We start from the raw sequence: 57671 nt of genomic DNA on the forward strand, positions 1-57671 counted from the left end.
CAGCAACTGCGGCAGCGTTTTTACCGTCATTTCCGTCAGTTCCGCATAGGCTTCGCCGACCATCACCCGCACATCTTCGTCGCTCTCCAGCGCCAGCAGCGCCCGGCCACCGGACGTACTGTAGAGCGGCAGATTCAGGCCGATGTGGGGCACCACGCGCAGCTCACGCGTGGCCACCACGTAATGGACAATCGCCAGCTGCGTCCCGCTGGCCCGCGCCAGCGACACCGTTTCATTGATTTCCGCCGAGAGTTGTTCGAGGAACGGCCGGACAATTTCCACCACGTCACTGTGCACGCTGGAGATCAGCTTCAGCAACGCCGGACCGAGGCGCAGCCCGCCTGCCCCGCCGCTGCGCACCAGCTGCGCGCTATCCAGCGCCGCCACGATGCGCTGCACCGTCGAGCGCGGCAGATCGACCACCTGCGCAATTTCACCCAGACTCATGCCGCCCGGATGCTCACCGAGCGCATTTAAAATTTTTGCCGCACGCGCAATGACCTGAATGCCACCCGCTTTTTCATCCTCACGGCTTGAGGGAGGTTCTACCATGATACGTTCCTTTTTGGCCTGCCCTACTTTAGCGCGAACGATCGCACTTTTACACCCTGTATCACATTGCAATACACCATATCGAAATGTAAGATGCGAGCTGTATCACATCGCAATACACTGCATCAACTAATAACGAGACACCTGCTATGAATGCCCAGCCCGTCGCGGCACCGGCACCGCATCCTTTTACCCTGCGCCTCGCGCTGGGGCTGGTGGGGGTGCTGATCGCCGCGCTGACCTCCGGATTAAACGATCGCGTTACCGACATCGCGCTGGCCGATATCCGTGCCGCAGTCGGCATTAGCTACGATGACGGCAGCTGGATTATCTCGGCCTATCAGGCAGCGGAAGTCGCCGCGATGATGATTGCACCGTGGTTCGCCGTCACCTTTTCGCTGCGCCGCTTCGCGCTGGCGGTGTCGGCCGGTTTCATGGTGTGCGGTGTTCTGCTGCCCTTTATGCCCACGGCTCCGCTGTTTATTGCGCTGCGCGTGGTGCAGGGACTGTTTGGCGGCGCCCTGCCGCCGCTGCTGATGACGGTGGCGCTGCGCTTTCTGCCACCGCCGATCAAACTTTATGGGCTGAGTGCTTACGCCCTCACCGCCACGTTTGGCCCGAATATGGCGGCGTCGCTGGCGGCGTTCTGGACCGATGACGTCAGCTGGATGTTTGTGTTCTGGCAGGTGGTGCCGGCCATGCTGATCGCCATGCTGCTGATCGGCTGGGGTCTGCCGCAGGATCCGCTGCGCACTGAGCGATTTAAACAGATTGACCTGTTCGGCATGCTGAGCGGCTGCTCGGGCATGGCGCTGCTGATTCTGGCGCTGACGCAGGGTGAGCGTCTCGACTGGCTCAGCTCGCCGCTGTTTGTCGCCCTATTATTCAGCGCGCTGGCGTTGCTGATTGTGTTCTTTATTAATGAATGGTTTCACCCGCTGCCGCTGTTTAAGTTGCAGATGCTGCGCCGGCGTAATTTGTCGCACGGTTTGCTGGCGCTGGCGGGTGTACTGATTCTGGCGCTGTCCGGTTCGGCGCTGCCGTCGGCCTATTTTGGTCAGGTGGAGGGGTTTCGCACGCTGCAGTTCGCGCCGCTGGCGTTGACCATCGGCCTGCCACAGCTGCTGATTGCACCGCTGGTCGCCAGCCTGCTGAATATCCGCTGGATTGACTGCCGCTGGGTGCTGAGCGCCGGTGTGCTGCTGCTGGCGACCGCCTGCCTGCTCGGCATGCAGATCACCACCGACTGGGCGCGGCAAAACTTCTGGCTGATGCAGGTCTTGCAGGCGTTTGGTCAGCCGATGGTGATTCTGCCGGTGCTGATGAGCGCCACCAGCGTGGTCGCGCCGCCGGAAGGACCGTTCGCCTCCGCCATGTTCAATACCGTACGCGGCTTTGCCAGCATCGCCGCCAGCACGCTGGTGGAGTGGTTTATCAGCCATCGCGAGCAGTTTCACTCCAGCGTGCTGGTCGATCAGGCGGCCAGTCGCATCTGGCTGATGACCGCAGCGGATAGCCAGCAGGCCAGCAGCAGCCTGCCGCTGTTGGCCGACGGCAGCGCCAGCAACGCGACCAATCTCAGCGGCTTCGCCACCCTGCTGAAGCATCAGGCGATGGTGCTGAGCCTGAGCGATGCGTATCTGATGCTGATCGCTTTCGCTGTCGGGCTGTTAGTGCTGACGCTGTGCCTGGCGAAACGCGTCTGGCCACCGCAAACCCTGATTCAACCTGTTACCAAAACTCCGGAATAACTGTTATGCACGCTTTTGCTATGAAACGAACAATCCTGCTGAGCGCCCTGCTGCTGGTTTTGCTGGCGATGGCGTTCTGGCTCTGGTCAGCCATGACCGGCAACGACCATCGCACTGATGATGCCTGGGTGAATGCCGATTACACGCTGGTGGCCCCGAAGGTGTCCGGCTACATTGCCCACGTCAACGTGCAGGATAACCAGCGCGTGCGGGCTGGCGACGTGCTGGCGACGCTCGACGACCGCGACTATCGCGTGGCGCTTGAGACCGCGCGGGCCAATCTGCAGGTCAGCGACGCCAAACGGCTGAGCGCGCAGGCGCAGCTCGACCAGCAGCAGTCCACCATTGCCGAGGCCCGCGCCACGCTGGCCGCCAGTCAGGCATCGGCGCAGTATGCCGGACAGAGCGCGGCGCGCTACAACCAGCTGTACAAGAGCGGCACCATAGCCGCTGACGATCAGCAGAAAGCCAGCTCAACCCAGCGTTCCGCCGCCGCCACGGTGCGCCAGAGCGCAGCAGCGCTGGCGGCGGCCCAACAGCAGGTGAAGGTGCTTGAGGCCGCGCTGCGTCAGGCGGAGGCTGATGTCGCGGCGGCGCAGGCCAGCGTCGACCAGGCCGGGTTGAATCTCTCTTATACGCGTATTATTGCGCCGGTGGATGGCATGGTGGGTCAGCGTTCGGTGCGCGTGGGAGCCTGGGTCAGCGCGGGTACGCGTCTGCTGGCCGTGGTGCCGCTACAGCAGACTTACATCACCGCCAATTATCTGGAGACGCAGCTGGCGGATGTGCGCCCGGGCCAGAGAGTGGTGGTGAAGATTGATGCATTGCCCGGCAAGACCTTCACCGGTCACGTTGACAGTATCGCCCCCGCTACCGGCGCCACGTTTTCCGCGATTGCCCCCGATAACGCCACCGGCAACTACACTAAAGTGGTTCAGCGTTTGCCGGTGAAAATTGTGCTGGATCCGCATCAGAGCGATCTGGCGCAATTACGTGTCGGCATGTCGGCGATTCCGCAGATTGAGACCCGATGAAAATGTGAGCAACTTCTCAGAAGTGACCTATTTATTTTCGGATCGATTCCGCGTAAATTAGCGCTCGATCCTGTTTCGGGGCAGCCCGGAGCGACCTGAGTAGAAAGCGTGTAGCGATGATGAACTCCACCTTTCTCTTATTCTGTTCGGGTTACGCTGGTTTGGGATCGCCATCATTGTAACCGCTCAGAGGAGTTGTTTTGTGAAATACGCCTTGATGGGAATCTCTTTCTTCGTCTTACTTTGGGTCGGCACCTTCGTGCTGATGCTGTAAAGACGCCAGCCGGGGCGACCGCTCAGTCGCCCCGATTTGTAGTTACTCTGCTTCTTCCACCGCTTTTACCGTTCCCGGCAAAATACCGTCGGCGCGGAACATCGCTTTAATGCCACGCACCGCCTGACGAATACGATCGCTGTTTTCAATCAGGGCAAAACGCACGTGGGTATCGCCGTAGTCACCAAAGCCAATGCCCGGCGAGACGCACACTTTCGCCTCCTGCAGCAGCCGTTTGGCGAATTCGAGCGAGCCCAGATGCGCGTAATGGTCGGGGATTTTCGCCCAGACGTACATGGACGCTTTCGGCAGATCGACCATCCAGCCCGCCTCATGCAGCCCTTTCACCAGTACATCGCGCCGGCGTTTATACTGCTCGGCGATATCACGCACGCACTGCTGATCGCCCTCCAGTGCCGCAATCGCCGCCACCTGCAGCGGTGTGAAGGTGCCGTAGTCGTGATAGCTTTTGATGCGTGCCAGTGCCGCCACCAGCTCTTTGTTGCCGACCATAAAGCCGATGCGCCAGCCTGCCATGTTGTAGCTTTTTGACAGGGTAAAGAATTCCACCGCCACATCGCGCGCGCCCGGCACCTGCATAATCGAGGGCGCTTTCCAGCCATCATAGGTGATGTCAGCGTAGGCCAGATCGTGGATGACCAGCACGTTGTACTGTTTCGCCAGCGCGATGACGCGCTCGAAGAAGTCCAGCTCCACGCACTGCGATGTCGGGTTGGACGGAAAGCCGAGGATCATCATCTTCGGTTTCGGGTAGCTTTCGCGGATGGCGCGTTCCAGCTCATTGAAGAAATCGACGCCCGCGACCAGCGGCACCGAGCGCACCTGCGCGCCGGCTATCACCGCACCGTAGATGTGAATCGGGTAGCTGGGATTGGGCACCAGCACGGTGTCGCCGTGATCGAGCGTCGCCAGCATCAGGTGCGCCAGGCCCTCTTTCGAGCCGATGGTAACGATGGCTTCGGACTCCGGATCGATATCCACCTGGTAGCGCTCGGCGTACCAGCGCGAAATGGCGCGGCGCAGGCGCGGAATCCCTTTGGAGGTAGAGTAGCCGTGCGTGTCTTCACGCTGTGCCACCTGACAGAGTTTTTCCACGATGTGCGGCGGTGTCGCGCCATCGGGGTTGCCCATGGAGAAATCGATGATGTCTTCGCCGCGCCGGCGCGCAGCCATCTTCAATTCAGCCGTGATGTTAAATACATAGGGGGGCAGACGTTCAATACGCGAGAAACGACGGGGTGTGCTGTTATCAGCCATGATGTCCTCTGGATTACGTTAGCGCCCGGACCGTCCGAGCGACGCTGGTCACTGCCGTGACCGAAACAAGAACATAACGCGCTGATAACAATATTGTCGAGGGGGGACGGCAAATTTTTTAGCCTGCTTCGTTTAAGCGCCCAAACACCCAATCGTTTACCCACTGGCCGTTGAGGCGGTAATTATCGCGTAGCGTGCCTTCCAGCGCGAAACCGTTCTTTTCCAGAATGCGCCGCGACGGCCAGTTGCCCTCAATCACCAGCGCTTTGAGTTTGTGGAAGTCGGCCTGCAGCAGGAACGTGCACAATGCCTGCAACGCTTCGCTGCCGTAGCCCTGACCGGTACAGGCGTGGCGCAGCATGTAACCCACTTCGGCCTGACGATACGGATGCCACTCGGCGCTGCAGCCAAACAGACCAATCGCTTCACCGCTGTCGCGCAGGCGCGTCACCAGGCACAGCATGTGAAAACTGCTGGGTTGCCACGGTGCCAGCCGCTCGTTAAAGCGCTGGCGGATGTCGTTTTCATCGGGGATCTCGCTCACCCAGGTCATGGTCGCGGCATCTTCATGTACCGCTTTGAAAATCTGCCAGTCTTCCGGCTGTAACCGGCTGAGGGACAAACGAGGGGTGAGTAATTGCATGGCCACGCTCCGCTGTTGTGCTTACGGCAACATAGCAAACCGCATCCGTGACAACCAGTGACCGCTGCACGCTTTCAGAAATCCTCTTTTTAGCACTCAGGATTTCCTCTTTTCAGTTTCATAGCGGATAATCTGCCTTGCTTCCCTTCAGGATCGGATGTGACGGGCGGATCTGGTCGCCATAAATGGCGCCCCTACGGTGTGTCAGCGGCCCATTTTACAGGGCTGGCATTGATGCGCACCGGCAGTGCGCACCTTAAAAATTGATCCAGGCTATGAGAAACATCTGCAGCTTACCGGGACGCTGGCGGATCGCGATCACATTTTTTATCATGTCCGCAACCTTGCCTGCTCCGGAGAACACCGTGCCTTCCCATTTCGACATGCTGCTGGCGGTGTTTGACCGCGCCGCGCTGATGCTGATCTGCCTGTTCTTCCTGACCCGCACCCGCGTATTTCGTCAGCTACTGCAAAAAGATGAACACTCTATCGGCGAAAAAGCCGTGGTGACCGCCATCTTCTCGCTGTTTGCGCTGTTCAGCACCTGGTCCGGCATCAACGTTGACGGCTCACTGCTCAACGTCCGGGTGATTGCGGTCATGGCGGGCGGCATTCTGTTCGGGCCGTGGGTCGGCATTGCAACCGGCGTGATTGCCGGCGTGCACCGCTTCCTGATTGATATCGACGGCATCACCTCGGTGCCCTGTCTGATTACCAGCATCATCGCCGGTATCGCCGCCGGTGCCATCAACTGCTTCGTCAGCAAAGAGCAGCGCTGGCGCGCCGGCATCCTCGGCGGCATGCTGTGTGAAAGCCTGACCATGCTGCTGATCGTGCTGTGGGCGAAACCGATGTCACTTGGTTTAACCATCGTGTCGGAAATTGCGCTGCCGATGATTCTCGGCGCGTCGAGCATTGGTTTGATTGTGCTGCTGGTGCAGAGCGTCGAAGGGGAAAAGGAGGCGATTGCCGCGCGTCAGGCCAAGCTGGCGCTGGAGATTGCCAACAAAACCCTGCCGCTGTTTCGTCAGGTTAATAGCGACTCGCTGCGCAAAGTGTGCGCCATCATTCGCAGCGACATCCATGCCGATGCGGTGGCGATCACTAACACCAAACAGATTCTGGCTTACGTTGGCTACGGCGAGCAGAACTACCACAACGGCGACGACGGCATCAGTCCGACCACCGCGCAGGCGATCGCCAGCGGTAAAATTATCATTAAGAATAATGATGAGGCACACCGCACCAAAGACATTCACTCAATGCTGGTGATTCCCCTTTGGGAAAAAGGGGAAGTGACCGGCACGCTGAAAATCTACTATCGCCGCGCGCATCGCATTACCGGTTCGCTGAAAGAGATGGCGGTCGGTCTGTCGCAAATCATCTCAACGCAGCTGGAAGTCTCGCGTGCCGAGCAGTTACGCGAGATGGCCAATAAAGCGGAACTGCGCGCGCTGCAAAGCAAAATCAACCCGCACTTCCTGTTTAACGCGCTCAATGCCATCTCCTCATCGATTCGCCTGAACCCGGACACGGCGCGCCAGCTGGTGATTAATCTGTCGCGCTACCTGCGTTACAACCTGGAACTCAACGACGATGAACCCATCGACATCAAAAAAGAGCTGTGGCAGGTGAAAGATTACATCGCCATTGAGCAGGCGCGGTTTGGCGACAAGCTGTCGATGATTTACGACATCGATGAGGATCTGCACTTTTCGCTGCCCAGCCTGCTGATCCAGCCGCTGGTGGAGAATGCCATCGTGCACGGTATTCAGCCCTGCCGTGGCAAAGGCGTGGTCACGCTAAGCGTGAAAGATCTGGGCGACCGCGTGCGCGTAGCGGTGCGCGATACCGGTGCCGGCATCAGCGAAGAGGTGGTCAGCCGGGTGGCGCGCAACGAAATGCCGGGCAACAAAATTGGCCTGCTGAATGTGCATCACCGGGTGAAACTGCTGTCCGGCCACGGCTTAACCATCACCCGTCATCAGCCCGGTACGGAAATCGCCTTTACCCTCAGCAAAAGTGGTCAGCGGCTGTCCGGCCCGCTCACCCCGTTAGCGGAAACCTCAGCGTGAAAGCCATTATTGTCGAAGACGAATTCCTGGCGCAGCAGGAGCTAAGCTGGATGATCCAGCAGCATAGCCAGATCAGCATCGAAGCCTGCTTTGATGATGGGCTGGAAGTGCTGAAGTATCTGCAGACTCATCGGGTGGACGTGATTTTTCTCGATATCAACATCCCGTCACTGGACGGCATGTTGCTGGCGCAGAACATCAACCAGTTTATCCATAAGCCGCTGATTGTGTTTATCACCGCGTGGAAAGAGCACGCGGTCGAGGCCTTCGAACTGCAGGCGTTTGACTACATCCTCAAGCCGTATCACGAGTCGCGCATCATCACCATGCTGAACAAGCTGGAGGCCAGCGCGCAACAGCAGCAGGCGCAGCAGCACAATCCGGCAGCCAGCGCGCCGCAAACGGTGAATTTAGTTAAAGATGAGCGCATTATCGTGACCGATATCAACGATATCTATTACGTTGAAGCGCATGAGAAGCTGACGTTTGTCTACACGCGGCGCGAAGCCTATGTGATGTCGATGGCGATAAGCGAGTTTTGCAGCCGTTTGCCTGAGTCGATGTTCTTTCGCTGCCACCGTTCCTACTGCGTTAATCTGAGCAAGATTGGCGAGATCGAACCGTGGTTTAACAACACCTATCTGGTGAAGCTGCGCGATATGGATGCGCAGGTGCCGGTGAGTCGCAGCAAGGTGAAGGCGTTTCGCCAGCTGATGCATCTTTGAAGGCGAACGGCACGGGAAGCCGTTCGCCCGTCAGATTACAGCACGCGCCCCAGCGCCTGGCGCAGATGGGCACCGGCGCCAAGCAGGCCCGGCTGGTCGTGAGTAATCATGTAGACCGGGATATCAACGAGGTAATCGCGGAAGCGGCCTTTGTCTTCAAACGCCGCACGGAAGCCGGACGCTTTAAAGAACTCGAGGAAGCGCGGCACGATGCCACCGGCAATGTAGACGCCGCCAAAGGTGCCGAGGTTCAGCGCGAGGTTGCCGCCAAACCGTCCCATGATGACGCAGAACAGCGTCAGCGCGCGGCGGCAGTCAATGCAGCTGTCCTGCAGTGCCCGCTCGGTGACATCTTTTGGCTTGAGGTTTTCCGGCTCGCGCTGATCGGATTTCACAATCGCGCGATACAGATTAACCAGTCCGGAACCCGACAGCACGCGCTCGGCAGAAACGTGACCCAGTTCGGCGCGCAGCACTTCGAGAATCGCATCCTCTTCTTCACTGTTTGGCGCGAAGTCAACGTGACCGCCCTCACCCGGCAGGCTGACCCAGCGCTTATCAACGTGCACCAGATGGCTGACGCCGAGCCCGGTGCCAGCACCGTAAATGGCAATTGGTTTATCCTGCACCGGCGATTTGCCGCCGAACTGCAGGACGTCCTGCGCCGTCAGCATCGGAATCGCCATGGAAACCGCGGTGAAATCGTTAATGATTTCCAGCGTAGTAAAGCCCAGACTTTCCTTCATCTGACGCGTTGAGAAGGCCCAGTCATGGTTGGTCATCTCCACCCAGTCGCCGGTGATCGGACAGGCGATGGCGATGCAGCCGTCGGTAATGTCCTGTTTTTGCTCATCCAGATAGTGACTGATAACTGCTTCAAGGTTGTCGTAGTCTGATGTTGAGAATGTTTTGGCCTGGGAGATGGCGCCGGTCTCCACCTCACACAAGGCGAGACGAGCGTTAGTGCCGCCCACATCGCCGACCAGGGCGTATTTTGTCATTCTTCTGCTGCTCCGCTTGGGTCATAAACAAGTGCAGGACACTATAAAAGCCTGCCAATAAAACAACAACGCTCACCTTGCACGATGAGCGTTGGTCATTCAGTGCGACGCACAGCCTGACTGTCGCCAGCCCAACTGTACAGAGGCAACTGTCCTAAACTTTGTGGCTATTTCGCTGGTGCAGCGCCGCCGTGACGGTGCGCAGCAGCGGCGGCAAATCCTGTTTCTCCATCACCACTTCAATCAGTGACAGGCAACGCGCCTGGCTGAGCAGCGCCATCACGGCGTCGAGCTGCGCCGTTTCACTGATGCGCCAGCTCTGAGCCGCACAATTCAGGCTCATCGCCTGCGGCAGCGCGGTCCAGTTCCACTGCGCGATGTCGTTGTAGCGCTGTTCCGCTCCATGGATCGCGCGTTCGACAGTGTATCCCTCATTATTCAGCAGAAAAATGATCGGGCTTAAGCCGTCGCGCTGGATCGATCCCAGTTCCTGAATGGTCAGCTGCGCCGATCCATCGCCGATGATCAGAATGACGCGGCGGTCGGGCTGCGCCGTCTGGGCACCAAAGGTGGCGGGTAAAGTATAGCCAATGGAACCCCATAAAGGTTGAACCAGCAGCTGCGCATCATGCGGTAAACGCAGCGCGGCAGCGCCAAACGCCGCCGTGCCCTGATCGGCAAGGATAATATCACCGGGCTGCAGGAAACGCTGCATCGCTTGCCAGAAAGCCTGCTGACTGATTACGGCGGCAGCAGCGGGCGGTGCATCGTCCGGCATGTCGGCCACGCCCGTGGCCCAGTGCGCGCAGTGGCGCTGATAAACCGGCAGCAGCGCGGCCAGCGCCTGCGCCATGCTCAGCGGTGCGAAGGTTTCTCCGGCGACGCTGGCATGAAACGGCTGCAGATCAATCACCCGCTGCGCCGACAGCTGCTGGGTAAACCCGGCGGTCAGGGTGTCGGTAAAACGCACGCCGACGCACAGGGTGACATCGGTGTCTTCAATTGCCGCGCGCACGGTTTCGCGGCTGCCGCTGGCGGCGTAGGTGCCGACGAAGCCCGGTTGCTGCTCATCCAGCACGCCCTTGCCCATTAGTAGCGTGGCAGCCGGAATGGCGCGCAGCGCACGCAGCTCAGCCAGCGGTGCCTGCAGCTGCCAGCGGGCAGCGAGAAAATCGGCCAGCAGCGCCACGCGCTGCGCCGGTGCCAGCAGGCGCTCCGCCGCTGCGGCAAACGCCTGCGCCACGTCGCGGTTTTCAGTTGGTGCCGGGCTGGCGCTGGCTGACGGCAGCGTTACCATGGCGGCGGCGACATCCACCGCCAGCAGCAGATAGCCCGGACGGTGCTGCTGCAGCGCGCCAGCGATGACCCGATCAATTTCAGCCACGGCGTTGTCGGCGCTCAGCACCGCGCTGGCGGTACTGACTTCCTGGGCCATGCGCAGAAAATGACCGAAATCGCCGTCGCCGAGCGAATGATGCACGCAGTCGCCCTGCTGCTGGGCGTGGCTGGCTGGAGCGCCGACGATGTGAATCACCGGCACATATTCGGCGTAACTGCCGGCGATGCCGTTAATCGCGCTGAGTTCACCGACGCCAAAGGTGGTCAGCAGCGCGGCCGCGCCGTTGCAGCGACCGTAACCATCGGCCGCATAGGCGGCATTGAGTTCATTAGCGCAGCCGACCCAGGTAATACCGGGATGGTCAATGACGCTGTCGAGAAATTGCAGGTTGTAGTCGCCGGGTACGCCGAACAGATGGCGGATACCCGCCTGGTGCAAACGATGCAGTAAATAGTCGCCAACGTTAAGAGTGTTCATCGACCGCTCCTGTGAGGGGGAATGATCAGGAGTATTAGCGATGTGGCTGAACTGGCGAGATTTTCGCCATCATCGCGCTGTCATGCATGGCAAGCATTCGTTACGACGACAGAAAATTCTGTAAGTTGCGATCTTTGCCGCGTTACGGCGCAGTGTAAACGCATACACTGCTATGCTGATGCCACTTTCTCCCACCTGAGACAGGAACGCTGCATGAGTACTTTTCCCCACGCCGAACGTTATCACCAGATGCAGTATCGCCGCAGCGGCCGCAGCGGCCTGAAGCTGCCGGCGATTTCGCTGGGTCTATGGCACAACTTTGGCGACAGCACGCGCGTCGACAACAGCCGCGCGCTGCTGCGTCACGCGTTCGATCGCGGTATAACCCATTTTGATCTGGCCAATAACTACGGGCCGCCGCCCGGTTCTGCGGAGAGCAACTTTGGCCGCATTCTGCGCGAAGATTTTCACGGCCTGCGCGACGAGCTGGTGATCTCCACCAAAGCGGGTTATACCATGTGGGACGGTCCGTACGGCGACTGGGGCTCACGCAAGTACCTGATTTCCAGCCTCGATCAAAGCCTGAAGCGCATGGGGCTGGAGTACGTGGATATCTTTTACCATCATCGTCCGGATCCGGAAACGCCGCTGGAAGAGACCATGCGCGCGCTCGATCAGGTGGTGCGTCAGGGTAAAGCGCTATACGCGGCGATTTCGAACTACCCGGCGGATAAAGCCGCCGCCGCTATCGCCATGCTGCGCGATCTCGGCACCCCCTGCCTGATCCACCAGCCGCGCTATTCGATGTTCGAACGCACGCCGGAACAGGGTCTGCTGGACGTGCTGGGTGACAATGGCGTCGGCTGTATTGCTTTCTCGCCGCTGGCCGGTGGCGTGCTGACCGACCGCTATCTGCAGGGCATTCCGCAGGATTCGCGCATCGCCAGCGGCAGCAAATTCCTCAACGAAAACCAGCTGACGCCAGAGAAGATGGCGAAAGTGCAGCAGCTGCAGGCGCTGGCGCAGCAGCGCGGTCAAAAGCTGGCGCAAATGGCGCTGCGCTGGGTGCTGCGCGACACGCGCGTCACGTCGGTGCTGATTGGTGCCAGTAAAACCGCGCAGATTGATGATGCCGTCGACATGCTGAGCCAGCCTGAATTAACGGCGGACGAGATCGCCGCCATTGAGCAAATTCTGGTGTAACCGTTTACCCGCCCGGACTTTTCCGGGCGCTGTCCTTAGCAGAAAACGCTGCGCAACCTTTCGCTGGCACTTTTTCAGACTAAATCTCAAGGCGTGTCTGGTCCGATATGGCACACTAGCGCCACGGTAGCCTCGATGCTATCGATGAGGAGAAAGTATGAAACGTGCAATTTTGTTTGCCGCTTTGCTGGCAACGTTATCCCCTCTGGCGCTGCACACAGCTGAAGCCAGTAGCGCTACCATCAATCTGGCCCCTGGCGTCACGCTGCATCTCGGCGATCGCGATCGTCGCGGCTACTACTGGGACGGCGGTCGCTGGCGTGAACCGCGCTGGTGGCACGATCGCTATCAGTACAACGATCATCGCTGGTGGCGTCACGAAGAGTGGAAACGCCATCGAGCCTGGGAGCGTGAACGTGAGCGCCGCTGGCACGAGCGCGAACGTCGCGAACACTGGCGTCACGATCACCGACACGACCGCCACGACCGCCACGACCGCCACGACCATCATCACCATTAAAAAAATCCCGGCGCAGACGCAGCCGGGATTTTTTTATTCAGTTATTCGCTTACCAGCCGAGCGCTTCGCCCACCAGCAGATAGATATTCAGCGCCACCACCAGCACCACAATCAGACGCCCGGCATTTTGCATCAGGCGTGAGTTCACCAGTTCATCGCCCATGATGTCACGGTTACCGGTGAACGACAGCAGCGGAATCAGCGCCAGCGCAATACCGAAGCTCAGCAGCACCTGGCTCATCACCAGAATGCGCGTCGGATCCCAGCCCGCCCAGATAACAATAAAGGACGGCAGCATGGTAATGGTGCGACGGAACCACAGCGGAATGTGGAAGCGGATAAAGCCCTGCATCACCACCTGGCCGGCCAGCGTGCCCACCACGGTAGAAGAGAGACCAGCCGCTACCAGACTCAGCCCGAACACAATCGCCGCCGCGTGACCCAGCAGCGGCTGCAGCGTCAGATAGGCCTGGTCGAGATCGACAATGCTGGTGTGACCGCTAAAGTGAAACGCGGCCGCTGCGGTGGCCATCATCGCCAGGTTAACGAAACCGGCGATGGTCATGGCGATCGCCACGTCGAGCTTGGTGGAGGAGTAGCGCTCCGCCTTGCTGCCTTTATTACCGTACTGCGTCAGCGCCGAGTGCAGATAAATGACGTGCGGCATAATGGTCGCGCCCAGCACGCCAGCCGCGAGGAATACCGCGTCCGAAGTGGGCAGGCTCGGCAGCGCCATGCCCACCACCAGATCGCTGACGCGCGGCTGCGAGAAGAACAGCTCAACGATATAAGCGGCGGCGACAAACAGCAGCAGCCCGCCAATCACCAGCTCCAGCGGCTTCTGTCCACGGTTCTGCAGCATCAGAATCAGGAACGTGGCGATACCGGTTAACACCGCGCCCTGCAGCAGCGAGATGCCGAGCAGCAGCTTAAAGCCGAGCGCAGCCCCGATGAATTCCGCCAGATCGGTGGCCATGGCGATGATCTCCGCCTGTACCCAGTAGAACCACACCGCCGGGCGCGGGAAGCGATCGCGAATATGCTCGGCGAGGTTTTTACCGGTGGCAATGCCCAGCTTGGCGGACATCAGCTGGATCAGCATCGCCATGATGTTGGCCCATACCACCACCCACAGCAGTTTGTAGCCGTACGCGGCCCCCGCCTGGATGTTGGTGGCAAAGTTGCCGGGATCGATATAACCAATGGCCGCGATGAAGGCCGGTCCCAGCAGCGCGAGCTTGATCTTTCTGGCTCCGCGAGCGGCGCGCTCGGCGGTGCGACTTTCTGACATAGTTTTGACCCTGTCCTAACGCTTGTCTGACCCATCCAGCTTAAGGGGCATTCAAGGCAAGTGAAATTTGGTTATAGTTATCGCATTGATAGATGGTGCTATAAAGTATAGCCATTGCTATACCACAAGGTAAAGTTAGCGCTTGCTAAAAATTATGCAACAGGTTTCACTCTACTCCCGGGTCAAATTATAGACAATCTCTTTGTGGATATTTCTTGTGATCGATTTGTAAACAGGTTGTGAGCGGTGAGACTAATCTGAGAAATAAAGCGATACCGAATACTTATATTGTGGTTTTGATCTCGTTTTTAAGTAACGCGTTACATAGAATACGCAGCAAAATACAACCCTCCTCAAATTTGGAGCCGATATGTCCCATATTTTGCACTTCCTTTTAGCATTGGTGGTGGTAGCCGTGCTGGCGTTACTCGTCAGTCACGATCGTAAGAGTATCCGGATTCGCTATATCGTTCAGCTGCTGGTGATTGAAGTGCTGCTGGCATGGTTCTTCCTTAACTCCGAAGCAGGCCTTGGCTTTGTTAAAGGTTTCGCCGGGCTGTTTGATCATCTGCTCAAATATGCAGCAGAGGGTACGAATTTCGTGTTCGGTAACATGAACGAGAAAGGGCTGGCCTTCTTCTTCCTCAATGTTTTGTGCCCTATCGTCTTCATCTCGGCCCTGATCGGTATTTTGCAGCATTTCCGCATCCTGCCGTGGGTGATTCGCGCTATCGGTACCGTGCTGTCGAAAATCAACGGCATGGGCAAACTGGAATCCTTTAACGCCGTCAGCTCTCTGATTCTGGGACAGTCAGAAAACTTTATCGCCTATAAGGATATCCTCGGCAAAATGTCACAGCGCCGCATGTACACCATGGCAGCCACCGCGATGTCAACAGTGTCGATGTCGATAGTGGGCGCCTATATGACGATGCTGCAGCCAAAGTACGTGGTGGCCGCGCTGGTGCTCAACATGTTCAGTACCTTTATCGTGCTGTCGCTGATTAACCCGTACCGCGTGGAAAGCGAAGAAGACCTGCAACTGCAGGATCTGCATAAAGGTCAGAGCTTCTTTGAGATGCTGGGTGAATACATTCTGGCCGGTTTCAAGGTGGCGATTATCGTTGCGGCGATGCTGATTGGCTTTATCGCCCTGATCTCCGGCCTCAACGCGCTGTTTGATACCATCTTCGGCATCAGCTTCCAGGGCGTGCTGGGCTATGTGTTCTATCCGTTTGCCTGGGTAATGGGCGTGCCATCCAGCGAAGCGCTGCAGGTGGGCAGCATCATGGCGACCAAGCTGGTTTCTAACGAGTTCGTTGCAATGATGGACCTGCAGAAAATCGCCGGTCAGCTGTCGCCGCATGCGGAAGGCATTCTGTCGGTGTTCCTGGTCTCCTTCGCCAACTTCTCTTCCATCGGCATTGTCGCAGGCGCGATCAAAGGTCTGCATGAAGAGCAGGGTAACGTGGTATCACGTTTCGGCCTGAAACTGCTGTACGGCTCGACGCTGGTGAGCGTGCTCTCCGCCGCTATCGCTGGTCTGGTGCTGGGCTTTTGATGTACAGGGCGGGCTGCGGCTCGCCCTTCTCTTCTTTTATATACCTAAGCGTTATATCCCGCGCCAGTCTGCCTGCCGCCGCGTCACGCCCTGCTTCACCGTTTCCCGCAAACCCTTTGCACAATATCGAATTTCCGTTGTTGCCGTCTGCGCCCGTAGCTTTTCCTTCTGACCTCACCTCAGGAGAATCGCATGAGCATTCAGTTCCTTGGCATGATTGGCCACCGGCTTGCCTCAGAAATCATTCCCGCATCCGGCACGTTGTTCGATAAAGATTACATTGCCCGCTTTGCCCGCGCCCATGAAGCGGCCAGTTTCGACCGCATCCTTGTCGGCTACTGGTCCGATCAACCCGATGGCTTTCTGGTCACCGCTCACGCAGCGGCGCATACCCAGAAGATTAAATTCCTGCTGGCGCACCGTCCGGGGTTTGTCGCGCCCACGCTGGCGGCCCGCAAGCTGGCTTCGCTCGACCATCTCACCGACGGCCGCCTGGCCGTGCACATTATCAGCGGCGGCAGCGACAGCGAACAGCGCCGCGACGGTGATTTTCTCAGCAAGGCTGAACGCTATGCGCGCACCGACGAATTTCTCAGCGTGCTGAAACAGAGCCTTGAATCGCCGCAGCCTTACGATCATCAGGGCCGGTTTTACCAGGCTGAGCAGGCTTTCTCTGCCATCAAACCGCTGCAACATAAGCTGCCGATCTATTTCGGCGGATCGTCACCGGAGGCGATTGACGTGGCGGCGCGGCATGCCGATGTCTTCGCGCTGTGGGGCGAACCGTTAAAAGGCGCGGCCGAGACGGTACGTAATGTGCGTGCGGCGGCGGCCGCGCAGGGGCGCCAGATTGCGTTTAACATCTCTTTCCGGCCTATTCTGGGTAACACCGAAAAAGAAGCCTGGGAGCGCGCCGAACATATCCGCGCCACCGCAGAGAAGCAGCTGGCGGAGACCGGCTATACCTTTGGTTTGCCGAAGCCGCAGAGTGTCGGTGCGCAGCGTCTGCTGGCGGCGGCGCATGAGAGCGAACGCCACGACAAAGTGCTGTGGACCGGCGTGGCAAAACTGGTGCAGGGCGGCTACAACTCCACCGCGCTGGTCGGCACGCCGGATCAGGTTTCTGAGGCGCTGCTGGATTACTATCGCCTCGGCATTCATAGCGTGCTGATCCGCGGATTTGACCCGCTGAATGACGCGGTGGAATACGGCCGTGAACTGCTGCCGCTGACGCGTGAAAAAGTGGCTGCGCTCAGCGCAACTGAAAAAAGGAGCGCCTGATGCGTCTCGTCGCTCTGTTTGCCGGTGTTGCGCTGGCCCTCGCGTCACTCCAGCCGCTGCTGGCGGCCGATAAAGTCACGCTGCGCCTTGGCGATGTTAAAGGCGATCGATTTGCCGCCCTGAAAGCCTCGGGCGAACTGAACAATCTGCCTTACGATCTTAAGCTCACCGCCTTTGACTCCGGCGCGCCGGTGCAGGAAGCGCTCAATGCCGGGGCGCTCGACGTTGGCTTTACCGGCGATTTGCCGTTTCTGTTTGTCTATGCGGCAGGCGCGCCGGTGAAAGCCGTGGGTGCCTGGCAGAATAACCCGGACAGCATCGCCCTGCTGACCCGCCCCGACGCCGGCATTCACCGGCTGCAGGATTTAAAAGGTAAGCAGATCGCGGTCAACCGCGGCGGCTGGGGACACTATCTGCTGCTTGGCTTGCTGGAGCGCGCGGGCCTGAAGCCGCAGGATGTCACGCTGCGCTTCCTCGGACCGGTGGATGGCCGCGCGGCGCTGACGTCCGGTGCGGTCGCGGCCTGGGCGCCGTGGGAGCCTTATATCGCCACCTCGACCGCCATCGACGGCACGGTGCGCGTGCCGGACGGCGGCGGTAAAGGCATTATGTCTGGTTACTCCTACGCGCTGGCCCGTAATGAAGCGTTGCAGGACGCCGGCAAGCGGGAAGCGATTGCCGACCTGCTGGCGCGACTGGCGAAGGCGCAAATCTGGGCGCAACACCATCCGCAGGAATTCGCCGGCGTGCTGAGCAAAACCCTGAATATGCCCACCGCCATTACCCGCAGCTGGATTGACGATGCGCGCATCCGCCCGCTGGTGTTTGATACGCACCTGATTGCCACGCTGCAGAAATCCGCCGACTTTTTCCATCGTTATCAGGTATTGCCAAAACAGGTCGATGTCAGCCAGGCGTTTGACTTCAGTCTGTCCGCCGCCGCTAACCGCATCGCCCAGCACGCGCCGGGAGACAAATCATGAGTGATTATCAGCACCATCGCCTGCGCACCTTCGTCGCCCGGCTGGCCACCCTGCTCGACAGCCAGCCGGACGAAGCGACCATTTTGCGGCAGGGCAGCGGCTGGCTGGCCGAACTGATTCGCCACGATGACTGGCTGGATGAGGCGTTTACCCAGCCCCATCCGCAGCACTATCAGCAATATCTGCTGTATGCCGATGCGCAGCAGCGCTTTTCCGTGGTGAGTTTTGTCTGGGGGCCGGGTCAGCAGACGCCGATTCACGATCACCGCGTCTGGGGACTGATTGGCATGCTGCGCGGCGCCGAGATTTCACAATCGTGGCAGCCGGGCCCGCACGGTTTACAGGCAGAAGGTGCGCCGGTGCGGCTTGAACCCGGCAGCGTGGAGGCGGTGTCGCCGACGGTCGGTGATATCCATCGCGTCAGCAACGCCTATGACGATCGCGTCTCTGTCAGTATCCACGTGTATGGCGCGAATATCGGCGCGGTTGAGCGCGCGGTCTACACCGCCGACGGCCACGAAAAGCGCTTTATTTCCGGCTACAGCAACCGTTATCTACCTAACATTTGGGACCTCTCACATGACTAAACCGGTTTTCCCGTTTCGCCAGGCGGCGGAACTGCTGACAGCGCTGCGTCAGCAACAGGAAGTGGCGATCATTGACGTGCGCGATGAGGCGCTGTTTGCCACCGGGCATCCGCTGTTTGCCGTCAACATTCCGCTGTCAAAGCTGGAGCTGGAGCTGCTGGACCGCATTCCCCAACGTCACACTGCCATTACGCTGTATGACAACGGCGAAGGCCTGGCGCAGACCGCCGCTGAGCGTCTCGCCGCGCTGGGTTATCAGCAGGTCACGCTACTGGCCGATGATTTAGCCGGCTGGCAGGCGGCTGGCGGCGAGCTGTTTATCGATGTCAATTCACCCAGCAAAGCGTTTGGTGAACTGGTGGAACATCATGCCCGCACGCCTTCGCTCTCCGCTGATGAGGTACAGGCACTGATTAGCGATGATGCCGACGTGGTGGTGCTGGATGCGCGGCGCTTTGATGAATATCACACCATGAGCATTCCGGGCGCCACCAGCGTACCCGGCGGCGAACTGGTGCTGCGCGTGCGCGATTTAGCCCCCTCACCGCGCACCACAGTGATTGTGAATTGCGCCGGACGCACGCGCAGCATTATTGGCACGCAGTCGCTGGTCAATGCCGGTATTCGTAATCCGGTATTCGCGCTGCGCAACGGCACCATTGGCTGGACGCTGGCCGGTCATGCGCTGGAGCATGGGCAGAGCCGCCGCTATGGCAACGCCAGCGAAACCGCGCAACGTCAGGCCGCGAGCCAGGCCCGCGCTATTGCCGATCGTGCTGGCGTGACACGCATTCCTCTGGCGACGCTGACGCGCTGGCAGCAGGAAGCACGCACCACCTACCTGTTTGACGTGCGTGATGCCGAAGAGTACGCCGCCGGTCATCTGCCGGGCAGCCGCCACGTGGCGGGCGGCCAGCTGGTACAGGAGACCGATCATTACGCCAGCGTGCGCGGTGCGCGTATCGTGCTGGTGGATGATGATGGTGTCCGCGCCAATATGACCGGCTCCTGGCTGGCGCAGCTTGGCTGGCAGGTGGCGGTACTTGACGCGTTGCAGGCCAGCGATTTCAGCGCTGTCGGTAGCTGGCAGCCGCAGGTCGCGCCGGTTGCTGCGCCGGAATCGATCTCCCCCGCGCAGTTGGTCAAGTGGCTGGCGGCTGGCGACACGCAGGTGCTGGATTTCACCACGCTCGCCAATTACCGCAACAGCCATATTCCCGGGGCGGCCTGGCTGCTGCGCTCCACCCTGCAGCAGCAGGGCAAGGCATTACTGCCCGATGCAGGCCGCTATGTGCTGACCTGCGGCAGCAGTCTGCTGGCCAGCTATGCCGTGGAGCAAATTGCCACGCTGACCGGCAAACCAGTGCGGGTGCTGGCGGGAGGCAATGCAGCCTGGCGTGCCGCCGGTCTGCCCACCGAACAGGGCGAGCAGCGCCTGCTCTCGCCGCCCATCGATCGTTATCGCCGCCCATACGAAGGCACCGATATTGAACCGGACGTGATGCAGGCCTATCTCGACTGGGAATATGGTCTGGTGGCGCAACTGGATCGCGACGGTACCCACGGTTTTCGCGTGCTTCAGCTGCAGCCACAGGCCGTAACGGTTTAACACGGAAAGGCGCTGCAGGTCAGCGCCATTGCGCGCAGCCAGTTGGCGAATGCAACGTTACACTGCGCAAACAGCAGTATTATTATCGGGTTGTGAATACGTTTGTTCTGAACGAACAGAGAATTGGTGGAGATAAGCGGGATCGAACCGCTGACCTCTTGCATGCCATGCAAGCGCTCTCCCAGCTGAGCTATACCCCCACATCTGGAATTCGTTTTTTCAGTGCAAACCGTTGGGAGCGGTTTGGTGGAGCTAAGCGGGATCGAACCGCTGACCTCTTGCATGCCATGCAAGCGCTCTCCCAGCTGAGCTATAGCCCCGTACCGAAAAAACCGCCGAGTTACCTCGACGGACGGCATAATATGAGACCGCTGTTTGAGTGTCAACGGCAAATTCTCGTTCTGCGTGCGATCGCTGAAAAAGGCGGCAACCCTGTGTCGCCGTGGCTTTTTTTTCAGCGCAGCGTGTGCTCGTCATTCCTACCCTCAGCCGTTATCTCAACGCCGCCTCAACGGTGCACCACGCCGAGGTTAACTTTAGGTTAAAGATGTTAGCGTCAGGCTTGTTTTCGTTAATGGTGCGTGTAAAACTTAGCGCGCTAATTAACCGGTTAGCCGTCCAGGGTATTCACTCGCTAACCGGCCAGCACGTCCTCCTTGTTTAATAAAAGAAAAGTGAACTATGTCGCTGCATACACCTAAAGAGATCGCGCAACTGGCGATTCAGGCCGGCGTGGCTAAAAGCCGTCTGCCGGTTTCCACCTTATTAATTCTTGGCTTTATGGCTGGCGCGTTTATCGCCACCGGCTTCCTGCTCGATCTGCACGTTATTAACCAGCTGCCTGCTGAATGGGGCTCGTTTGCCGGCTTCCTCGGTGCGGCGGTATTCCCGGTCGGACTGATTCTGACCGTGCTGGCGGGTGGCGAACTGCTGACCGGCAACATGATGACGCTGCCCATTGCCTGGTTCGCGCGCCGCATTAGCGGTTTCAGCGTGCTGCGTAACTGGTTTTGGGTCACCATCGCCAATTTTATTGGCAGCGTTGCGGTAGCATGGTTCTTCGGCCATCTGCTCGGCATGACCGAAGGCGACTATCTGAAGAAAACCGTGGCGATCGCGCATGCCAAAGTGAACGCAGATTTTATGCACGCGTTCATCTCCGGCATCGGCTGCAACTGGCTGGTGTGCCTGGCGGTGTGGCTGGCCTTCGCCAGTAAAGATATGGTCGGCAAAATCTTCGGCATGTGGTTCCCGGTGATGGCCTTCGTGGCAATCGGTTTCCAGCACGTGGTGGCCAACATGTTTATCGTGCCTGCCGCAATTTTTGCCGGTCAGATGAGCTGGGCAGAATTTGCACCTAACGTGGTTGCGGTATTTTTAGGCAATGGTGTGGGCGGTGCGATCTTTGTCGGCCTCACCTATTTCCTCGCCTTCCGTCCGGCACAGGCGGCGGTCAGCGAAGCGCAGTAAACCGATTTTGCCTTTTGTCGCACAGCAAAAGGCATTTTCTGCCTTGATTACTTTTCCCCGTAACGTTTTGTTGTAATATGTAGAGCTAATGTATTTAACAGGGACAGCATCGTGAAAAAGGAATGGCTCACTCCCGAAGAGCTCGCGCTGGAAACGGGCTACAGTCGGCAGACGGTGAATAAATGGATCAAGCGTGAAAACTGGACGACCACGCCCAAGCCCGGTGTACAGGGCGGTAAGGCGCGATTAATCCACATTGATGAGCGTGTCAAAAGCTTCATTCAGTCCACCCGCCATGCAAACGAACCGGCGGCGAATTACGGCGCTCAGCAAAATACGTTACCAGCGTTATTAATAAATTCTGTCCAGCAAATGACGGCCACCGAACAGGAACAACTGGCGGCGCTGTTATTGCGGGAAGGGATCAGGGGCGTATTACAGCGGTTAGGAATCCAGGAAGAATAGAAAAGCCGGAAGCAGTGAGATGCTTCCGGCTTTTTTGTTGCCTGCCTCATCACAGCAGCCTGACAGGCCGCTGTTCAGCTCAATCAGGCCTGTGCTTCACGCTCCGCGATAAACGCCAGCGCTTTTTCGATACGCGCCACGCTGCGGCTGCGGCCGATGGCTTCCACCGTCACGTCGAGTCCAGGCGACTGGCCGGCACCGGTTACGGCAACGCGCAGCGGCATACCAACTTTGCCCATGCCGAGCTCAAGTTGATCCGCAGCAGCCTGAATGGCGTGATGCACGTTTTCCGCACTCCAGTCGCTGTCGCTGATGGCTGCCAGCTTGTCGCGTACCACTTCCAGCGGCTGACGCGCCACCGGACGCAGATGCTTTTTCGCTGCATCCGCATCAAACGCGTCAAACTCTTCATAGAAGTAGCGGCAGGACGCGGCGATTTCGACCAGCGTTTTGCAGCGCTCACCCAGCAGCGTCACCAGCTTCGCCAGCTCCGGTCCGGTGCGGGTATCGATATTCTGCTGCTCGATGTGCCACTGCAGCTGGGTCGCGACATATTCCGGCGGCAGCGTATTAATGTAATGGTGGTTGAGCCACTGCAGTTTCTCGGTGTTGAAGGCGCTGGCCGATTTGCTCACCGCATCAAGGGTGAACAGTTCAGTCATTTCCGCCACGCTGAAAATTTCCTGATCGCCATGTGACCAGCCGAGGCGCACCAGATAATTAAGCAGCGCTTCCGGCAGGTAGCCGTCGTCGCGATACTGCATGACGCCCACCGCGCCGTGACGCTTGGACAGCTTTTTACCGTCATCGCCGAGGATCATGGATACGTGCGCGTAAGATGGCACTTCCGCACCAATTGCTTTCAGGATGTTGATCTGACGCGGCGTGTTGTTGATATGGTCTTCACCACGAATAACGTGCGTGATGCCCATATCCCAGTCGTCGACCACCACACAGAAGTTGTAGGTCGGTGAACCGTCGGTACGGCGGATGATCAGATCATCCAGTTCCTGGTTGCTGAATTCGATCGGACCACGAATCTGATCGTCAAAAATTACCGAACCGTCCTGCGGGTTGCGGAAGCGCACCACGCACGGCTCATCGGCAGCATGATGTTCATGGCTGTCGCGGCAGCGGCCGTCATAACGGGGCTTCTCGCCTTTTTCCATCTGCTCTTCACGCAGCGCGTCCAGACGCTCTTTCGAGCAATAGCATTTATAAGCAGTACCGGCTTCCAGCATTTCGTCGATAACGTCGTTATAACGGTCGAAACGTTTGGTCTGGTAGTACGGGCCCTCATCCCAGTCGAGATTCAGCCAGTTCATCCCATCCATAATGGCTTCGATCGCTTCCGGCGTGGAGCGCTCCAGGTCGGTATCTTCGATACGCAGGACGAATTCGCCCTGGTTATGGCGAGCATAAAGCCATGAGTAAAGCGCAGTACGCGCACCACCGACGTGCAGGTAGCCCGTCGGGCTGGGTGCGAAGCGAGTTTTGATTTTCATTCAGCATTGCCTTAAATGCGCAGGTTTCGTTGTCTGGATGACAAAAAAACGGGTTAACGCGGAAAAACAGTGCGCATATTCTAGCAGGTGAGGCTGATTCCTCAATCACTGTCACGCTGGCGGCGCGGGCAGAAGTGCGTTTTTCTGCTAATAAAACCAGCACATTGGCTAAAAGCGCTGCATGATGTCTAAATTTAAAGCGAACGCACATTTATGTTTTAAAAAGCGTTGACTCACTTCGAAGGATCCCTATAATGCGACTCCACACAGCGGGGGTGATTAGCTCAGTTGGTAGAGCATCTCCCTTACAAGGAGGGGGTCGGCGGTTCGAGCCCGTCATCACCCACCACTCTTAATGAGATGGCCCGCAGTGAATAAGAGATAAGATATGGGTGATTAGCTCAGTTGGTAGAGCATCTCCCTTACAAGGAGGGGGTCGGCGGTTCGAGCCCGTCATCACCCACCATATCTTAGTCAGATGACACTCTTGTTAAGCAGTACCGAAGTGGGTGATTAGCTCAGTTGGTAGAGCATCTCCCTTACAAGGAGGGGGTCGGCGGTTCGAGCCCGTCATCACCCACCACTTCGGGTCGTTAGCTCAGTTGGTAGAGCAGTTGACTTTTAATCAATTGGTCGCAGGTTCGAATCCTGCACGACCCACCAAATTCAGGAAAAAGCGCTCTCAGGGCGCTTTTTTCGTTTCTGTACGCCGATGCTGAACGTGCAGGATGAGAACCTGCTGCAGGTTCGACTGAATCGCCGGGAGCGATTCAGGCTGATGCGCCAGCATCACCCGCAGGGCGAGGCCCCCGGATGGGCCGAGGCATATCCTGCACGACCCACCAAATTCAGGAAAAAGCGCCCTCAGGGCGCTTTTTTCGTTTCTTCACATCCCACTCCCCAGGCTGACAGTGAAGCTGAAACTGCATTCAACCACGGTTGCACGTTTGGTAGCGGCGCAATTTATTGCGCGATGAATCGCGCCGCTACGAATAGTGTGCGACTTGCGGTTGCCATATCTGACCGCGCTTACATTCTCAGGGCGCTTTTCCGCTTCAGCTGTGAAGGAAGAACCCGCTCTGCCTGAGGCCGTGCCCGCCCTATCCCCTTCCGCCCTCGTTCCTGACGAAACCTTTTCGCAAATTTAACACCTCTCACCCTCAAGCCGCAGCGGCTGCGTTCCGATAACGAAAGGGCACATTTGCAAGGAGAACGTTATGACCACCATTTCGACCAATACCAATATTGGCAGCAGCAGTACTTCCAGCTCCGGAAGCACATCCGGCAGTAGCGATAGCGCCTCGAAAATCGCCAGCCTGACCAAACAAATCGCCAGCCTGAACGATGAACTGAAAGACATCGCGAAGGACAAAAGCCTGACCGAGAAGCAAAGAAAGGATAAGCAGGAGACGATTAACGCGCAGATTCAGCTGCTGCAGGCGCAAATCCAGCAGTTGCAGAAGCAGGAAAAGGAGAAAGCGGAGCAGAAGCAGGAGAAACAGGAGGTTACTGCAGTGAAAGCGGATGGCATCAACCGCCCAACCGACAGCAACCAACTTGACGTTTATGTTTAAAACGCCGGATTAAGCGCGCGATCCTGCGTCAGCAGCGCCGCCTGCTGACGCACTTCCTGCCAGATAGCCTCCGCTGCCGGGGTGAGTGACCGGTTTTTGCGTTTAATCAGCATCAGGCTGCGATTGATCTCCGGATAGAGCCGGCGTACCGTCAGCTTACGACCAGACGGCAGCGGCAGCGCCAGTGCCGGTAAGATACTGATGCCAATGCCCGCTTCCACCATCGGATAAAGCGTGGCCGGATGGCCAATCTCCTGCACCACCTGCACGTTCAGCGCCAGCCGCTGCAATGCGGCATCGACCAGCAATCGGCTGCCCGACGCGTAATCCTGCAGCACCATAGCGCGACCAGCCAGCATTGACCACTGAGCCTGCGGCACCTGCGCCAGCGCATCATCCTGATGGCACAACAGTAAAAACGGCTCCTGCAGAATCTCCTCGCTATCGAAATCCGCATCCTGCAGCGGACCGATGACGATGCCAAAATCGACTTCCGCATTGCGCACGCTCTGCAATACCCACTGCTGCACGCGGTCGTGCAGAATCACGCGAATGTCGGGGTAGCGCAGCTGGCTGCTGGCCAGACATTGCGGCATCAGATGCGCCGAGGGCGTCTGGCTGGCCGCCACGCGCACCGTGCCGCTGCGCTGCTCGCCATAGCTGCGCACATCGAGCAGCGTGGTATTGAGCTCCTCCAGCAGTCGTTCCAGCCGCGTTGCCAGTTGCTGTCCGGCTTCGCTCAGTAACACCTCGCGCGTGGTGCGATCCAGCAGCCGTACGCCCATCTCCGCTTCCAGCTCTTTAATGCTATGACTGACAGCCGACTGGCTCAGCCCAATCGCCTGCCCTGCCTGGCTGAAACTGCCGTGCTGCGCCACCGCCACAAAGGTGCGCAGCTGTCGTAAGGTGTAATTCATCGATTACGCTCATAGATTAATGCAATAAATCAATTTTATTTCTAAACGCGTCTGACGCACAATCAGCAGCATCATTTATTACATTTAACCGGATTGTAACAATGGGCTTTTTACGACTTGACCCGATGATGGTCAAACTCATCATCACCGTGCTGCTGGCCAGCTTCTTTCCGGCCAAAGGCGGGTTTGTCGATTTCTTCGAATACCTGACCACTGCGGCCATCGCCCTGCTGTTTTTCATGCACGGTGCCAAACTGTCGCGCGAGAAGATCATCGCCGGCAGCAGCCACTGGCGGCTGCATCTGTGGATTATGTGCAGTACCTTCGTGATTTTCCCGATCCTTGGCCTGCTGCTGGTGTGGTGGCATCCGGTCAACGTCGGCGCGGAGATTTACACCGGTTTCCTCTACCTGTGTATCCTGCCGGCGACGGTGCAGTCCGCGATTGCTTTCACCTCCATGGCGGGCGGTAACGTTGCCGCGGCGGTGTGTGCCGCCTCCGCCTCCAGTCTGCTGGGCGTCTTTATTTCGCCGCTGCTGGTTAACTTAGTGATGAATGTGCACAGCGATGCACCGGGCAATGGTCTGGAGCAGATTGGTAAAATCATGCTGCAGTTGCTGGTGCCCTTTGTGCTGGGCCACCTGGCACGCCGCTGGATTGGTGGCTGGGTGGAGAAGCATCGCAGCCTGATTGGCAAAACCGATCAAACCTCGATTCTGCTGGTGGTCTATTCGGCGTTCAGTGAGGCGGTGGTTAACGGCATCTGGCATCGCGTCGGCGTTGATACCCTGCTGTGGATTCTGGCTGGCAGCCTGCTGATTCTGTTCGTCGCACTGGCGATCAACCTTGGCGCTTCCCGGCTGTTTGGCTTTAGCCGTGCGGATGAGATTGTGGTGCTGTTTTGTGGCTCGAAAAAGAGCCTGGCAAACGGCGTGCCGATGGCCAACATTCTGTTCCCGGCCAGCGCAGTGGGGATTATTGTCCTGCCGCTGATGATCTTCCATCAGGTCCAGCTAATGGTGTGCTCGTTCATTGCCCAGCGCTATAAAGCCGGCAATGAGAAGAAGCTGGCGAAGCAGCAGATTGAAGCGCAGAAGTCATAAAACATCAGGCCCGCAATTGCGGGCCTGTCACTTATTCACTGCGCTTGAGCGGTTTAACTAAGCCCTGTAAGCCTTCGATTTTGATCGCCAGCGTCAGCTGCATCAGCTCACCCAGTTTGCCGGCGGGAAACTCATTTTTACGCGCAAACCACAGCAGATACTCTTCCGGCACATCGATCAGCATCCGTCCTTTGTATTTGCCAAACGGCATCGCGGTATTGGCAATTTCAACCAGCTGCTGCTTATCCATCTCAGGCGCCCAGTAACCGAATCATCTCGGCCTCATCGATCACCGCAATCCCCAGCTCCTGCGCTTTTGCCAGCTTGGAACCGGCGGCCTCACCGGCGATCAGCAGATCGGTTTTTTTCGATACGCTGCCGCTGACTTTGGCTCCCAGCGCCGTCAGCCGCGCTTTGGCATCGTCACGGTTCATCTGCGACAGCGAGCCAGTCAGTACCACGGTTTTTCCGGCGAACGGGCTGTCGATCTCTTCGGCTTTGACCACCACCACCGCCGGCCAGTGCACGCCCACCTCCTCCGTCAGCTGGCGGATCACTTCACGGTTACTCTCCTCTTCCATGAAGTTGCGCACGTGCGCTGCCACCACTTTGCCGACGTCCTGTACCGCGATTAACGCATCGAGATCGGCGTTCATGACCTTTTCCAGCTCGCCAAAGTGGTTCGCCAGGTTGGCCGCCGTCGCCTCGCCCACTTCGCGGATGCCGAGCGCATACAGGAAGCGCGGCAGCGTGGTGAATTTGGCTTTTTCCAGCGCGTCCACCACGTTTTGCGCCGATTTGGGCCCCATGCGGTCCAGTCCGGTCAGCTTGCCGGCGGTGAGACGGAACAGGTCGGCCGGGGTTTTGACGTACTCTTTTTCCACCAGCTGGTCGATGATTTTATCGCCCATGCCGTCCACGTCCATCGCACGGCGTGAGACAAAGTGCTTCAGCGCCTCTTTGCGCTGCGCGCCGCAAATCAGCCCGCCGGTACAGCGCGTTACGGCTTCGCCTTCCACACGCTCTACGTCAGAACCGCAAACCGGACAGTGGCTGGGAAACACAATCTCGCGCGCATCCGCCGGACGCTCAGATTCCACCACGTTGACCACCTGCGGAATCACGTCACCCGCGCGACGAATCACCACTTTGTCACCGATACGCAGCCCCAGCCGGGCGATTTCATCGGCGTTGTGCAGCGTCGCATTACTGACTATCACGCCCGCGACCTGCACCGGTTCGAGGCGCGCCACCGGCGTAATCGCGCCGGTACGTCCAACCTGAAACTCGACGTCGCGCACCACCGTCATCTGCTCCTGCGCCGGGAACTTGAATGCCACCGCCCAGCGCGGTGCGCGCGCCACAAAGCCCAGCTGCTCCTGCAGCGCCTGCGAATCGACTTTGATCACCACGCCGTCAATATCAAAGCCGAGTGACGGGCGGTCCTGCTCAACCTGGCGATAAAACGCCAGCACTTCATCCGCGGTGTGCACCAGACGAATCCGCTCGCTGACCGGTAATCCCCAGGCCTTAAACTGTTGCAGACGCTGCCAGTGGCTGGCAGGCATTTCGCCGCCCTCCAGCAGGCCAAAGCCGTAGCAGAAGAAGGTCAGCGGACGTTTCGCGGTGATACGCGGATCGAGCTGGCGCAGCGAGCCGGCCGCCGCATTACGCGGGTTGGCAAACACTTTGCCGCCGGTGCGTCGCGCTTCCTCATTCAACTTCTCAAAGCCGCTTTCAGTCATGAACACTTCGCCGCGCACTTCTACCCGCGCCGGAATATTGTCGCCGTGCAGGCGCAGCGGAATGGCGTGAATGGTGCGCACGTTCGCCGTGATGTTTTCGCCGGTGGTGCCATCGCCGCGCGTGGCGGCACGCACCAGCAGGCCGTTTTCATACAGTAAACTTACTGCCAGACCATCCAGCTTCAGCTCGCAGCAATAGGTGAGATCGTCAGTGCTTTTCAGGCGATCCTGCACGCGCTTATTGAAGGCAAGAAATCCGGCTTCATCAAAGGTGTTATCGAGCGACAGCATCGGCACTTCGTGGCGCACCTGTTCAAAGGTGGCAAGCGGTGCCGCGCCCACGCGCTGGGTGGGAGAATCCGGGGTGATTAAATCGGGATGCGCGCTCTCCAGCTCACGCAGTTCGCGCATCAATCGGTCATATTCTGCATCCGGGATTTCCGGCGTATCCATCACGTGATAGAGGTATTCGTGGTGGCGTAACGTGGTGCGCAGCGCGGTGATCTGCTCCTGAACCGATGTCATATTCTCTCGTCCGATAAAAAACCCCCGGCAAGCGGGGGTTATTTAGTTAAAGGGTGATACTGCTGGCGGCGCTTAGCCAATAACCTCGCGGATGCGTGATTTATAGGTTTCCAGCTTTTGTGGTGTCATCATGCGACGCTCATCATCCAGCACCACGCCACCGACATCATCGGCGATGCGCTGTGCCGATTGCAGCATCAGCTTAAAGTTCTGATTGGCGTCACCGTAGGACGGCACCATCATAAAGATCGAGACGCCCGGCGTGGTGAAATCGCCCATTTCATCCGGATTGAACGAACCCGGTTTAACCATGTTTGCCAGGCTGAACAGCACCGGACCGCTGCCGGCCGGGCTGAGATGGCGATGGAAAATGTTCATTTCACCAAACTGGAAGCCGGCCTGCAGAATGCCCTGCAGCAGCGCTTCACCGTTCAGTGCGCCACCGGCATGCGCGGCAACGTGCAACACCAGCACCGCTTCTTTTTTACTGCCCGGCGCAGCGGGCTGCGGTTGCGGTGCAGCTTCCTGCACAGGCGCAGGTTCAGGTTGTTTAACCTCCGGCTCGGCGGCGGTAAACTCCGGTGCCGGCTGGGTGGCGGACAGCGGTTCATTATCCAGCAGCGGATCGGCCTGAATCGGTTGTGGCTGTGGCACGGGCTGCGCCACCGGCGCCTGCGGTTGTGGCGCAGGTACAGGCTGACGTACCGGCTCATCATCCAGCAGCGGATCGCCGCTTAACGGCGTTTCCTGGCGTGGGAACGGCTGACGCACCGGTTCCGGCGCACGCGGAGCAGCGGGTTTGGTGACCGGCGCATCGAACTGCGGCTCGTCTTCGGCATCACGCTGACGACGCACGCGTACTTCGCCGACGCCATCGTCTTCGCTGTTCAGCAGATCATCGTCATCCGCTTCTTCACGCTGTTTCAGACGTTTGTGCGGGCGATCGCGAAACACGGAAGAGCGCTCTTTACGGCTGGTCCACAGTCCGTGAAGAAGCAGCGCTATTATGGCGATCGCGCCAACAACGATTAATATCAGACGCAAATCCTGCATCATTGTATTCTCTGTTGTTCCAATACCTTGCCACCACGGCAAACTTTATCCTCTAACTGTATTTGCCCAGCTACACAAGTGCAAGTCTGTGCAGTATTTTCTGACAAATAAGATAGCTGCCCCACGCTTTTTTGCTGTTTTTTCGCGCAAAGTGCGCCTGTCACCGATAAAAAGCCAGGTTATGATGTTGGCGCCGCTACATAAAGGAGAAAGGCTCGCTATGCCCGCTGAGAATTCGGTCTCATCCATGAATGGTATTCATTATTTTGCCCAGGGCTGGAAACTGGTGCGTCTGCCCGGTATCCGCCGCTACGTCATCATCCCGCTGCTGGTAAACATTGTGCTGCTGGGCGGTGCGTTTATCTGGCTGTTTCAGCGCCTCGGCCAGTGGATTCCCCGGCTGATGTCGCACGTGCCGGACTGGCTGCAGTGGCTGAGCTATCTGCTTTGGCCGCTGTCGGTAATTTCGATTGTGCTGGTATTCAGCTATTTCTTCTCCACCATCGCCAACTGGATTGCCGCGCCGTTTTGCGGCCTGCTGGCGGAGCAGCTGGAAGGACGTCTGACCGGAAAACCCCTGCCGGACAGTGGCTGGCTCGGCATGATGAAAGACATCCCGCGCATCATGAAGCGCGAGTTACAGAAGCTCGGCTACTATTTGCCGCGCGCACTGGGCCTGCTGCTGCTCTATTTTATCCCCGGCTTTGGCCAGACCGTGGCGCCGGTGTTGTGGTTTCTGTTTAGCGCCTGGATGCTATCGATACAATATTGCGACTATCCGTTCGACAACCACAAAGTCAGTTTTCCTCAGATGCGTAACGCGCTGCGTCAGCATAAAACCGCCAATATGCAGTTTGGCGCGCTGGTCAGTCTGTTCACCATGATTCCGGTCCTCAATCTCGCCATCATGCCGGTCGCGGTATGCGGCGCGACCGCCATGTGGGTCGATCGCTACCGCAGCCAGCATGCGCGTCATCTATAATGCATCAAAAAGCCTTATGCATTTTTGCATCAGGCTTATGGTCGCAGGCTATATAGATATACGATTTCTTTCCTTCCGCCGGGGGTCAGAACAGGTATGCTCTGAGGGTTCCCAATATTTCATACAGTTAAGGACGGGCTATGAGTAAGATCTATGAAGACAACTCTCTGACAATTGGTCATACGCCGCTGGTTCGACTGAACCGCATCGGTAATGGACGCATTCTGGCGAAGGTCGAGTCGCGTAACCCGAGCTTCAGCGTTAAATGCCGTATCGGTGCCAATATGATTTGGGACGCAGAAAAATGCGGTATTCTGAAACCGGGCGTTGAGCTGGTAGAGCCAACCAGCGGCAACACCGGCATTGCGCTGGCCTATGTCGCCGCTGCGCGCGGCTACAAGCTAACGCTGACCATGCCTGAGACCATGTCGATTGAACGTCGCAAGCTGCTGAAAGCGCTGGGCGCCAATCTGGTGCTGACCGAAGGGCCAAAAGGCATGAAGGGCGCCATCGCTAAAGCAGAAGAGATTGTTGCCAGCGATCCGGACAAATATGTGCTGCTGCAGCAGTTCAGCAACCCGGCCAACCCGGAAATTCACGAAAAGACTACTGGCCCGGAGATCTGGGAAGACACTGACGGCGCCGTAGACGTTTTCATTGCCGGCGTGGGCACCGGTGGTACGCTGACCGGCGTGAGCCGCTACATCAAGAACACCAAAGGCAAGCAGGATTTGATCACCGTGGCCGTTGAGCCTACGGATTCCCCGGTCATCGCACAGGCGCTGGCGGGAGAAGAGATCAAACCGGGTCCGCATAAGATTCAGGGCATCGGTGCCGGTTTTATTCCGGGCAACCTTGACCTGAAACTGATTGACCGCGTGGTGGCCATCACCAATGAAGAAGCGATCAGCACCGCGCGTCAGTTGATGGAAGAAGAAGGCATTCTGGCCGGTATCTCTTCCGGTGCAGCGGTGGCGGCTGCCCTTAAGCTGCAGGAAGATGAAGCCTTCGCCAATAAAAATATCGTGGTGATTCTGCCCTCTTCCGGCGAACGCTATCTCAGTACCGCGCTGTTTGCCGATCTGTTCACCGAAAAAGAGCTGCAACAGTAAACGCCAGAGTCTGAAAATGATGAAAAAAGCACCCAAATGGGTGCTTTTTTGTGGCGCAGATCTCACTTTTACCACCGGGCAGATTGATTTCAGTGATGCGGCTCTGGTATTTAAGCAGCCAATTATTTCGGTGCCTGAAATTAATCTGCCTTTGAAGTGGATCAAGCTGAATCGATTTACTGATTTGGTGAAACGGCGAATCACGGCATAATCAGCAAAGTGACGTATTGCAGCAGTTTTGATCCGTCATCGAAAAAATGACTTTTTCATTCAAGCGCATTTTTTGGTCAGCGTGATGCCGTACCAGCGCACCTACACAGGCTAAAGTTACGGCTCCAGGCTAGACTTTAGATCCATAACACCAAACCTGATAAAGTTGGGGAAATAGAATGTTCCAGCAAGAAGTTACCATTACCGCACCTAACGGCCTCCATACCCGTCCTGCAGCTCAGTTCGTGAAAGAAGCAAAGGCTTTCCAGTCTGAAATCACCGTTACTTCTAACGGCAAATCTGCCAGCGCGAAAAGCCTGTTCAAACTGCAGACTCTGGGTCTGACTCAGGGTACGGTTGTTACGCTTTCTGCAGAAGGTGAAGACGAGCAGCAGGCGGTTGAGCATCTGGTCAAACTGATGGCTGAACTGGAGTAATTCCGCTCCGGCAAGCCATTAAACCGACTCCTTTGCCCCATTGAGTGCAATTATGTTGATCGCGGACAACCTGTCCGCGTTATTGCTTCCTTAGAGTACTGCTCCGCGACAGTGGCAACGCATTGGGTCAATGAGCCATCGTGATTAAAAGGTAGGGTTATGATTTCAGGCATTTTAGCATCACCGGGTATCGCTTTCGGCAAAGCACTGCTGCTGAAGGAAGACGAGATCGTCATCAGCCGTAAAAAGATTACTGACGACCAGGTTGAGCAGGAAGTTCAGCGCTTCCTCGACGGTCGCAGCAAAGCAGCCGGGCAGCTTGAAGCCATCCGTGTGAAAGCCGGTGAAACCTTCGGTGAAGAGAAAGCGGCGATCTTTGAAGGTCACATCATGCTGCTCGAAGACGAAGAGCTTGAGCAGGAAATCATCGACCTGATTAAAAAAGATCACGTAACCGCTGACGCCGCCGCCCACTCTGTGGTTGAAGGCCAGGCGAAAGCGCTGGAAGAGCTCGACGACGAATATCTGAAAGAGCGCGCGGCTGACGTACGTGACATCGGCAAGCGTCTGCTGCAAAACATTCTGGGTCTGCATATCGTTGACCTGAGCGCCATTGCTGACGAATCCATTCTGGTGGCGAAAGATCTGACGCCATCCGAAACCGCACAGCTGAACCTGAAAAAGGTGCTGGGCTTTATTACCGATCTGGGTGGCCGTACTTCACACACCTCGATTATGGCGCGTTCGCTGGAGCTGCCTGCGATTGTCGGCACCGGCAATGTGACCGCTACCGTGAAAAACGGTGATTTCCTGATTATCGATGGCGTGAACAACAAGATTTACGTCAATCCGACCGACGACGTGCAGGAAGAGCTGAAAGCGATTCAGACGCAGTATCTGTCTGAGAAGCACGAGCTGGCGAAACTGAAAGATCTGCCAGCGATTACGCTGGACGGACATCAGGTTGAAGTGTGCGCCAACATCGGTACCGTGCGTGATGTCGCCGGTGCTGAGCGCAACGGCGCGGAAGGTGTAGGTCTGTACCGTACTGAATTCCTGTTCATGGACCGCGATTCGCTGCCAAGCGAAGAAGAGCAGTTCCAGGCTTACAAAGCCGTGGCGGAAGCGATGGGTTCCCAGGCCGTGATCGTGCGTACCATGGACATCGGCGGCGACAAAGATCTGCCGTACATGAACCTGCCAAAAGAAGAGAACCCGTTCCTCGGCTGGCGTGCGATTCGTATCGCCATGGACCGCAAAGAGATTCTGCATGCCCAGCTGCGCGCCATTCTGCGTGCGTCTTCCTTCGGCAAACTGCGCATCATGTTCCCGATGATCATTTCGGTTGAAGAAGTGCGCTTCCTGAAGGCTGAGCTGGAGATGCTGAAGGCACAACTGCGTGAAGAAGGTAAAGCCTTTGATGAGTCCATTGAAGTGGGCATCATGGTGGAAACCCCGGCTTCCGCAGTGATTGCCCGCCATCTGGCGAAAGAAGTCGACTTCTTTAGTATTGGGACAAATGACCTGACGCAGTATACTCTGGCGGTCGATCGTGGTAATGATTTGATTTCACACCTCTATAACCCAATGACGCCATCTGTACTGGGCCTCATTAAGCAAGTGATCGACGCATCACATGCCGAAGGGAAATGGACCGGCATGTGTGGTGAGCTGGCTGGTGATGAACGTGCTACACTACTGTTACTGGGAATGGGGCTGGACGAATTCAGCATGAGTGCCATTTCAATCCCAAGCATCAAGAAGATCATTCGCAATACCAATTTCGAAGATGCGAAGGCACTGGCAGAGCAGGCTCTGGCTCAACCCACAGCGGAAGATTTGATGAACCTGGTGAACAAGTTCATCAAAGAAAAAACGCTCTGCTGATCCACGAGACGCTGGCCCCAAATTACTGCTTAGGAGAAGATCATGGGTTTGTTTTCTAAACTTTTTGGCGATAAATCAGAGAGCGCGTCAGGGACTATCGATATCGTTGCGCCTCTGTCAGGCGAAATCGTGAATATCGAAGACGTACCTGATGTGGTATTCGCAGAGAAAATCGTCGGTGATGGTATCGCCATCAAACCTACTGGCAACAAAATGGTTGCACCAGTGGATGGCACTATCGGCAAGATTTTCGAAACCAACCACGCGTTTTCTATCGAGTCTGATAACGGCATCGAACTGTTCGTGCACTTCGGTATCGACACGGTAGAACTGAAAGGTGAAGGCTTCAAACGCATCGCTGAAGAAGGCCAGAAAGTGAAAAAAGGCGATGTGGTGATCGAGTTTGATCTGCCGCTGCTGGAAGAGAAAGCCAAATCCACGCTGACCCCGGTCGTGATCTCGAATATGGATGAGATCAAAGACCTGGTGAAACTCTCCGGTCAGGTTACCGTGGGCGAAACGCCGGTTATCCGCATCAGGAAGTAAACCGCGCTAATTGCGTAAAAACGGCACCCAATGGGTGCCGTTTTTGTTTGTTTCACACGTTGATGAATGATTTGCAGGCGAGCGCTTCTGGCAAAGCGCACCGTGCCTGTTTGAGGGCAGGACGACCGGGCCTCGGCCCGCGCCATGGATGGCGCGGGCCGAGGCCCAGGGACGGTTTATGCCGTCTTTGCGATCTGTCCGGTCGTCCTGACCGCCTGCGCCTGGCGTGATGATTTACGCCTGCTTCCAGCGCGGCAGCCGCAGCGTCACTTCCAGCCCGCCTTCTGGACGATTCACCGCCTGAACTTCGCCGTGATGGGCCAGAACCACTTTGCGCACGATCGACAGCCCCAGCCCGTAGCCTTTGCCCATTAGCGGTGAATTCACCCGAACGAACGGATCGAAGATACTCGACAGCTTCTCATCATCCACGCCCGGCCCCTGATCGCGCACGCGAATCGCCAGCCACTGATTCTCCGCCTGCAACTGCACGCTGATATGCTGCCCCTGATGCGAGAAACGCAGCGCGTTGCGCAGCACATTCTCCACGCCGCGGCGGATCAGCTCAGCATTACCGCGCACGGTGTAATCCGCGTTCTCATCCACCAGAAAATCTACGTGCACACCGGGGATCTGCGCTTCGTAGCGCACATCGGTTACCACCGCATGCAGCAGACCGGTCAGGTCAAAATACTGCTCGCCAGGCATGCTCTCATGCTCAGCGCGCGACAGCGTCAGCAGTTCGCCGATCATCTTATCCAGACGGCGCGCCTCCTCGTCGATGCGATTCAGTGAGGATGCTACCGACTCCGGCGTCTGACGCGCCAGACCGGTGGCTAACTGCAGGCGCGCCAGCGGGGAGCGCAGCTCGTGGGAGATATCGTGCAGCAGCTCCTCGCGCGCTTTCACCAGCGTATCCAGCCGCTCCACCATCGCATCAAAATCCTGGGCCACAATCGACAGCTCATCATGGCGGCGGCGCATCACCGGATAGAGCCGCACCGACAAATCACCGCGCGACACGCGGGCAAACCCCTCGCGCAGCTGACGCATTGGTCGCGTCAGGTTCCACGCCAGCAGCAGACTGAACAGCAGCCCCAGCGCGCCGGCAAAGGTAAACATCGGCTCGGGGATATTCAGAATACGACGCGGGCCTCCGCCGCCCATTGAACTGTCCTCGCGCAGCCCTTTGACGTCATAGCGCAGTTCGTACTCTTTACCGTCAGCGCCCTTCACCCAGCGCACAATCACCTGCGGAAATGGGCCGTGAAACGGCTGATTAAAGGTCTCCGGCGGCGCATTGTCCGGCGTAGTGGCCGGTCTGGCGTGCTGAATCACCGAGAAAAACTGGCGATCGTTCGGCTCCCAGTCGGCCATCATATCGTCGAGCGAGCTGGGGCCGCCGCGCTCCAGTACCGATACCGCCGAAGCCATTTGCAGATTAACGATTCGACGTACCGCCACAATCTCCGGCGGCTCGTGACGGTTTCCTGACAAGGTAAAGCCCAGCCACAGCAGCTGGCTGATAATCACAAACACAATCCAGAAGCCCAGCAGGATCTTCCAGAACATGCGGCCACGGTAGCTGTGTTTCATCGAATGCGATAACCAATGCTGCGCACGGTTTCAATATTCACGCTGTCTGCGGTCAGCGCAGCCAGCTTCTGGCGGATATTGCTGATGTGCACGTCCACGCTGCGATCGTAAGCTTCACGCGGTCGGCCCAGCCCCTTCTCCGACAGCTCATCTTTGGACACCACGCGGTCCGGTGCGCGCAGCAGCAGATCCAGCAGATTGAACTCAGACGCGGTGAGATCAAAAGCTTTGCCCTGCCACTCCGTGATACGCGTAGCCGGGTTCAGGCTGAGATCGCCCCAGCGCAGGACCTCTTTCTTGTCCGGCACCGGTGCCTGATCTTCAAAGCGACGCAGCACCGCGCGCAGACGCGCCACCAGCTCGCGCGGATAGCAGGGTTTGGGCACGTAGTCGTCCGCGCCCATCTCCAGGCCGATAACGCGGTCGATATTGTCGCCCTTCGCCGTCAGCATGATCACCGGCAGGCGGCTGTTCTGCCGCACCTGACGCAGCACATCAATACCGCTCATATCCGGCAGCATGATGTCGAGAATCATCGCGGTGTAGTGTCCGGATAACGCCCCTTCAATCCCGGCGCTGCCGGTCAGCACCAGCTGGGTTTCAAAACCTTCGGCAATCAGGTACTGGCTCAGCATGGTGCCAAGTTCAACATCGTCATCAACAAGCAGGATTTTCATCTTTTTCTCTCGTACAAAATTGCCGCTATTTTGTCCTGAGTGCCGCGGGAAAGCAGCCGGTTTTACGCGATCCTTACAGTGATCGCGTCAGAACATGCTTAGGGAGACTATAGACAAAAATGGCCCGTACGCCGCGTCACAGGGCGCACGAAGCCAGAAACAGGCGGGGGGAACTAGCGGTGAAAAACACCGGTGGAGAGATAGCGATCGCCGCGATCGCAGACAATGGCGACAACCACACTGCCCGGCTGCGCTGTCGCGATGCGCAATGCGCCAGCCACTGCCCCACCTGAACTGACGCCGCAGAAAATGCCTTCGCGCTGCGCCAGCGCGCGCATGGTCTCTTCCGCCTCCTGCTGCGCCATATCTATCACTTCATCCACCAGTTCCGGACGAAAAATCCCCGGCAGATAGGCCGCCGGCCAGCGACGAATACCGGGAATACTGCTGCCCTCCTGCGGCTGCAAACCAATCACTTTCACCGCCGGGGCAAACTCTTTCAAATAGCGCCCGACGCCGCTGATGGTGCCGGTGGTGCCCATGCTGGAGACAAAATGTGTCATACGACCGTGGCTTTGCTGCCAGATCTCCGGACCGGTGGTGAGATAGTGACCGAGCGGGTTGTCGGGATTATTAAACTGATCCAGCACTTTGCCTTCGCCGCGCTGCGCCATGGCCTGCGCCAGATCGCGCGCGCCCTCCATGCCCTGCTCGCGGGTCACCAAAACCAGCTCAGCCCCGTAGGCGCGCATCGCATCCTGACGCTCCTGGCTCATGTTCTCCGGCATCAGCAGGCGTAACCGGTAGCCTTTCAGCGCGGCAATCATCGCCAGCGCAATGCCGGTATTGCCGCTGGTGGCCTCAATCAGAGTATCGCCGGGCTGGATTTCACCCCGCAACTCAGCGTGGTGGATCATCGACCAGGCCGCGCGATCTTTCACCGAACCTGCCGGATTGTTGCCTTCCAGCTTGAGCCAGATTTCACTGCCGTTATCCGGCGTCAGGCGCTGCAACTTAATCAGCGGCGTATTGCCGATGGTGTTTTCCAGAGTGGTCACGGTGTCATTCCAGCCGAAAGGAGTACAAATAAATCGGGCGGGAAAATCCCGCCCGAAGGAGTGACAAAAATATCAGGCGCTTTCGGCAAAGGCAACCGGGCGCAGCGGCGTGGTGCCCTGGTAGATACGTGCCTGTTGCAGACCAACAAACAGCCGTTCGCCGCGGATTGGCGCCGTCTGTTCACCGGCAAACACTACCGAGATTGGCTCGCTCTGCCAGCCGACGGGCTGAACCACCAGCTGCCAGAAGTGGCCACGCGGACTGATCTCCAGCACCTGCACCGGTAACGGCGTCTCCAGGCTACTCTGGCGTGACACGTCCACTTCCCACGGACGCAGGAACAGCTCCACGTCGCCCTGATGCGCTGGCGTATAGCCCAGCGGCCAGCGATGCGCGCCCACATGGAACTGCGAGCCGTGCACTTCGCCGTCAAAGCGGTTCACTTCGCCGAGGAACTCCAGCACGAAGCGGGTGGCGGGTTCGCGCCACACGTCATCCGGTGCGCCCACCTGCTCAATATTGCCCTGACTCATTACCACCACGCTATCCGCCACTTCCATCGCTTCTTCCTGGTCGTGGGTCACAAACACGCTGGTAAATTTCAGCTCTTCATGCAGCTGACGCAGCCAGCGGCGCAGCTCTTTACGTACCTGGGCATCCAGCGCGCCAAAGGGTTCGTCCAGCAGCAGAATCTGCGGCTCAACCGCCAGCGCACGCGCCAGCGCCACGCGCTGTTTCTGTCCACCGGAGAGCTGTGCCGGGTAGCGGTTGGCCAGATGTGCCAGCTGCACCATCTCCAGCAGACGGGTAACGCGCTGCTTAATTTCGGCGCTGTTCGGACGCTCGCGGCGCGGCAGCACCGTCAGACCAAAGGCGATGTTGTCGAACACCGTCATATGGCGGAACAGCGCATAGTGCTGAAACACAAAGCCGACCTGACGATCGCGTGCGTGCGTGCGGCTGACGTCTTTGCCATGAAAATGGATCTGCCCGCTGTTCTGGTGCTCCAGCCCGGCGATAATGCGCAGCAGCGTGGTTTTACCGGAACCGGACGGTCCGAGCAGCGCCACCATCTTGCCGGAAGGAATATCCAGAGAGATATCGTTCAGCACCGGCGTGCGGCCAAATGCTTTATTAATGTGTTTAATCTCAATGCTCATGATTTTCCTCCTGTTGGCGCTTCTGCTGATGCTCTAATCGCCACTGCACCACGCTTTTCAGAAACAGCGTCACAATTGCCATCAGGGTCAGCAGCGCGGCGGCGGTAAAAGCGCCCACGGTGTTGTAATCCTGATGCAGTAATTCAACCTGTAAAGGTAAGGTATAGGTTTCGCCGCGAATCGAGCCGGACACTACCGATACCGCACCAAATTCGCCGATGGCGCGCGCGTTGGTCAGCACCACGCCGTACAGCAGCGCCCAGCGGATATTTGGCAGCGTCACGCGGCGGAACATCTGCCAGCCAGACGCGCCCAGCAGCACGGCGGCTTCATCTTCGTGGCTGCCCTGGCTCAGCATCACCGGCACCAGCTCGCGCACCACAAACGGACAGGTAACGAAAATCGTCGCCAGCACCATACCCGGCCAGGCAAACATCACCTGGATGTTGTGCGCATCAAGCCAGCCGCCAGCCGGGCCGTTCACGCCCCAGAACAGCAGATACATCAGACCGGCCACCACCGGCGACACGGCAAACGGAATATCAAACAGCGTCAGCAGCAGCTGGCGACCGGGGAAAGTGAAGCGCGTCACCAGCCAGGCCAGCAGCGTGCCGAACACTAGGTTTACCGGCACGGTAATCAGCGCCACCAGCACCGTCAGCCAGATAGCATGCAGCATGTCACCATCCTGCAGGTTGCTAAAAGCCTTGCCGATGCCCTGTCCCAGCGCCTCCCAGAAGATGGAGATCATCGGCACCACCAGCAGGCCAATCGATACCAGCACGCCAATGCCGATCAGCAGCCATTTGCCCCAGTTCACCGGCTGACGCTCGGCATGATTGATCTGTGAAATCTCAGCCATCAGTGACCTCCCAGACGGCGGCCAAAGCGGCTCTGCAGAGTGTTAATCGCAAACAGCAGCAGCAACGATGCCGCGAGGATCACCGAAGCGATGGCGCTGGCGGCCGGATAATCAAACTCCTGCAGGCGAACAAAAATCATCAGCGAGGTCACTTCAGTTTTCCAGGCGATGTTACCGGCGATAAAGATCACCGCGCCAAATTCACCGAGGCTGCGGGTAAACGACAGCGCGGTCCCGGCCAGCAGCGCCGGCGCGACTTCCGGCAGCACCACGCGCCGGAAACTCTGCCACGGCGTGGCACCGAGGGTTTCCGCCGCTTCCTCATACTCCGGGCCTAACTCTTCCAGCACCGGCTGCACGGTACGCACCACAAACGGAATGCTGGTGAACGCCATCGCCACCGCGATACCGAGCCAGGTGTAAGACACTTTGATATCAAAATGCGCCAGCCACTGACCGTACCAGCCGTTAACCGAAAACAGTCCGGCCAGCGTCAGGCCGGCCACCGCCGTCGGCAGCGCAAACGGCAGGTCCATCAGGCCATCCAGCAGCGTACGGCCGGGAAAGCGATAGCGGGTCAGAATCCACGCCATCAGCATGCCAAACACCGCGTTAAACAGCGAGGCCACGCCCGCTGACAGCAGCGTGACTTTATACGCCGCCACCAGTTGCGGATTGCTGATCACCTGCCAGTACTGCGCCAGCGTCATCTGCGACAACTGCATGATCAGCGCGCTGATCGGCAGCAGCAGAATCAGGCAGGTAAACAGCAGGCTGGTGCCGAGGCTGAGACCAAAACCGGGCAGAACGCGTTTCTGTGCAGAAGCCAACATCAGCCGCGCCCCGCTGCCAGTAATTTATCCAGCTCACCGCCGCTGGCGAAGTGGGTTTTCATCACCTGCGGCCAGCCGCCAAACGCGTCATTAACATTGAACAGCGCAGTCTGCGGGAAGCGATCTTTCTGCTCCGCCATCAGCTGCGGGTTATTCACGCGATAGTAAAAGCCGGTGATGATTTTCTGCGCCTGCGGCGTGTAGAGGTAGTTAAGATAGGCTTTCGCCGCTTCCGCCGTGCCGTTGTGTTCGACGTTCTTATCGACCCACGCGACCGGGAATTCAGCGAGGATGTTGGTTTTCGGCACAATCACTTCGTATTGGTCTTTACCGTACTGATTACGGATATTGTTCACTTCCGATTCAAAGCTGATCAGCACATCGCCCAGCCCGCGCTCGGCAAAGGTGGTAGTGGCACCACGGCCGCCGGTATCAAACACTTCAACGTTTTTCAGGAACCTGGTCATAAACGCTTCAGTTTTGGCCTGATCTTTGCCGTCCGCCTGGTCGGCAGCGCCCCACGCGGCCAGATAGGTGTAACGGCCGTTACCGGAGGTTTTCGGATTCGGGAAAATCAGTTTCACGTTATCGCGCGCCAGATCGGCCCAGTCGTGAATCTGCTTTGGATTCCCCTTGCGCACCAGGAACGCCATGGTGGAATAAAACGGTGAGCTGCTGTTGGGCAGACGGCTCTGCCAGTCGGCCGGGATCAGGTTGCCTTTGTCGTGCAGCACCTGCACATCGGTCACCTGATTATAGGTCACGACATCGGCACGCAGCCCCTGCAGAATGGCCAGCGCCTGTTTTGAGGAACCCGCATGTGACTGTTTAATGGTCAGCTTGTCGTCAGGGTGAGCCGCATCCCACTGCTGTTCAAACGGCGCATTCAGGGCAACAAACAGTTCACGTGACACATCGTAAGAGCTATTGAGCAGCTCTGTTGCCTGTGCCGCGCCCGCTAAACTCAGCGACAGCGCTATACCGCCAAGCCATTTTTTCGAAACCGAACGTGTCATGCTGCACCCTGAGAAATGGAGTTCGAGCCTATGCCATTAGATGCTGTCAGTGTATTTATAACTCTGGCGAAAGCTGTAACGGTTTTATATATCGTTTAGGGATTTCAAAGTCTAAAAAGGCATAAGCCAGCGGCAGAGTTTATGCGCAGGGCGGGATTAACTGAGCCGCGTCAAGCGGAGATGTGGTGCGCACGGCGGCGCACCGGTAAAACGCTGGGAATTAACGTGACAGCGCCTGCAGCGCCGTCAGCGAAGGGGCAAAGAAGTAGCTGCCGCTCACCGGTTTGGTGAACCGTAACATGGCATCCATCTTGCCGTCGCGCTCGCCAAACATGCTCAGCAGCTGCTGCTCAATGTTATATAGGCGATGACAGTACGAAATAAAATAGAGACCGTGGCGACCGCTGGCGGTGCCGTACGGCAGGCTCTGGCGCAGAATCTTCAGGCCTTTGCCCGCTTCTTTCAAATCCACGCGGCTCAGGTGCGACGTCGCCAGCCGCTGATCGCCCGGCAGCTCTTCATTGTCCTGTTTGGTGCGGCCAATAATCGCTTCCTGCTTATCAATCGCCAGCCGGTTGAACTGCGGCAGGTTGTGCTCCCAGCGCTGGGTAAACACATAGCTGCCGCCGGCATCCGCGCCATCAGCAATGATCGCCACCTGCTGGCGCGCCTCGCCCTGCGGGTTTTCGGTGCCATCAACAAAACCGGAAAGATCGCGATCTTCGACCCAGCGGAAACCGTGCGTCTCTTCTTCAATGGCGACCGCGCCGGCAAACGCCGTCAGCGCCGCCTGCGCCAGCGAAAAGTTCACGTCGTGACGCAGCGACTGAATATGGATCAACAGATCGCGCTGGGTCGCCGGTGCCGCACCTTTGCCGAGCGGCGTGAAAGCTTTGAGTTCGGGAGCTGAGTCGGTGCCCTGCAGATCGCGCCACAGCGCATCACCAAAGGCGATGACCGCACCAAGACCGGCGTCCGGGAATTGCTGCTGTAGCGCAGCCAGCTGTTGCAGAAAGGCGTGGCAACCCTGACGCAGCGCAGCGAGGTCGCCCGTGGCGCGGGCTTCCAGCCAAATGGCGAAACGGCGGTGCTCCAGCAGGATCCCGCTCTGAAACTGAGACATGACAATGCTCTCCGGCATAAAAGTTAACGGCGTTTTTTCGCCGGTATCATACCGGAAAGCCCTGCGCAGAAGATGCGTTAACGCAATTTTTTCGCCAGTTAACGCTGCCAGACGATCTTACTGATTTTCCAGCTTTTTAACGTATCATCTGACGGCATCAGCCCGGTCGGACCGTGCCACTCGCCGCTGTAGATATAGGCGATATGCTGACTACCCGGCGCGCGGCACTCAACATCGCGCACATCCAGCCCGGCAACCATTTTGCAGTTATCAAACGCTTTGCTGAATTTATCGCTGAACGCATCACCGATTTTACTGCCGTCGGCGCTGCGTGCGTCGCTATCGAGCACTTCAATGCGCTCGACGCTGTGCTGGCCATTAATCACCAGCTTAACCTTACCGTCATCCAGCGCCTGCCAGAAATCCACCACCTGCCCGTTCTGCGTGCGCATACCCTGACGCAGCTGATAATCATTGTTCAGCGCGGCGCTAATGGCGGACTCCGACATTGCCGTGTTGCTGTTCAGCCCGGCGACGCCCTGCTCGGTGACGGTGAGCGAACTGCCAAACCAGCTGAACGGATTGAGCGACGACCAGTGATAGCTGAGCGGATTGTACCAGTGACTTTCGCTGGTGCTGGCAGGGGAAGAGGAACCGGAACTGGCGCAACCGGCCAGCACCAGGGCGCTGACCAGCAGGGCGGGACGAACAACTTTCATGCAAACTCCTTTCTTTTGTGCCGACTGGCGTGCCTGTTGGAGTCGCAAACCGGCAAAAAGTTTATTCGCTGTTGCTGCATGGCGGGCAGAAACCCGGCCGCGCGACGCGTGGAATCAGTATTCACGGTCTTCAATCAGGCGTTTGCCCAGCAGCAGTGAGTCGACCGGCTCGTAATCCAGCTTCTCGTAGAAAGCCACCACCTGATCGTTCTCTTCGCGCACCATCAGATGGATTTTCGGGCAGCCGCGCGCAATCAGCTTTTTCTCCAGCCGGTTCATCAGCGCATTGGCAAATCCCCGGCCCTGATAATCAGGGTGCACCGCCAGATAGTAGGCGGAGCCGCGATGGCCATCGTAGCCGCCCATCAGCGTGCCCACGACCTCGCCGCCTACCTCAGCCACCAGAAACAGCTCCGGGTCATGGTTCATTTTGCGTTCGATGTCGAGTTCCGGATCGTTCCACGGCCGTAACAGATCGCAACGCTCCCAGAGCGTAATGACTTCTTCAAAATCTTCCTGGCGGAAGGAGCGGATTTCCATCGGCGTTACCCTGCAATGAGGCACAATTCGCTGATTATCACGCATTCTTTGCCAGGCGCAACCCTCGCAGGGCGCAACGGCTGAAAAAAACGGCTAAATAGCGATTCGCGGCCTGAAATACAAAGTAATGTCCTGAAATGGTTCGGCAGTCGCCGCCGGACGGCGCTTAGGCTATAACACGGGGCAGGTTTACTCTCAGGGACATGTTAATGAACAAGATTTCACTGTTGCGGCGCCTGACCAATCGCCGCCAGCTGATCCTCTCCGGCCTGGCGCTGGCGGTGCTGTCGCCGCGCGCGGTCCAGGCGCAGGAAACGCGCGCGGCAGTGCCCGTCAGCGCACGTCATACGCCGCCGAAACCGGCCACCAGCGGCAAGCGCATTGTGATGATCGATCCCGGTCACGGCGGCATTGATTCTGGCGCGGTGGGTCAGGAAGGCTCAGAAGAGAAGCACATCGTACTGGAGATCGCCAATACCGTGCGTACGCTGCTGCAGAACCACCCTAAGGTGGAAGTGCGGCTGACGCGCGACAGCGACCACTTCATTCCGCTCTACCAGCGCGTGGAGATTGCGCATCAGCACGGCGCCAACCTGTTTATGTCGATTCACGCCGACGGCTACACCAGCCCGGAAGCCAACGGTGCATCGGTGTTTGCCCTCTCCAATCGCGGTGCCAGCAGCGCCATGGCGCGCTATATGTCACAGCGCGAAAACGACGCCGATAAAGTGGGCGGCGCGGCGGTCCAGGAAAAAGATAATTACCTTAACCAGATCCTGTTCGACCTGGTGCAGACCGATACCATCCGCAACAGCCTGACGCTGGGTAAACACGTGCTGGACCAGATTCGTCCGGTGCATCACCTGCACAGCCAGCACACCGAGCAGGCGGCGTTCGCGGTGCTAAAATCCCCGTCCATTCCGTCGGTGCTGGTGGAAACCTCGTTTATCACCAACCCGCGTGAAGAACAGCTGTTGGGCACCACGGCGTTTCGCCAGAAAATTGCCCGGGCGATTGCCGACGGTATCGTCAATTACTTTGATGAGTACGATCGTCGCCAGGCCTGATAGCGTTTTGTGCTAGAATCGCGGCAAATTTTTGCAATGAGTGAGCCATGAGCAATCCCGATATTTCGCGCGTCAAAGCCTATCTGCTGGCGCTGCAGGATGACATTTGCGCCGGTCTGGCGGCGGAAGACGGCAGCGCCAGCTTTGCCGAAGACACCTGGCAACGCCCCGGCGGCGGCGGCGGACGCAGCCGCGTGCTGCGTAATGGCAAGGTGTTCGAGCAGGCTGGGGTTAATTTCTCCCATGTGTATGGCGAGCAGATGCCCGCGTCAGCCACCGCGCACCGCCCGGAGCTGGCGGGCCGCAGCTTCGAAGCGATGGGCGTGTCGCTGGTGGTACATCCGGAAAATCCGTATGTGCCAACCAGCCACGCCAACGTGCGCTTTTTCATTGCCGAAAAGCCGGGCGCCGATCCGGTCTGGTGGTTTGGTGGCGGTTTCGATCTCACTCCTTACTACGGTTTCACAGAGGATGCCCGGCACTGGCATCAGACTGCGTTCAATCTGTGCCAGCCGTTTGGCGATGACGTCTATGCGCGCTACAAAAAGTGGTGTGACGACTACTTCTACCTGAAACACCGCAACGAGCAGCGCGGCATTGGCGGCCTGTTTTTTGATGATTTGAATACGCCGGATTTTGACCACTGCTTTGATTTCATGCAGGCGGTCGGCAACGGTTTCATGCAGGCCTATCAGCCGATTGTGGCAAAGCGCAAAGAGCTGGCGTGGGGCGAACGCGAGCGTCAGTTCCAGCTTTACCGCCGTGGCCGCTACGTTGAGTTCAATCTGGTGTGGGATCGCGGCACGCTGTTCGGTCTGCAGACCGGCGGTCGCACCGAATCGATTCTGATGTCGATGCCGCCGCTGGTGCGCTGGGAATATGATTATCAACCCGCCGACGACTCCCCGGAAGCCGCGCTGACCCGCGATTTCCTGCCGGTGCAGGATTGGCTGGGGCTGGAAAAATAAGCCAGGTGCGCATTCATGCGCACCCTGCGAAATAACCCGATAAAACGCGCCCCCGTGGGGTCGCCCTGCCGCTCACAACGGCTCGGTCTGCGCTTCCACCACCGCCAGCGCCACCATGTTAACAATGCGCCGCACCGAGGCGATGCGCGTCAGCACATGCACCGGCTTGCGGATGCCCATCAGCACCGGCCCCACCGTCACCCCTTCCGAACAGGACACGCGCAGCAGGTTGTAGCTGATGCGTGCGGCCTCAACGTTCGGCATGATCAGCAGATTGGCGGTACCTTTCAGCGGGCTGTCCGGCATCAGCTCGCGACGAATACTCTCCACCAGCGCTGCATCGCCGTGCATCTCGCCGTCAATCTCCAGTTCCGGCGCTCGCTGCTGAATCAGCGCCAGCGCCTCGCGCATCTTCCGCGCGCCGGGTGCGTTCGAAGTGCCGAAACTGGAGTGCGACAGCAGCGCCACGCGCGGCTCGATGCCGAAACGCCGCACGGTTTCTGCCGCCAGCAGCGTGATATCCGCCAGCTGCTCAGCGCTGGGATCCTCATTCACATAGGTATCGGCAATAAATGTGTTGCCGCTCGGCAGCAGCAGCGCGTTCATCGCCCCGGCGACCTTGACGTCATCGCGGAAGCCAAACACCTTCTCCACCACGTCATAATGTTCGCGGTAGTCGCCGATGGTGCCGCAAATCATCGCGTCCGCTTCGCCGCGATGCACCATGATGGCGCCGATCAGCGTGGGATTGCCAATCACCGCGCGCTGGGCGGTTTCCGGCGTAACGCCGCGCCGCTTCATCAGCTGATAATATTCATTCCAGTACGCCTTAAAGCGCGGATCGGACTCGTTGTTCACGATCTCAAAATCACGCCCGGCCTCGATTTTCAGCCCCTGCTTCTGCAAACGCATGGCAATCACGTTGGGACGGCCAATCAGGATCGGCTTCGCCAGCCCGAGCGACACCAGCTCCTGAGTGGCGTGCAGCACCCGCACCTCTTCACCTTCCGCCAGCACTACGCGCTGCGGCGCTTTGCGCGCCTGTGAGAAGATCGGCTTCATGAACAGATTGGTTTTATACACGAACTCGGTGAGCTGCTCGCGGTAGGCGTCAAAGTCAGCAATCGGTCGCGTCGCCACGCCGGAATCCATCGCCGCTCTGGCGACGGCCGGGGCTATCTGCACAATCAAACGCGGATCGAACGGTTTGGGAATCAGGTATTCCGGGCCAAAGCTCAGATCCTGATCGTCGTAAGCGGACGCTACCACGTCGCTCTGTTCCGCCTGCGCCAGAGCGGCAATCGCATGTACCGCCGCCAGCTTCATCTCTTCGTTGATGGCGGTGGCACCGACGTCCAGCGCGCCGCGGAAGATGAACGGGAAGCACAGCACGTTATTCACCTGATTGGGGAAATCCGAGCGCCCGGTACAGATAATCGCATCCGGCCGAACCTGCTTCGCCAGCGGTGGCATGATCTCCGGCTCCGGATTGGCCAGCGCCAGAATCAGCGGATTTGGCGCCATCTTCTGCACCATCTCTGGCGTCAGCGCTTTCGGACCGGAGCAGCCGAGGAAAATATCCGCGCCGCCAATTACCTCATCCAGCGTGCGCGCCCCGCTATCCTCCACGGCATAGGCGGCTTTGGTCGGCGTCATGTCCGCTTCGCGATCGCGGTAAATCACCCCTTTTGAATCACACACCACGATATTTTTCTGCTGCATGCCAAGCGCCACCAGCAGATTGAGGCAGGCAATGGCCGACGCGCCAGCGCCCGACACCACCAGCCGCACGTCGGCAATCGCCTTATGCACGATGCTCAGGCCGTTAAGCACTGCCGCGGTACAGATGATGGCGGTGCCGTGCTGATCGTCATGAAACACCGGAATCTGCATGCGCTGCCGCAGCTGCTGCTCAATGTAAAAACACTCCGGCGCTTTAATGTCCTCAAGGTTGATGCCGCCGAACGTCGGTTCCAGCGCGGCGATCACCTCAATCAGCTTATCCGGGTCGTGCTCGTCGATTTCGATGTCGAACACATCAATGCCGGCAAACTTTTTGAACAGCACGCCCTTGCCTTCCATCACTGGCTTGCCGGCCAGCGCGCCAATATTACCGAGCCCCAGCACCGCCGTGCCGTTGGAAATCACCGCCACCAGATTGCCGCGCGCGGTGTATTTGTGCGCGGCCAGCGGATCGGCGGCAATTTCCAGACAGGGTGCCGCCACACCGGGGGAATAGGCCAGTGCCAGATCGCGCTGCGTCGCCAGCGGCTTAGTGGGTGACACCTGAATTTTTCCGGGGGTGGGATATTGGTGAAAATCGAGCGCGCTTTGCTTGAGTTGATCGTCCATCAGACATCCTTTTGCACGGCTGAAAAGCCCTCAGTATAAGAACGCGCGGCGCAAAAGAGGGTGAAGGCGCTCAAAGAACGCACAGTCGCCAGGGCACGGATTGCCACGGCTTCGCCTGCGGCTTTGGGACAGCCTGCTATGCTTAAGGGTGGCAAAACGCTGAGCTGAACCGATCAGGCAGGCCTGACTATCAGAAACGCGCCCCGACGTCACAATCAGAGAAAACGCATTTTCTTCATCCGGCGTCTGTTGCACTGTGTGGAACCTCCCTTCCCCGATAAGGGCGCACCTAAGACGATGACTGCCCGGGTGCCTGTTTTGCCCACATTATTGCTAATCAAGGAGTTAAGCGATGAACCAGCTAGATGCATTAAAACAGTTCACCACCGTGGTGGCGGACAGCGGCGATATCGAATCCATTCGCCATTACCATCCGGAAGATGCCACCACTAACCCATCCCTGATCCTCAAAGCTGCCGGCCTCGACGCTTACAAACACCTGATTGATGACGCCATTGAGTACGCGAAAAAACAGGGCGGCAGCAAAGAGACGCAAATCATCAACGCCAGCGATAAAGTGGCGATCAACCTCGGTATGGAAATTCTGAAAAGCGTACCGGGCCGTGTTTCGACCGAAGTGGATGCGCGCCTCTCTTTCGATCGTGGCATGTGTGTGACCAAAGCGGAGAAACTGGTCCGCCTGTATGAAGAGAACGGCATCGACCGCTCACGTATTCTGATCAAACTGGCGTCCACCTGGGAAGGCATCAAAGCGGCGGAAGAGCTGGAGAAGAACGGCATCAACTGTAACCTGACGCTGCTGTTCTCCTTCGCCCAGGCGCGCGCCTGTGCCGAAGCCGGCGTGTTCCTGATTTCGCCATTTGTCGGCCGAATCTACGACTGGTACAACACGCGCAAACCGCTCGACCCGTATGTGGTCGACGAAGACCCGGGCGTTAAATCGGTGCGTCGTATTTACGACTACTACAAAAAGCACCGTTACAACACCGTCATCATGGGTGCCAGCTTCCGTAAAGTGGAGCAGATTGTGGCGCTGGCCGGCTGCGATCGCCTGACCATCTCCCCGAACCTGCTGGAAGAGCTGGCCAATAGCGAAGCACCGGTGGAGCGCAAACTGGAGCCATCAACCGAGGGCTTCCACCAGCCGGCACCGCTCTCCGAAGCGGAGTTCCGCTGGGAGCATAACCAGGATGCGATGGCCGTGGAGAAACTGTCCGACGGTATCCGCCAGTTTGCCGTCGACCAGCAGAAGCTGGAAGACGTGCTGGCCGCCCGCCTGTAATCCTGAACTCACCTTCTGCCGGACGGGTCGCGGCCCGTCCGCTTTTGCCCAATCACAAGGGAGAACCCTATGTCTTCACGCAGAGAGTTGGCTAACGCGATCCGCGCCCTGAGCATGGATGCGGTACAGAAAGCAAATTCCGGCCACCCAGGTATGCCGATGGGCATGGCTGATATCGCCGAAGTGCTGTGGCGCGACTTCCTGAAGCACAACCCGACCAACCCGGCCTGGGCGGATCGCGATCGCTTCATTCTGTCTAACGGGCACGGCTCGATGCTGCTGTATAGCCTGCTGCATCTCACCGGCTATGATCTGCCGCTGGAAGAGCTGAAAAACTTCCGCCAGCTGCACTCAAAAACGCCGGGCCACCCGGAAATTGGTTACACGCCGGGCGTTGAAACCACCACCGGCCCGCTCGGCCAGGGGCTGGCCAACGCTGTCGGTCTGGCGATTGCCGAGCGCACGCTGGCGGCCCAGTTCAACCAGCCGGGCCACGATATCGTCGATCACTTTACCTATGTATTTATGGGTGACGGCTGTCTGATGGAAGGCATCTCGCACGAAGTCTGTTCGCTGGCCGGCACGCTGGGCCTTGGCAAACTGATTGGCTTCTACGATCACAACGGTATCTCCATCGACGGCGAAACCGAAGGCTGGTTTACCGACGACACCCACAAGCGTTTTGAAGCTTATAACTGGCACGTGGTGGGCAGCGCCGAAGGCATCGACGGCCACGATCCGGATGCCATCGCGGCGGCCATCAAAGAAGCGCAAAGCGTCACCGACAAGCCTTCGCTGATCATCTGCCGCACGGTGATCGGCTTTGGCTCGCCAAACAAAGCCGGCAAAGAGGAGTCGCACGGGGCCGCGCTGGGCGAAGAAGAAGTGGCGCTGACGCGTAAACAGCTCGGCTGGAACTACGGTCCGTTCGAAATCCCGCAGGATATTTATCAGCAGTGGGATGCCAGAGAAGCCGGGGCCGCGCAGGAGAAATCCTGGGAAGAGAAGTTCACGGCTTATCAGCAGGCGCATCCGCAGCTGGCGGACGAATTCAGCCGCCGCCTGAAGGGCGAAATGCCGGCGGAATGGGAAAACAAAACCAGCCAGTTCATTCGCGATCTGCAGGCTAACCCGCAGAAAATCGCCAGCCGCAAAGCCTCACAGAACACGCTGGAAGCTTTCGGTAAACTGCTGCCGGAGTTCCTCGGCGGTTCCGCCGACCTCGCGCCCAGCAACCTCACCATCTGGTCCGGCTCGAAGCCGATCAAAGAGGATCACGCCGGTAACTACATTCATTACGGCGTACGCGAATTTGGCATGACGGCGATTGCCAACGGTATCGCGCATCACGGTGGCTTTGTGCCTTATACCGCCACCTTCCTGATGTTCGTCGAATACGCGCGTAACGCAGCGCGCATGGCCGCCCTGATGAAAGCGCGCCAGATTATGGTCTACACCCACGACTCAATTGGTCTGGGCGAAGATGGCCCGACGCACCAGCCGGTTGAACAGCTGGCCAGCCTGCGCGTGACGCCAAACTTCAGCACCTGGCGACCGTGCGATCAGGTCGAGACCGCCGTGGCGTGGAAAGCGGCGATTGAGCGCCATCACGGTCCGACCGCGCTGATTCTGTCGCGTCAGAACCTGCTGCAGCCGGAGCGCAGCGCGCAACAGGTAGAGAACATCGCGCGCGGTGGCTACATCCTCAAGGATTGTGACGGCACGCCGGACGTTATCCTGATTGCCACCGGTTCCGAAGTGGAGATCACGCTGGGCGCCGAAGCGAAACTCAGCGCCGACGGCCATAAGGTGCGCGTGGTGTCGCTGCCGAGCACTGACGTGTTTGATAAACAGGACGTGGCCTATCGTGAATCGGTGCTGCCTTCCACCGTGCGCGCGCGCGTGGCGGTTGAAGCCGGTATTGCCGACTACTGGTACAAATACGTCGGTATCGACGGCAAAATTGTCGGCATGACCACCTTCGGCGAATCGGCGCCAGCCGGCAAGCTGTTCCCGGCCTTTGGCTTTACCGTCGAGAACGTGGTGAGCCACGCCGAATCGCTGCTTAAACCTGCCTGAGTGTCTGGCCCTTTCCCGCTGCCGGGAGAGGGCCGTTTTATTTCACAGCCTGATACAGAAAAAAATCCGCCCCGCCCCCTTCCCGCTTTGCGCAAACTGATTACTATAGGTTTTCCTCCGATTCCTATAGCGGACGCTTTCCCGTTGAAAAAACGTACTCCTTTTTTACTGGCCTTAATGGTTGCCGTGCTGCCCTTTACCAGCGCGGCGCAGGTATCGCCCGATCCGCTGCTGGCCTCGCAGATTGTTGATCGCTATGCCGAGCATATTTTCTATGGCAGCGGTGCAACCGGCATGGCGCTGGTGGCAATTGACGGTAACCAGCGCGTGTTCGCCAGCTTTGGCGAAACCCGTCCCGGCAATAATGTGCGCCCACAGCAGGACTCACTGATCCGTATCGCCTCGCTGAGCAAACTGATGACCAGCGAAGTGATGGTGAAGATGGCCGAGCGCGGCCAGATTCGCCTTGACGATCCGCTGAGCAAATACGCGCCGCCGGGCGCCCGCGTACCGACTTACAACGGCCAGCCGATTCGGCTGATCAATCTCGCCACCCACACCAGCAGCCTGCCGCGCGAGCAGCCGGGCGGCAAACCGCATCGTCCGGTGTTTGTCTGGCCAACCAAAGCGGATCGCTGGCAGTGGCTGCGCGGTGCGCAGCTAAAAGCCGCGCCGGGCACGCAGGCGGCTTACTCCAACCTCGCCTTCGATCTGCTGGGCGACGCGCTGGCCAAAGCCGCCGGTATGCCTTATCCGGCCCTGCTGCAGCAGCTGGTGACGCGTCCGCTCGGCATGAAGGACACCACCTTCACGCCATCACCGGACCAGTGTCAGCGCCTGATGATTGCCGAAAAAGGGGCCAGCCCGTGCAATAACACGCTGGCAGCCATCGGCAGCGGCGGCGTGTATTCCACGCCGGACGATATGGGACGCTGGATGCAGCAGTTCCTCAACTCGGCGGTGAATCACCGCACGCCGCAGATCGATCGGCTGCAAACGCTGATTTATCGCCGCGACCAGCTGACCAAAGTGGAAGGCATGGACGTGCCAGGACGCGCCGACGCGCTGGGCATGGGCTGGGTTTACATGGCACCGAAGGCGGGCCATCCGGGCATCATTCAGAAAACCGGCGGCGGCGGCGGCTTCATCACCTACATGGCGATGGTGCCACAGCACAACGTCGGCGTATTTGTGGTCGTAACGCGCTCGCCGCTGACCCGCTTCACCCCGATGAGCGATGGCGTCAACAACATGCTGGCTGAGCTGGTGGGCAACCAGACGGGCTCACCGATGATGATCGGCAATATTCGCTAAGTCTTTGATAATTAGTTGTAGCAAGAGTGAGAAATAGCGAGCAGTTACTGCGAACCCTCCCCTAAATCATTCGTGCTGCAGGAAGGCGGCAACTGAATGAATCCCCGGGAGCTTACATCAGTAAGTGACCGGGGTGAAAGAAGGCGGCCAACGCCCCTGCAGTGCGAAGGATGACGGGGATTACTGAGTGACCCAGAGGGTGGGCCAGTCATCACTACTATGCCAGGCATCACAAGTCTTCTCCTCCGCATACTCCGCCAGTACGAAAGCATTACCATCAAACTGCCAGCGTGTGGCCACACCGCAGTCGCCCAGACCGCGCCCTTTACTGAAGGTATACAGCTGGCCGTTACTGGCATCGAACTCGGCGTTCACCAGCTCCAGCTGATTATCAGTGCGCGACGGTGGGGTAAACGGCAGGTTGAGCGTGATGCCGCGCGATACATACGGCTGGCTGCGCGTGACTTCAAACGCCAGATCGATCACATTGTAGGCCCCGGTTTCGCAGCTTATCAGCAGCAGCGCTTTGCTGTCGGTGAGTGGCGCAACGCTGACTTCCCGCCGCAGCGGATCGAGCGAGCAGTTATCGGTATTGACGCGCCAGGTTCCGTAATCGATCAGGCCGGTGGTTTCCTGCTGCGTCAGCGGCGCGGGTGCGGGCAGCGCTGCCGGCAGCTGCGGAATTGAGGGCGGCGGTGGCACATCCCACTGCACGCGATCACCGCGCTTTACCCAGGCGCTGGCACCGTTAACCCGCCCCTGCACGTCATCCATCAGCAGCAGCGCCGCTTTCATACCGCGCAGCGGAATACTGGCGCTGGCTTTATAGGTGAGCTGTAAATTGCTGGCATCCAGCGTCTGGGCGAGAAATTCGTCGATGGCGATGGCGTTGCTGGTGGCCAGATGATGCGGCTCCACCGTCCAGTGTTTGAGGTCCGGATTGAGGCGGCGCTGGTCGAGCAGCAGGTTGTCTTTAAGCGCCGCGCCCGGCAATGCACCGCTATAGGCGCTGCCGTAATCAATGCGCAGCAGCGGCCGATCGTTGACCCCGGCGTGACGCGAAATCGTCATCACCAGGCCATTATCGCCAGGAAAACTGCGTGCCACGCAGAACGCCGCGTTGTTGCAGGTGATCTGCCAGTCGGAAAACGACTTTTGCAGCGGCTCGGCCTGTACGCTGGCGATCAGCAGAAAGGGCAATAAAAGCAGCGACTTCATCCAATACGACATGAAAAAAAACGATCCCCGATTCCTGGAAAGAAAATGATAGCGCAATGCATGCGCGGTCATCAGGCCGAAACTGTGAAGTGGCCTGAAAAGCGAAGTTAACTGCTGAAAAAGCCGTCGCCTTATGGGCGATCTGTGTGGAATAGCGCAACAGCTCCATCATCCGGTGCGGCTGATTTCTGCTCAATCGGATTCGTCGGACAATTTTTACCCCCTTCACAAAACGGTCAAATACACACAAACGGTCATAAGCGGTCATGCTATGGTGCTGGCAGAGCGTTAACGCTGTGCACGGCCTCTCTCATTCCCTCGCGTAATAACGCGCATTTATGTGAATGCGATCACTCAAATTTGAAATAAAGAGATCTCATTTACATAAAAAATTCAATGAAAATCACCTTAATGTCGCCGGGCCAGTTGGTCGCTGCGGACTCGTGCCCAGCCCACATTTTCACATTCCGGCATCCAGTAATTTATAGCCATCGGAGGGAAGTCATGTTGCCGATTGAAAGACAGCAGCGAATTATTGACGAGCTTAATTTAAATGGTCGGGTCATTGTCGCTGAATTAGTCACGCTGTGTCAGGTTTCGCAGGAAACCATTCGTCGTGATTTAACGCAGCTGGAGAAACGTGGCGTATTACAGCGCAGTCACGGTGGTGCAGTACCAGCCAAACGACAGGCCGCCAACATTCAGGGAAATACACGCGGTATTAACGAGTATGAATTATCTTTTCGCCAGCGCATGAATGAAAACGTCGAGGCCAAGATGGCAATAGCCAAACGGGCACTCGATTTTATCAGCCCCGGTGATTGTTTATTACTCGACAGTAGTACCACCTGCTGGTATCTGGCACGACAGCTACCGGATATTGAATTAACGGTGTTAACAAATTCTATCAGAATCATCCAGACCCTTGCAGCGCGCGGCAGTATCCGCACCATCTGCCTGGGCGGAGAATATTCTGACCGTTATGAAGATTTCCACGGCGTCGTCGCAGAGCAGCCGCTACGGGAATTTCAGATCAATAAGATCTTTTTTTCCTGCAGCAGTTTGGGCAATGACGGTTATTTACGCGAAGGTAACGAAAACAACGCACATTTAAAACAGCAAATGTTGTTAGCGGCAGAAAGAAAACATCTGCTGCTGGACGGCAGTAAATTTCTGCGCCCCTCATTCGCGCGTATTTGTCATTACCGCGATGTGGATTTTCTCATCACTGACCAATTAAAAGACAAAGAGCTGGAACAAGAACTGGCGTGGAACGGCGTCAATATTATTGATTGCTCGCAACGCAGCCATTCGATGCAGCTAATAAAAAATTAATCCGGAGTCTTTATGAAAAAACATCTTATCGCCTGTTCTCTGCTTGCCCTGTTTGCCGCCGCTGGCGCGCAGGCCGCTGACAAAATCCGCATGGGCATCGTGGTAAAAATTGGCGGTATTCCGTGGTTCAACGCCATGGAAGCGGGCATCAAAAGTGAAGCGGCAAAACGCGGCATCGACGCGTGGATGGTCGGGCCAACCGCCGCTGACCCGGCGCTGCAGGTGCGCGCGATTGAAGATTTGATTGCGCAGAAGGTCGATATCATCGGCGTGGTGCCAAACGACCCGAAAGTGCTTGAGCCAGTGCTGAAGCGCGCGCGGGAAGCCGGGATCATGGTGATTACTCACGAATCGCCCGGCCAGAAAGACGCCAACTGGGATTTCGAGCTGGTCGATGCGCCGACCCACGGCATCAACCATATGAAAGCGCTGGCGAAATGCATGCATGAAGAAGGCAAATACGCCATGTATGTCGGCAGCCTGACGGTGCCACTGCATCAGGAGTGGACCGACGCCGCGCTCAACTACCAGAAACAGCACTATCCGAAGATGCAGCTGGTGACCGACAAGTTCGGCGTCGGCGAATCGCTGGATGACTCCATCCGCACCACTAACGAGCTGATGTCTAAGTACCCGGATCTGAAAGGCATTATGGCCTTTGGTTCTCAGGGACCGATTGGCGCCGGCCGCGCGGTCATGAACCGCAACAAGATCGATCAGGTGTGCGTCATCGGT

53 protein-coding genes, 6 tRNA genes and 1 other RNA gene (2 of these 60 running past the window's edge) are annotated in these 57671 nt (G+C 58.1%); 34 read left to right on the forward strand and 26 right to left on the reverse strand.

Features of this window, described 5'->3' with window-relative positions:
* Nucleotides 1-552 carry the 5' portion of an IclR family transcriptional regulator gene (locus F3I21_RS08960; protein ID WP_021509102.1) on the reverse strand. 234 nt of this gene lie to the left of the window's left edge, so only the first 552 of its 786 coding nucleotides appear in the window; its start codon is at nt 550-552; its stop codon lies beyond the left edge, outside the window.
* Between the two features lie 149 nt (nt 553-701).
* Between F3I21_RS08960 and F3I21_RS08965 the strand changes: the two genes are divergently transcribed.
* The 3 genes from F3I21_RS08965 (at nt 702) to ypdK (ending at nt 3611) form a co-directional block, all read left to right on the forward strand.
* The gene (locus tag F3I21_RS08965; RefSeq protein WP_150058719.1) at nt 702-2303 is read left to right on the forward strand and encodes an MFS transporter; all 1602 of its coding nucleotides are present in this window, start codon (nt 702-704) and stop codon (nt 2301-2303) included.
* A 5-nt stretch (nt 2304-2308) separates the two neighbouring features.
* On the forward strand, nt 2309-3337 hold the full coding sequence (locus F3I21_RS08970; protein WP_125311816.1) for an HlyD family secretion protein: 1029 nt from the start codon (nt 2309-2311) through the stop codon (nt 3335-3337).
* Nucleotides 3338-3539: 202 nt separating this feature from the next.
* Complete coding sequence (ypdK, locus tag F3I21_RS08975) at nt 3540-3611, forward strand: membrane protein YpdK (protein WP_006120362.1); 72 nt, start codon at nt 3540-3542, stop codon at nt 3609-3611.
* Nucleotides 3612-3653: 42 nt separating this feature from the next.
* On the opposite strand, the gene alaC is transcribed toward ypdK, so the two are convergent.
* Nucleotides 3654-4889 carry an alanine transaminase gene (gene alaC, locus F3I21_RS08980; protein ID WP_059012156.1) on the reverse strand — a complete coding sequence of 412 codons (1236 nt, stop codon included), beginning with the start codon at nt 4887-4889 and terminating at the stop codon, nt 3654-3656.
* Between the two features lie 118 nt (nt 4890-5007).
* Complete coding sequence (locus F3I21_RS08985) at nt 5008-5532, reverse strand: GNAT family N-acetyltransferase (protein ID WP_150058720.1); 525 nt, start codon at nt 5530-5532, stop codon at nt 5008-5010.
* Between the two features lie 383 nt (nt 5533-5915).
* Between F3I21_RS08985 and F3I21_RS08990 the strand changes: the two genes are divergently transcribed.
* Nucleotides 5916-7607, forward strand: a complete 1692-nt coding sequence (locus F3I21_RS08990) for a sensor histidine kinase (protein ID WP_150058802.1) — start codon at nt 5916-5918, stop codon at nt 7605-7607.
* A complete protein-coding gene (locus F3I21_RS08995; RefSeq protein ID WP_021508252.1) occupies nt 7604-8332 on the forward strand; it encodes a LytTR family DNA-binding domain-containing protein in 729 nt (242 codons plus the stop codon). The genes F3I21_RS08990 and F3I21_RS08995 overlap by 4 nt, the downstream gene beginning before the upstream one ends.
* 35 nt (nt 8333-8367) lie before the next feature.
* On the opposite strand, the gene glk is transcribed toward F3I21_RS08995, so the two are convergent.
* The gene (glk, locus tag F3I21_RS09000; protein WP_150058721.1) at nt 8368-9333 is read right to left on the reverse strand and encodes a glucokinase; all 966 of its coding nucleotides are present in this window, start codon (nt 9331-9333) and stop codon (nt 8368-8370) included.
* 154 nt (nt 9334-9487) lie between these two features.
* Nucleotides 9488-11149 (reverse strand): alpha-keto acid decarboxylase family protein, encoded by a 1662-nt coding sequence (locus F3I21_RS09005; protein WP_150058722.1) that lies wholly within the window; start codon nt 11147-11149, stop codon nt 9488-9490.
* Between the two features lie 213 nt (nt 11150-11362).
* On the opposite strand from F3I21_RS09005, the gene mgrA reads away from it, so the two are divergent.
* Entirely contained in the window at nt 11363-12352 is a 990-nt protein-coding gene (gene mgrA, locus F3I21_RS09010) for an L-glyceraldehyde 3-phosphate reductase (protein ID WP_021508249.1), read from the forward strand.
* Between the two features lie 157 nt (nt 12353-12509).
* Nucleotides 12510-12872, forward strand: coding sequence for a DUF2502 domain-containing protein (locus tag F3I21_RS09015; protein WP_150058723.1), 363 nt, complete (start codon nt 12510-12512; stop codon nt 12870-12872).
* Nucleotides 12873-12921: 49 nt separating this feature from the next.
* On the opposite strand, the gene F3I21_RS09020 is transcribed toward F3I21_RS09015, so the two are convergent.
* Nucleotides 12922-14163 (reverse strand): Nramp family divalent metal transporter, encoded by a 1242-nt coding sequence (locus F3I21_RS09020; protein ID WP_021508247.1) that lies wholly within the window; start codon nt 14161-14163, stop codon nt 12922-12924.
* A gap of 370 nt (nt 14164-14533) precedes the next feature.
* Here F3I21_RS09020 and F3I21_RS09025 point away from each other — a divergent pair, with 370 nt between their 5' ends.
* The 5 genes from F3I21_RS09025 (at nt 14534) to F3I21_RS09045 (ending at nt 20184) form a co-directional block, all read left to right on the forward strand.
* The gene (locus F3I21_RS09025; RefSeq protein ID WP_141496629.1) at nt 14534-15724 is read left to right on the forward strand and encodes a NupC/NupG family nucleoside CNT transporter; all 1191 of its coding nucleotides are present in this window, start codon (nt 14534-14536) and stop codon (nt 15722-15724) included.
* A 192-nt stretch (nt 15725-15916) separates the two neighbouring features.
* Entirely contained in the window at nt 15917-17005 is a 1089-nt protein-coding gene (locus F3I21_RS09030; RefSeq protein WP_150058724.1) for an LLM class flavin-dependent oxidoreductase, read from the forward strand.
* Nucleotides 17005-17988: an ABC transporter substrate-binding protein gene (locus F3I21_RS09035; protein WP_150058725.1), complete on the forward strand. Its 984-nt coding sequence runs from the start codon at nt 17005-17007 to the stop codon at nt 17986-17988. The genes F3I21_RS09030 and F3I21_RS09035 overlap by 1 nt, the downstream gene beginning before the upstream one ends.
* Entirely contained in the window at nt 17985-18575 is a 591-nt protein-coding gene (locus tag F3I21_RS09040; RefSeq protein WP_058776543.1) for a cysteine dioxygenase, read from the forward strand. The genes F3I21_RS09035 and F3I21_RS09040 overlap by 4 nt, the downstream gene beginning before the upstream one ends.
* Nucleotides 18568-20184, forward strand: a complete 1617-nt coding sequence (locus tag F3I21_RS09045; RefSeq protein WP_150058726.1) for a rhodanese homology domain-containing protein — start codon at nt 18568-18570, stop codon at nt 20182-20184. Before F3I21_RS09040 ends, F3I21_RS09045 begins: the two co-directional genes overlap by 8 nt.
* Nucleotides 20185-20308: 124 nt before the next feature.
* Here the strand turns inward: F3I21_RS09045 and F3I21_RS09050 are convergent.
* A tRNA-Ala gene (locus F3I21_RS09050) sits at nt 20309-20384 on the reverse strand.
* Between the two features lie 44 nt (nt 20385-20428).
* Nucleotides 20429-20504 (reverse strand) — tRNA-Ala (locus tag F3I21_RS09055).
* A 361-nt stretch (nt 20505-20865) separates the two neighbouring features.
* On the opposite strand from F3I21_RS09055, the gene F3I21_RS09060 reads away from it, so the two are divergent.
* Nucleotides 20866-21654, forward strand: a complete 789-nt coding sequence (locus F3I21_RS09060; RefSeq protein WP_021508241.1) for a formate/nitrite transporter family protein — start codon at nt 20866-20868, stop codon at nt 21652-21654.
* A 111-nt stretch (nt 21655-21765) separates the two neighbouring features.
* Nucleotides 21766-22119 (forward strand): YfeC-like transcriptional regulator, encoded by a 354-nt coding sequence (locus F3I21_RS09065; protein WP_058758359.1) that lies wholly within the window; start codon nt 21766-21768, stop codon nt 22117-22119.
* Between the two features lie 83 nt (nt 22120-22202).
* Here F3I21_RS09065 and gltX read toward each other — a convergent pair whose 3' ends face one another.
* Entirely contained in the window at nt 22203-23624 is a 1422-nt protein-coding gene (gene gltX / locus F3I21_RS09070; RefSeq protein WP_150058727.1) for a glutamate--tRNA ligase, read from the reverse strand.
* A 273-nt stretch (nt 23625-23897) separates the two neighbouring features.
* Here gltX and F3I21_RS09075 point away from each other — a divergent pair.
* The 6 genes from F3I21_RS09075 (at nt 23898) to F3I21_RS09100 (ending at nt 25198) form a co-directional block, all read left to right on the forward strand.
* Nucleotides 23898-23973: transfer RNA gene (locus F3I21_RS09075), tRNA-Val, on the forward strand.
* Between the two features lie 41 nt (nt 23974-24014).
* Nucleotides 24015-24090, forward strand: a tRNA-Val gene (locus F3I21_RS09080).
* 41 nt (nt 24091-24131) lie between these two features.
* A tRNA-Val gene (locus tag F3I21_RS09085) sits at nt 24132-24207 on the forward strand.
* A gap of 4 nt (nt 24208-24211) precedes the next feature.
* Nucleotides 24212-24287 (forward strand) — tRNA-Lys (locus tag F3I21_RS09090).
* 44 nt (nt 24288-24331) lie between these two features.
* Nucleotides 24332-24469: non-coding RNA, RtT sRNA (locus F3I21_RS09095), on the forward strand.
* A gap of 372 nt (nt 24470-24841) precedes the next feature.
* Complete coding sequence (locus tag F3I21_RS09100; protein ID WP_150058728.1) at nt 24842-25198, forward strand: FlxA-like family protein; 357 nt, start codon at nt 24842-24844, stop codon at nt 25196-25198.
* Here the strand turns inward: F3I21_RS09100 and F3I21_RS09105 are convergent.
* The gene (locus F3I21_RS09105; RefSeq protein WP_021508089.1) at nt 25195-26115 is read right to left on the reverse strand and encodes a LysR family transcriptional regulator; all 921 of its coding nucleotides are present in this window, start codon (nt 26113-26115) and stop codon (nt 25195-25197) included. The genes F3I21_RS09100 and F3I21_RS09105 overlap by 4 nt on opposite strands.
* Nucleotides 26116-26216: 101 nt before the next feature.
* Between F3I21_RS09105 and F3I21_RS09110 the strand changes: the two genes are divergently transcribed.
* Nucleotides 26217-27218, forward strand: coding sequence for a bile acid:sodium symporter family protein (locus F3I21_RS09110; protein ID WP_021508088.1), 1002 nt, complete (start codon nt 26217-26219; stop codon nt 27216-27218).
* Between the two features lie 31 nt (nt 27219-27249).
* Here the strand turns inward: F3I21_RS09110 and F3I21_RS09115 are convergent, their stop codons facing one another.
* The 3 genes from F3I21_RS09115 to zipA all read right to left on the reverse strand — a co-directional run bounded on the left by F3I21_RS09115 (nt 27250) and on the right by zipA (nt 30544).
* Nucleotides 27250-27468, reverse strand: a complete 219-nt coding sequence (locus F3I21_RS09115; protein WP_021508087.1) for a DUF3820 family protein — start codon at nt 27466-27468, stop codon at nt 27250-27252.
* Nucleotide 27469: 1 nt separating this feature from the next.
* Nucleotides 27470-29488, reverse strand: coding sequence for an NAD-dependent DNA ligase LigA (gene ligA, locus F3I21_RS09120; RefSeq protein WP_150058729.1), 2019 nt, complete (start codon nt 29486-29488; stop codon nt 27470-27472).
* A 72-nt stretch (nt 29489-29560) separates the two neighbouring features.
* Complete coding sequence (zipA, locus tag F3I21_RS09125) at nt 29561-30544, reverse strand: cell division protein ZipA (protein ID WP_150058730.1); 984 nt, start codon at nt 30542-30544, stop codon at nt 29561-29563.
* 217 nt (nt 30545-30761) lie between these two features.
* On the opposite strand from zipA, the gene cysZ reads away from it, so the two are divergent.
* From cysZ to crr, 6 genes are all read left to right on the forward strand, one after another.
* On the forward strand, nt 30762-31523 hold the full coding sequence (gene cysZ, locus F3I21_RS09130) for a sulfate transporter CysZ (protein WP_058758353.1): 762 nt from the start codon (nt 30762-30764) through the stop codon (nt 31521-31523).
* A 140-nt stretch (nt 31524-31663) separates the two neighbouring features.
* Entirely contained in the window at nt 31664-32635 is a 972-nt protein-coding gene (cysK, locus tag F3I21_RS09135) for a cysteine synthase A (protein ID WP_150058731.1), read from the forward strand.
* 16 nt (nt 32636-32651) lie between these two features.
* Nucleotides 32652-32846 carry a hypothetical protein gene (locus F3I21_RS09140; protein WP_021508082.1) on the forward strand — a complete coding sequence of 65 codons (195 nt, stop codon included), beginning with the start codon at nt 32652-32654 and terminating at the stop codon, nt 32844-32846.
* Between the two features lie 178 nt (nt 32847-33024).
* Nucleotides 33025-33282, forward strand: a complete 258-nt coding sequence (ptsH, locus tag F3I21_RS09145) for a phosphocarrier protein Hpr (RefSeq protein ID WP_007889063.1) — start codon at nt 33025-33027, stop codon at nt 33280-33282.
* 159 nt (nt 33283-33441) lie between these two features.
* Nucleotides 33442-35169, forward strand: coding sequence for a phosphoenolpyruvate-protein phosphotransferase PtsI (gene ptsI, locus F3I21_RS09150; protein WP_021508081.1), 1728 nt, complete (start codon nt 33442-33444; stop codon nt 35167-35169).
* Between the two features lie 42 nt (nt 35170-35211).
* A complete protein-coding gene (gene crr / locus F3I21_RS09155) occupies nt 35212-35715 on the forward strand; it encodes a PTS glucose transporter subunit IIA (protein ID WP_010617547.1) in 504 nt (167 codons plus the stop codon).
* 234 nt (nt 35716-35949) lie between these two features.
* Here the strand turns inward: crr and F3I21_RS09160 are convergent, their stop codons facing one another.
* The 10 genes from F3I21_RS09160 to F3I21_RS09205 form a co-directional block, all read right to left on the reverse strand.
* Nucleotides 35950-37311 carry an ATP-binding protein gene (locus F3I21_RS09160; RefSeq protein ID WP_021508080.1) on the reverse strand — a complete coding sequence of 454 codons (1362 nt, stop codon included), beginning with the start codon at nt 37309-37311 and terminating at the stop codon, nt 35950-35952.
* Nucleotides 37308-37988 (reverse strand): response regulator transcription factor, encoded by a 681-nt coding sequence (locus F3I21_RS09165; protein WP_021508079.1) that lies wholly within the window; start codon nt 37986-37988, stop codon nt 37308-37310. The genes F3I21_RS09160 and F3I21_RS09165 overlap by 4 nt, the downstream gene beginning before the upstream one ends.
* A 173-nt stretch (nt 37989-38161) precedes the next feature.
* Entirely contained in the window at nt 38162-39046 is an 885-nt protein-coding gene (gene cysM / locus F3I21_RS09170; RefSeq protein ID WP_058758351.1) for a cysteine synthase CysM, read from the reverse strand.
* Nucleotides 39047-39118: 72 nt separating this feature from the next.
* Nucleotides 39119-40207 (reverse strand): sulfate/thiosulfate ABC transporter ATP-binding protein CysA, encoded by a 1089-nt coding sequence (cysA, locus tag F3I21_RS09175; protein ID WP_058770811.1) that lies wholly within the window; start codon nt 40205-40207, stop codon nt 39119-39121.
* Nucleotides 40197-41069, reverse strand: a complete 873-nt coding sequence (gene cysW / locus F3I21_RS09180) for a sulfate/thiosulfate ABC transporter permease CysW (RefSeq protein ID WP_104094123.1) — start codon at nt 41067-41069, stop codon at nt 40197-40199. The genes cysA and cysW overlap by 11 nt, the downstream gene beginning before the upstream one ends.
* Entirely contained in the window at nt 41069-41902 is an 834-nt protein-coding gene (gene cysT / locus F3I21_RS09185) for a sulfate/thiosulfate ABC transporter permease CysT (protein ID WP_021508075.1), read from the reverse strand. Before cysT ends, cysW begins: the two co-directional genes overlap by 1 nt.
* Nucleotides 41902-42918 carry a sulfate ABC transporter substrate-binding protein gene (locus F3I21_RS09190; RefSeq protein WP_141496617.1) on the reverse strand — a complete coding sequence of 339 codons (1017 nt, stop codon included), beginning with the start codon at nt 42916-42918 and terminating at the stop codon, nt 41902-41904. Before F3I21_RS09190 ends, cysT begins: the two co-directional genes overlap by 1 nt.
* Before the next feature lie 220 nt (nt 42919-43138).
* Nucleotides 43139-44041, reverse strand: a complete 903-nt coding sequence (locus F3I21_RS09195) for a Dyp-type peroxidase (RefSeq protein ID WP_150058732.1) — start codon at nt 44039-44041, stop codon at nt 43139-43141.
* Between the two features lie 98 nt (nt 44042-44139).
* Nucleotides 44140-44760: an RpoE-regulated lipoprotein gene (locus F3I21_RS09200; protein ID WP_150058733.1), complete on the reverse strand. Its 621-nt coding sequence runs from the start codon at nt 44758-44760 to the stop codon at nt 44140-44142.
* A 114-nt stretch (nt 44761-44874) separates the two neighbouring features.
* A complete protein-coding gene (locus tag F3I21_RS09205; RefSeq protein WP_021508071.1) occupies nt 44875-45300 on the reverse strand; it encodes a GNAT family acetyltransferase in 426 nt (141 codons plus the stop codon).
* A gap of 209 nt (nt 45301-45509) precedes the next feature.
* Between F3I21_RS09205 and amiA the strand changes: the two genes are divergently transcribed.
* Complete coding sequence (gene amiA, locus F3I21_RS09210) at nt 45510-46367, forward strand: N-acetylmuramoyl-L-alanine amidase AmiA (RefSeq protein WP_021508070.1); 858 nt, start codon at nt 45510-45512, stop codon at nt 46365-46367.
* A gap of 47 nt (nt 46368-46414) precedes the next feature.
* Nucleotides 46415-47335 carry an oxygen-dependent coproporphyrinogen oxidase gene (gene hemF / locus F3I21_RS09215; RefSeq protein ID WP_058781770.1) on the forward strand — a complete coding sequence of 307 codons (921 nt, stop codon included), beginning with the start codon at nt 46415-46417 and terminating at the stop codon, nt 47333-47335.
* A 72-nt stretch (nt 47336-47407) separates the two neighbouring features.
* Here hemF and maeB read toward each other — a convergent pair whose 3' ends face one another.
* Nucleotides 47408-49687, reverse strand: coding sequence for an NADP-dependent oxaloacetate-decarboxylating malate dehydrogenase (gene maeB / locus F3I21_RS09220; protein WP_150058734.1), 2280 nt, complete (start codon nt 49685-49687; stop codon nt 47408-47410).
* A 352-nt stretch (nt 49688-50039) separates the two neighbouring features.
* Here maeB and tal point away from each other — a divergent pair, with 352 nt between their 5' ends.
* From tal to ampH, 3 genes are all read left to right on the forward strand, one after another.
* Nucleotides 50040-50990, forward strand: a complete 951-nt coding sequence (gene tal, locus F3I21_RS09225) for a transaldolase (protein ID WP_021508067.1) — start codon at nt 50040-50042, stop codon at nt 50988-50990.
* Between the two features lie 69 nt (nt 50991-51059).
* On the forward strand, nt 51060-53069 hold the full coding sequence (gene tkt / locus F3I21_RS09230) for a transketolase (protein WP_150058735.1): 2010 nt from the start codon (nt 51060-51062) through the stop codon (nt 53067-53069).
* A 144-nt stretch (nt 53070-53213) separates the two neighbouring features.
* Nucleotides 53214-54383, forward strand: coding sequence for a D-alanyl-D-alanine-carboxypeptidase/endopeptidase AmpH (gene ampH / locus F3I21_RS09235; RefSeq protein ID WP_031279806.1), 1170 nt, complete (start codon nt 53214-53216; stop codon nt 54381-54383).
* A 180-nt stretch (nt 54384-54563) separates the two neighbouring features.
* Here ampH and F3I21_RS09240 read toward each other — a convergent pair whose 3' ends face one another.
* Both F3I21_RS09240 and F3I21_RS23335 read right to left on the reverse strand, forming a co-directional pair.
* Entirely contained in the window at nt 54564-55490 is a 927-nt protein-coding gene (locus tag F3I21_RS09240; RefSeq protein WP_255467571.1) for a DUF1176 domain-containing protein, read from the reverse strand.
* A complete protein-coding gene (locus F3I21_RS23335; protein ID WP_223815650.1) occupies nt 55465-55869 on the reverse strand; it encodes a hypothetical protein in 405 nt (134 codons plus the stop codon). The genes F3I21_RS09240 and F3I21_RS23335 overlap by 26 nt, the downstream gene beginning before the upstream one ends.
* Nucleotides 55870-56105: 236 nt before the next feature.
* On the opposite strand from F3I21_RS23335, the gene F3I21_RS09245 reads away from it, so the two are divergent.
* On the forward strand, nt 56106-56936 hold the full coding sequence (locus F3I21_RS09245) for a DeoR/GlpR family DNA-binding transcription regulator (protein WP_104094119.1): 831 nt from the start codon (nt 56106-56108) through the stop codon (nt 56934-56936).
* Nucleotides 56937-56948: 12 nt separating this feature from the next.
* Nucleotides 56949-57671, forward strand: partial view of a substrate-binding domain-containing protein gene (locus F3I21_RS09250; protein ID WP_058758342.1) — the 5' portion only. Its footprint extends 261 nt past the window's final position; the window shows 723 of its 984 coding nt (coding positions 1-723); it begins with the start codon at nt 56949-56951; the stop codon falls past the right edge of the window.

Origin of the sequence: Pantoea sp. B_9, from assembly GCF_008632015.1 — a bacterium.
GTDB lineage: Bacteria > Pseudomonadota > Gammaproteobacteria > Enterobacterales > Enterobacteriaceae > Pantoea > Pantoea dispersa.

Coding starts and splice junctions, on each gene's coding strand:
- F3I21_RS08965 (WP_150058719.1), top strand. CDS start 702: ATGAATGCCCAGCCCGTCGCGGCACCGGCACCGCATCCTTTTACCCTG.
- F3I21_RS08970 (WP_125311816.1), top strand. CDS start 2,309: ATGCACGCTTTTGCTATGAAACGAACAATCCTGCTGAGCGCCCTGCTG.
- alaC (WP_059012156.1), bottom strand. CDS start 4,889: ATGGCTGATAACAGCACACCCCGTCGTTTCTCGCGTATTGAACGTCTG.
- F3I21_RS08985 (WP_150058720.1), bottom strand. CDS start 5,532: ATGCAATTACTCACCCCTCGTTTGTCCCTCAGCCGGTTACAGCCGGAA.
- F3I21_RS08990 (WP_150058802.1), top strand. CDS start 5,916: ATGCTGCTGGCGGTGTTTGACCGCGCCGCGCTGATGCTGATCTGCCTG.
- glk (WP_150058721.1), bottom strand. CDS start 9,333: ATGACAAAATACGCCCTGGTCGGCGATGTGGGCGGCACTAACGCTCGT.
- F3I21_RS09005 (WP_150058722.1), bottom strand. CDS start 11,149: ATGAACACTCTTAACGTTGGCGACTATTTACTGCATCGTTTGCACCAG.
- mgrA (WP_021508249.1), top strand. CDS start 11,363: ATGAGTACTTTTCCCCACGCCGAACGTTATCACCAGATGCAGTATCGC.
- F3I21_RS09015 (WP_150058723.1), top strand. CDS start 12,510: ATGAAACGTGCAATTTTGTTTGCCGCTTTGCTGGCAACGTTATCCCCT.
- F3I21_RS09020 (WP_021508247.1), bottom strand. CDS start 14,163: ATGTCAGAAAGTCGCACCGCCGAGCGCGCCGCTCGCGGAGCCAGAAAG.
- F3I21_RS09025 (WP_141496629.1), top strand. CDS start 14,534: ATGTCCCATATTTTGCACTTCCTTTTAGCATTGGTGGTGGTAGCCGTG.
- F3I21_RS09030 (WP_150058724.1), top strand. CDS start 15,917: ATGAGCATTCAGTTCCTTGGCATGATTGGCCACCGGCTTGCCTCAGAA.
- F3I21_RS09035 (WP_150058725.1), top strand. CDS start 17,005: ATGCGTCTCGTCGCTCTGTTTGCCGGTGTTGCGCTGGCCCTCGCGTCA.
- F3I21_RS09040 (WP_058776543.1), top strand. CDS start 17,985: ATGAGTGATTATCAGCACCATCGCCTGCGCACCTTCGTCGCCCGGCTG.
- F3I21_RS09045 (WP_150058726.1), top strand. CDS start 18,568: ATGACTAAACCGGTTTTCCCGTTTCGCCAGGCGGCGGAACTGCTGACA.
- F3I21_RS09060 (WP_021508241.1), top strand. CDS start 20,866: ATGTCGCTGCATACACCTAAAGAGATCGCGCAACTGGCGATTCAGGCC.
- gltX (WP_150058727.1), bottom strand. CDS start 23,624: ATGAAAATCAAAACTCGCTTCGCACCCAGCCCGACGGGCTACCTGCAC.
- F3I21_RS09100 (WP_150058728.1), top strand. CDS start 24,842: ATGACCACCATTTCGACCAATACCAATATTGGCAGCAGCAGTACTTCC.
- F3I21_RS09105 (WP_021508089.1), bottom strand. CDS start 26,115: ATGAATTACACCTTACGACAGCTGCGCACCTTTGTGGCGGTGGCGCAG.
- F3I21_RS09110 (WP_021508088.1), top strand. CDS start 26,217: ATGGGCTTTTTACGACTTGACCCGATGATGGTCAAACTCATCATCACC.
- F3I21_RS09115 (WP_021508087.1), bottom strand. CDS start 27,468: ATGGATAAGCAGCAGCTGGTTGAAATTGCCAATACCGCGATGCCGTTT.
- ligA (WP_150058729.1), bottom strand. CDS start 29,488: ATGACATCGGTTCAGGAGCAGATCACCGCGCTGCGCACCACGTTACGC.
- zipA (WP_150058730.1), bottom strand. CDS start 30,544: ATGATGCAGGATTTGCGTCTGATATTAATCGTTGTTGGCGCGATCGCC.
- cysZ (WP_058758353.1), top strand. CDS start 30,762: ATGCCCGCTGAGAATTCGGTCTCATCCATGAATGGTATTCATTATTTT.
- cysK (WP_150058731.1), top strand. CDS start 31,664: ATGAGTAAGATCTATGAAGACAACTCTCTGACAATTGGTCATACGCCG.
- F3I21_RS09140 (WP_021508082.1), top strand. CDS start 32,652: ATGATGAAAAAAGCACCCAAATGGGTGCTTTTTTGTGGCGCAGATCTC.
- ptsH (WP_007889063.1), top strand. CDS start 33,025: ATGTTCCAGCAAGAAGTTACCATTACCGCACCTAACGGCCTCCATACC.
- ptsI (WP_021508081.1), top strand. CDS start 33,442: ATGATTTCAGGCATTTTAGCATCACCGGGTATCGCTTTCGGCAAAGCA.
- crr (WP_010617547.1), top strand. CDS start 35,212: ATGGGTTTGTTTTCTAAACTTTTTGGCGATAAATCAGAGAGCGCGTCA.
- F3I21_RS09160 (WP_021508080.1), bottom strand. CDS start 37,311: ATGAAACACAGCTACCGTGGCCGCATGTTCTGGAAGATCCTGCTGGGC.
- F3I21_RS09165 (WP_021508079.1), bottom strand. CDS start 37,988: ATGAAAATCCTGCTTGTTGATGACGATGTTGAACTTGGCACCATGCTG.
- cysA (WP_058770811.1), bottom strand. CDS start 40,207: ATGAGCATTGAGATTAAACACATTAATAAAGCATTTGGCCGCACGCCG.
- cysW (WP_104094123.1), bottom strand. CDS start 41,069: ATGGCTGAGATTTCACAGATCAATCATGCCGAGCGTCAGCCGGTGAAC.
- cysT (WP_021508075.1), bottom strand. CDS start 41,902: ATGTTGGCTTCTGCACAGAAACGCGTTCTGCCCGGTTTTGGTCTCAGC.
- F3I21_RS09190 (WP_141496617.1), bottom strand. CDS start 42,918: ATGACACGTTCGGTTTCGAAAAAATGGCTTGGCGGTATAGCGCTGTCG.
- F3I21_RS09195 (WP_150058732.1), bottom strand. CDS start 44,041: ATGTCTCAGTTTCAGAGCGGGATCCTGCTGGAGCACCGCCGTTTCGCC.
- F3I21_RS09200 (WP_150058733.1), bottom strand. CDS start 44,760: ATGAAAGTTGTTCGTCCCGCCCTGCTGGTCAGCGCCCTGGTGCTGGCC.
- F3I21_RS09205 (WP_021508071.1), bottom strand. CDS start 45,300: ATGGAAATCCGCTCCTTCCGCCAGGAAGATTTTGAAGAAGTCATTACG.
- amiA (WP_021508070.1), top strand. CDS start 45,510: ATGAACAAGATTTCACTGTTGCGGCGCCTGACCAATCGCCGCCAGCTG.
- hemF (WP_058781770.1), top strand. CDS start 46,415: ATGAGCAATCCCGATATTTCGCGCGTCAAAGCCTATCTGCTGGCGCTG.
- maeB (WP_150058734.1), bottom strand. CDS start 49,687: ATGGACGATCAACTCAAGCAAAGCGCGCTCGATTTTCACCAATATCCC.
- tal (WP_021508067.1), top strand. CDS start 50,040: ATGAACCAGCTAGATGCATTAAAACAGTTCACCACCGTGGTGGCGGAC.
- tkt (WP_150058735.1), top strand. CDS start 51,060: ATGTCTTCACGCAGAGAGTTGGCTAACGCGATCCGCGCCCTGAGCATG.
- F3I21_RS23335 (WP_223815650.1), bottom strand. CDS start 55,869: ATGACCGCTTATGACCGTTTGTGTGTATTTGACCGTTTTGTGAAGGGG.
- F3I21_RS09245 (WP_104094119.1), top strand. CDS start 56,106: ATGTTGCCGATTGAAAGACAGCAGCGAATTATTGACGAGCTTAATTTA.